General features: G+C 69.2%; 54 protein-coding genes (1 of these 54 only partly in view). 17 read left to right on the top strand and 37 right to left on the bottom strand.

The genetic code is table 11. The features are described from left to right. On the top strand, positions 1-1,247 hold the 3' portion of the coding sequence (locus tag ACODRX_RS15285; protein WP_488872377.1) for an NADP-dependent malic enzyme. Its footprint begins 1,066 nt before the window's first position; only the last 1,247 of its 2,313 coding nucleotides appear in the window; its start codon lies off the left edge, out of view; the stop codon is at positions 1,245-1,247. Positions 1,248-1,345: 98 nt separating this feature from the next. Here ACODRX_RS15285 and ACODRX_RS15280 read toward each other — a convergent pair whose 3' ends face one another. Genes ACODRX_RS15280 through ACODRX_RS15270 form a run of 3 tightly spaced genes read right to left on the bottom strand, consistent with a single transcriptional unit; the run spans position 1,346 to position 4,427 of the window. Beyond that, the gene (locus ACODRX_RS15280) at positions 1,346-2,626 is read right to left on the bottom strand and encodes an NAD(P)/FAD-dependent oxidoreductase (protein ID WP_488872376.1); all 1,281 of its coding nucleotides are present in this window, start codon (positions 2,624-2,626) and stop codon (positions 1,346-1,348) included. Next, complete coding sequence (locus tag ACODRX_RS15275; protein WP_488872375.1) at positions 2,602-3,438, bottom strand: NUDIX hydrolase; 837 nt, start codon at positions 3,436-3,438, stop codon at positions 2,602-2,604. Before ACODRX_RS15275 ends, ACODRX_RS15280 begins: the two co-directional genes overlap by 25 nt. Positions 3,439-3,446: 8 nt before the next feature. Further along, positions 3,447-4,427, bottom strand: a complete 981-nt coding sequence (locus ACODRX_RS15270; protein WP_488872374.1) for a quinone oxidoreductase family protein — start codon at positions 4,425-4,427, stop codon at positions 3,447-3,449. Between the two features lie 104 nt (positions 4,428-4,531). Between ACODRX_RS15270 and ACODRX_RS15265 the strand changes: the two genes are divergently transcribed. Beyond that, complete coding sequence (locus tag ACODRX_RS15265; RefSeq protein WP_488872373.1) at positions 4,532-5,425, top strand: DMT family transporter; 894 nt, start codon at positions 4,532-4,534, stop codon at positions 5,423-5,425. Positions 5,426-5,447: 22 nt separating this feature from the next. Then, entirely contained in the window at positions 5,448-6,260 is an 813-nt protein-coding gene (locus ACODRX_RS15260; RefSeq protein WP_488872372.1) for a GntR family transcriptional regulator, read from the top strand. Positions 6,261-6,287: 27 nt separating this feature from the next. On the opposite strand, the gene ACODRX_RS15255 is transcribed toward ACODRX_RS15260, so the two are convergent. Both ACODRX_RS15255 and ACODRX_RS15250 read right to left on the bottom strand, forming a co-directional pair. Next, positions 6,288-7,292, bottom strand: a complete 1,005-nt coding sequence (locus ACODRX_RS15255; RefSeq protein ID WP_488872371.1) for a PfkB family carbohydrate kinase — start codon at positions 7,290-7,292, stop codon at positions 6,288-6,290. 52 nt (positions 7,293-7,344) lie between these two features. After that, the gene (locus tag ACODRX_RS15250; RefSeq protein WP_488872370.1) at positions 7,345-8,331 is read right to left on the bottom strand and encodes a helix-turn-helix transcriptional regulator; all 987 of its coding nucleotides are present in this window, start codon (positions 8,329-8,331) and stop codon (positions 7,345-7,347) included. A 393-nt stretch (positions 8,332-8,724) separates the two neighbouring features. On the opposite strand from ACODRX_RS15250, the gene ACODRX_RS15245 reads away from it, so the two are divergent. Further along, the gene (locus ACODRX_RS15245) at positions 8,725-10,176 is read left to right on the top strand and encodes an IPTL-CTERM sorting domain-containing protein (protein WP_488872369.1); all 1,452 of its coding nucleotides are present in this window, start codon (positions 8,725-8,727) and stop codon (positions 10,174-10,176) included. Between the two features lie 24 nt (positions 10,177-10,200). After that, positions 10,201-10,554: a hypothetical protein gene (locus ACODRX_RS15240; RefSeq protein ID WP_488872368.1), complete on the top strand. Its 354-nt coding sequence runs from the start codon at positions 10,201-10,203 to the stop codon at positions 10,552-10,554. 7 nt (positions 10,555-10,561) lie between these two features. Here ACODRX_RS15240 and ACODRX_RS15235 read toward each other — a convergent pair whose 3' ends face one another. From ACODRX_RS15235 to ACODRX_RS15205, 7 genes are all read right to left on the bottom strand, one after another. Next, complete coding sequence (locus ACODRX_RS15235) at positions 10,562-11,389, bottom strand: SDR family oxidoreductase (protein WP_488872367.1); 828 nt, start codon at positions 11,387-11,389, stop codon at positions 10,562-10,564. Between the two features lie 48 nt (positions 11,390-11,437). Further along, positions 11,438-12,349 (bottom strand): DMT family transporter, encoded by a 912-nt coding sequence (locus ACODRX_RS15230; protein ID WP_488872366.1) that lies wholly within the window; start codon positions 12,347-12,349, stop codon positions 11,438-11,440. A gap of 70 nt (positions 12,350-12,419) precedes the next feature. Further along, positions 12,420-13,715, bottom strand: coding sequence for a DUF3422 family protein (locus ACODRX_RS15225; protein ID WP_488872365.1), 1,296 nt, complete (start codon positions 13,713-13,715; stop codon positions 12,420-12,422). A gap of 205 nt (positions 13,716-13,920) precedes the next feature. After that, positions 13,921-15,432: a tripartite tricarboxylate transporter permease gene (locus tag ACODRX_RS15220; protein WP_488872364.1), complete on the bottom strand. Its 1,512-nt coding sequence runs from the start codon at positions 15,430-15,432 to the stop codon at positions 13,921-13,923. Between the two features lie 16 nt (positions 15,433-15,448). Next, positions 15,449-15,937, bottom strand: a complete 489-nt coding sequence (locus tag ACODRX_RS15215) for a tripartite tricarboxylate transporter TctB family protein (RefSeq protein WP_488872363.1) — start codon at positions 15,935-15,937, stop codon at positions 15,449-15,451. A gap of 149 nt (positions 15,938-16,086) precedes the next feature. After that, on the bottom strand, positions 16,087-16,860 hold the full coding sequence (locus tag ACODRX_RS15210; RefSeq protein ID WP_488872362.1) for a class I SAM-dependent methyltransferase: 774 nt from the start codon (positions 16,858-16,860) through the stop codon (positions 16,087-16,089). A 9-nt stretch (positions 16,861-16,869) separates the two neighbouring features. Continuing rightward, entirely contained in the window at positions 16,870-17,772 is a 903-nt protein-coding gene (locus ACODRX_RS15205; protein ID WP_488872361.1) for a LysR family transcriptional regulator, read from the bottom strand. A gap of 99 nt (positions 17,773-17,871) precedes the next feature. On the opposite strand from ACODRX_RS15205, the gene ACODRX_RS15200 reads away from it, so the two are divergent. Further along, the gene (locus ACODRX_RS15200) at positions 17,872-18,129 is read left to right on the top strand and encodes a DUF2798 domain-containing protein (RefSeq protein ID WP_488872360.1); all 258 of its coding nucleotides are present in this window, start codon (positions 17,872-17,874) and stop codon (positions 18,127-18,129) included. Positions 18,130-18,146: 17 nt separating this feature from the next. On the opposite strand, the gene ACODRX_RS15195 is transcribed toward ACODRX_RS15200, so the two are convergent. The 4 genes from ACODRX_RS15195 to ACODRX_RS15180 all read right to left on the bottom strand — a co-directional run bounded on the left by ACODRX_RS15195 (position 18,147) and on the right by ACODRX_RS15180 (position 21,502). After that, positions 18,147-18,650 (bottom strand): DNA-deoxyinosine glycosylase, encoded by a 504-nt coding sequence (locus tag ACODRX_RS15195; RefSeq protein WP_488872359.1) that lies wholly within the window; start codon positions 18,648-18,650, stop codon positions 18,147-18,149. Beyond that, entirely contained in the window at positions 18,640-19,470 is an 831-nt protein-coding gene (locus ACODRX_RS15190) for a TatD family hydrolase (RefSeq protein WP_488872358.1), read from the bottom strand. The genes ACODRX_RS15195 and ACODRX_RS15190 overlap by 11 nt, the downstream gene beginning before the upstream one ends. Positions 19,471-19,569: 99 nt before the next feature. Beyond that, positions 19,570-20,253 carry a lipoprotein-releasing ABC transporter ATP-binding protein LolD gene (lolD, locus tag ACODRX_RS15185; RefSeq protein WP_488872357.1) on the bottom strand — a complete coding sequence of 228 codons (684 nt, stop codon included), beginning with the start codon at positions 20,251-20,253 and terminating at the stop codon, positions 19,570-19,572. Next, on the bottom strand, positions 20,246-21,502 hold the full coding sequence (locus ACODRX_RS15180; protein ID WP_488872356.1) for a lipoprotein-releasing ABC transporter permease subunit: 1,257 nt from the start codon (positions 21,500-21,502) through the stop codon (positions 20,246-20,248). Before ACODRX_RS15180 ends, lolD begins: the two co-directional genes overlap by 8 nt. A 34-nt stretch (positions 21,503-21,536) precedes the next feature. On the opposite strand from ACODRX_RS15180, the gene ACODRX_RS15175 reads away from it, so the two are divergent. Both ACODRX_RS15175 and recJ read left to right on the top strand, forming a co-directional pair. Continuing rightward, positions 21,537-22,463 carry a phosphoglycerate mutase gene (locus tag ACODRX_RS15175; RefSeq protein ID WP_488872355.1) on the top strand — a complete coding sequence of 309 codons (927 nt, stop codon included), beginning with the start codon at positions 21,537-21,539 and terminating at the stop codon, positions 22,461-22,463. Next, on the top strand, positions 22,460-24,172 hold the full coding sequence (gene recJ / locus ACODRX_RS15170) for a single-stranded-DNA-specific exonuclease RecJ (RefSeq protein WP_488872354.1): 1,713 nt from the start codon (positions 22,460-22,462) through the stop codon (positions 24,170-24,172). Before ACODRX_RS15175 ends, recJ begins: the two co-directional genes overlap by 4 nt. Before the next feature lie 154 nt (positions 24,173-24,326). On the opposite strand, the gene ACODRX_RS15165 is transcribed toward recJ, so the two are convergent. From ACODRX_RS15165 to hda, 7 genes are all read right to left on the bottom strand, one after another. Then, positions 24,327-24,767, bottom strand: a complete 441-nt coding sequence (locus ACODRX_RS15165; protein ID WP_488872353.1) for a PH domain-containing protein — start codon at positions 24,765-24,767, stop codon at positions 24,327-24,329. A gap of 75 nt (positions 24,768-24,842) precedes the next feature. Beyond that, positions 24,843-25,238 (bottom strand): hypothetical protein, encoded by a 396-nt coding sequence (locus tag ACODRX_RS15160; RefSeq protein ID WP_488872352.1) that lies wholly within the window; start codon positions 25,236-25,238, stop codon positions 24,843-24,845. Positions 25,239-25,242: 4 nt separating this feature from the next. Continuing rightward, positions 25,243-25,866 carry a LysE family translocator gene (locus ACODRX_RS15155; protein ID WP_488872351.1) on the bottom strand — a complete coding sequence of 208 codons (624 nt, stop codon included), beginning with the start codon at positions 25,864-25,866 and terminating at the stop codon, positions 25,243-25,245. Between the two features lie 54 nt (positions 25,867-25,920). Beyond that, positions 25,921-26,463 (bottom strand): 2-amino-4-hydroxy-6-hydroxymethyldihydropteridine diphosphokinase, encoded by a 543-nt coding sequence (folK, locus tag ACODRX_RS15150; protein ID WP_488872350.1) that lies wholly within the window; start codon positions 26,461-26,463, stop codon positions 25,921-25,923. Beyond that, a complete protein-coding gene (gene pcnB, locus ACODRX_RS15145) occupies positions 26,460-28,100 on the bottom strand; it encodes a polynucleotide adenylyltransferase PcnB (RefSeq protein WP_488872349.1) in 1,641 nt (546 codons plus the stop codon). Before pcnB ends, folK begins: the two co-directional genes overlap by 4 nt. Continuing rightward, entirely contained in the window at positions 28,097-28,798 is a 702-nt protein-coding gene (locus tag ACODRX_RS15140; RefSeq protein ID WP_488872348.1) for a histidinol-phosphatase, read from the bottom strand. Before ACODRX_RS15140 ends, pcnB begins: the two co-directional genes overlap by 4 nt. A gap of 16 nt (positions 28,799-28,814) precedes the next feature. Beyond that, positions 28,815-29,510, bottom strand: coding sequence for a DnaA regulatory inactivator Hda (gene hda / locus ACODRX_RS15135; protein WP_488872414.1), 696 nt, complete (start codon positions 29,508-29,510; stop codon positions 28,815-28,817). 344 nt (positions 29,511-29,854) lie between these two features. Here hda and ACODRX_RS15130 point away from each other — a divergent pair, with 344 nt between their 5' ends. The 3 genes from ACODRX_RS15130 to ACODRX_RS15120 all read left to right on the top strand — a co-directional run bounded on the left by ACODRX_RS15130 (position 29,855) and on the right by ACODRX_RS15120 (position 34,216). Continuing rightward, positions 29,855-31,807: a gamma-glutamyltransferase family protein gene (locus ACODRX_RS15130; RefSeq protein ID WP_488872347.1), complete on the top strand. Its 1,953-nt coding sequence runs from the start codon at positions 29,855-29,857 to the stop codon at positions 31,805-31,807. A gap of 171 nt (positions 31,808-31,978) precedes the next feature. Further along, a complete protein-coding gene (gene purM, locus ACODRX_RS15125) occupies positions 31,979-33,040 on the top strand; it encodes a phosphoribosylformylglycinamidine cyclo-ligase (RefSeq protein ID WP_488872346.1) in 1,062 nt (353 codons plus the stop codon). Between the two features lie 60 nt (positions 33,041-33,100). Then, a complete protein-coding gene (locus tag ACODRX_RS15120) occupies positions 33,101-34,216 on the top strand; it encodes an AI-2E family transporter (protein WP_488872345.1) in 1,116 nt (371 codons plus the stop codon). 10 nt (positions 34,217-34,226) lie between these two features. On the opposite strand, the gene ACODRX_RS15115 is transcribed toward ACODRX_RS15120, so the two are convergent. After that, a complete protein-coding gene (locus ACODRX_RS15115) occupies positions 34,227-35,186 on the bottom strand; it encodes a DMT family transporter (RefSeq protein ID WP_488872344.1) in 960 nt (319 codons plus the stop codon). Positions 35,187-35,304: 118 nt separating this feature from the next. Between ACODRX_RS15115 and ACODRX_RS15110 the strand changes: the two genes are divergently transcribed. Both ACODRX_RS15110 and cls read left to right on the top strand, forming a co-directional pair. Beyond that, positions 35,305-36,249: a LysR family transcriptional regulator gene (locus tag ACODRX_RS15110; RefSeq protein WP_488872343.1), complete on the top strand. Its 945-nt coding sequence runs from the start codon at positions 35,305-35,307 to the stop codon at positions 36,247-36,249. Next, the gene (gene cls / locus ACODRX_RS15105; protein WP_488872342.1) at positions 36,246-37,736 is read left to right on the top strand and encodes a cardiolipin synthase; all 1,491 of its coding nucleotides are present in this window, start codon (positions 36,246-36,248) and stop codon (positions 37,734-37,736) included. Before ACODRX_RS15110 ends, cls begins: the two co-directional genes overlap by 4 nt. A 285-nt stretch (positions 37,737-38,021) precedes the next feature. Here cls and xerD read toward each other — a convergent pair whose 3' ends face one another. The 10 genes from xerD to xseB all read right to left on the bottom strand — a co-directional run bounded on the left by xerD (position 38,022) and on the right by xseB (position 46,335). Then, a complete protein-coding gene (xerD, locus tag ACODRX_RS15100) occupies positions 38,022-38,912 on the bottom strand; it encodes a site-specific tyrosine recombinase XerD (RefSeq protein WP_488872341.1) in 891 nt (296 codons plus the stop codon). Between the two features lie 37 nt (positions 38,913-38,949). Further along, on the bottom strand, positions 38,950-39,225 hold the full coding sequence (locus ACODRX_RS15095) for an Ada metal-binding domain-containing protein (protein ID WP_488872340.1): 276 nt from the start codon (positions 39,223-39,225) through the stop codon (positions 38,950-38,952). After that, on the bottom strand, positions 39,201-39,827 hold the full coding sequence (locus tag ACODRX_RS15090) for a 2OG-Fe(II) oxygenase (protein WP_488872339.1): 627 nt from the start codon (positions 39,825-39,827) through the stop codon (positions 39,201-39,203). The genes ACODRX_RS15095 and ACODRX_RS15090 overlap by 25 nt, the downstream gene beginning before the upstream one ends. Before the next feature lie 2 nt (positions 39,828-39,829). Beyond that, complete coding sequence (locus ACODRX_RS15085; RefSeq protein WP_488872338.1) at positions 39,830-40,390, bottom strand: methylated-DNA--[protein]-cysteine S-methyltransferase; 561 nt, start codon at positions 40,388-40,390, stop codon at positions 39,830-39,832. A gap of 21 nt (positions 40,391-40,411) precedes the next feature. Next, positions 40,412-41,056, bottom strand: a complete 645-nt coding sequence (gene alkB, locus ACODRX_RS15080) for a DNA oxidative demethylase AlkB (RefSeq protein ID WP_488872337.1) — start codon at positions 41,054-41,056, stop codon at positions 40,412-40,414. 6 nt (positions 41,057-41,062) lie between these two features. Continuing rightward, positions 41,063-41,785, bottom strand: coding sequence for a 2OG-Fe(II) oxygenase (locus ACODRX_RS15075; protein ID WP_488872336.1), 723 nt, complete (start codon positions 41,783-41,785; stop codon positions 41,063-41,065). Positions 41,786-41,985: 200 nt separating this feature from the next. Further along, positions 41,986-43,068 carry a TRAP transporter substrate-binding protein gene (locus tag ACODRX_RS15070; protein ID WP_488872335.1) on the bottom strand — a complete coding sequence of 361 codons (1,083 nt, stop codon included), beginning with the start codon at positions 43,066-43,068 and terminating at the stop codon, positions 41,986-41,988. 141 nt (positions 43,069-43,209) lie between these two features. Beyond that, positions 43,210-45,114: a 1-deoxy-D-xylulose-5-phosphate synthase gene (gene dxs / locus ACODRX_RS15065; RefSeq protein ID WP_488872334.1), complete on the bottom strand. Its 1,905-nt coding sequence runs from the start codon at positions 45,112-45,114 to the stop codon at positions 43,210-43,212. Positions 45,115-45,172: 58 nt separating this feature from the next. Beyond that, the gene (locus ACODRX_RS15060) at positions 45,173-46,096 is read right to left on the bottom strand and encodes a polyprenyl synthetase family protein (RefSeq protein ID WP_488872333.1); all 924 of its coding nucleotides are present in this window, start codon (positions 46,094-46,096) and stop codon (positions 45,173-45,175) included. Then, the gene (gene xseB / locus ACODRX_RS15055; protein ID WP_488872332.1) at positions 46,093-46,335 is read right to left on the bottom strand and encodes an exodeoxyribonuclease VII small subunit; all 243 of its coding nucleotides are present in this window, start codon (positions 46,333-46,335) and stop codon (positions 46,093-46,095) included. Before xseB ends, ACODRX_RS15060 begins: the two co-directional genes overlap by 4 nt. A gap of 228 nt (positions 46,336-46,563) precedes the next feature. Here xseB and ACODRX_RS15050 point away from each other — a divergent pair, with 228 nt between their 5' ends. The 3 genes from ACODRX_RS15050 (at position 46,564) to ACODRX_RS15040 (ending at position 49,588) form a co-directional block, all read left to right on the top strand. Next, complete coding sequence (locus ACODRX_RS15050; protein WP_488872331.1) at positions 46,564-47,703, top strand: aromatic ring-hydroxylating oxygenase subunit alpha; 1,140 nt, start codon at positions 46,564-46,566, stop codon at positions 47,701-47,703. 80 nt (positions 47,704-47,783) lie between these two features. Beyond that, positions 47,784-48,662: a DMT family transporter gene (locus tag ACODRX_RS15045; RefSeq protein ID WP_488872330.1), complete on the top strand. Its 879-nt coding sequence runs from the start codon at positions 47,784-47,786 to the stop codon at positions 48,660-48,662. A gap of 50 nt (positions 48,663-48,712) precedes the next feature. After that, the gene (locus tag ACODRX_RS15040; RefSeq protein WP_488872329.1) at positions 48,713-49,588 is read left to right on the top strand and encodes a sulfurtransferase; all 876 of its coding nucleotides are present in this window, start codon (positions 48,713-48,715) and stop codon (positions 49,586-49,588) included. 15 nt (positions 49,589-49,603) lie between these two features. Here the strand turns inward: ACODRX_RS15040 and ACODRX_RS15035 are convergent, their stop codons facing one another. The 3 genes from ACODRX_RS15035 to sauS form a co-directional block, all read right to left on the bottom strand. Continuing rightward, complete coding sequence (locus ACODRX_RS15035; RefSeq protein WP_488872328.1) at positions 49,604-50,908, bottom strand: MFS transporter; 1,305 nt, start codon at positions 50,906-50,908, stop codon at positions 49,604-49,606. A gap of 173 nt (positions 50,909-51,081) precedes the next feature. Beyond that, entirely contained in the window at positions 51,082-52,626 is a 1,545-nt protein-coding gene (locus ACODRX_RS15030; RefSeq protein WP_488872327.1) for an AMP-binding protein, read from the bottom strand. Beyond that, on the bottom strand, positions 52,623-54,062 hold the full coding sequence (gene sauS, locus ACODRX_RS15025) for an acylating sulfoacetaldehyde dehydrogenase (RefSeq protein ID WP_488872326.1): 1,440 nt from the start codon (positions 54,060-54,062) through the stop codon (positions 52,623-52,625). The genes ACODRX_RS15030 and sauS overlap by 4 nt, the downstream gene beginning before the upstream one ends. A gap of 227 nt (positions 54,063-54,289) precedes the next feature. On the opposite strand from sauS, the gene ACODRX_RS15020 reads away from it, so the two are divergent. Continuing rightward, positions 54,290-55,096, top strand: coding sequence for an IclR family transcriptional regulator (locus ACODRX_RS15020; RefSeq protein ID WP_488872325.1), 807 nt, complete (start codon positions 54,290-54,292; stop codon positions 55,094-55,096). The last annotated feature ends 89 nt before the right edge of the window (positions 55,097-55,185 follow it).

Here is a 55,185-nt window from a genome sequence, read left to right as displayed (position 1 = left end):
AGATCGCCGCGCTGGCCAAGGAGAACATCAGCGAGGAAGTAGCCAACGCCTATGCCGGCAAGGAGCTGGTCTTCGGCCCCGACTACCTGATCCCCACGCCGTTCGACTCGCGCCTGATCCTGAAGATCGCGCCCGCGGTGGCCAAGGCTGCCGAGGAGTCGGGCGTGGCCACGCGCCCGATCGCCGACATGGAAGCCTACAAGGAGCAGTTGTCGCGCTTCGTGTTCCAGACCGGCATCCTGATGCGCCCGGTGATCAGCGCCGCCAAGGCGGTGGCCGATGCGCAAAAGCGCGTCGCCTACGCCGATGGCGAGGACGAGCGCGCGCTGCGCGCGGCCCAGTTCGCCATCGACGACCGCATCGCCCGCCCCATCCTGATCGGCCGCCCCGCGGTGATCCAGGCCCGCATCGAGAAGGCCGGCCTGCGCATGCAGCCGGGCAAGGACTTCGAGGTGGTAGACCCGTCGGACGACCCGCGCTTTCGCCAGTACTGGGAGCACTACCACCAGCTGATGAAGCGCGACGGCGCCACCGCCGAGGTGGCCAAGGCGGCGGTGCGCCGCTCCAACACCATCATCGCCTCGCTGATGGTCAAGCTCGGCGATGCCGACGCCATGATCTGCGGCCTGGTCGGCACCTACGAGACGCACCTGGAGCGCATCCACAACATCCTGGGCCATGCGCCCGACGCCTCGCACTACGCGGCGCTGAACGCGCTGATGACCAACAACGGCACGCTGTTCATCACCGACACCTACGTCAACGAAGACCCCACGGCCGAGCAGCTCGCCGACATCGCCTGGATGTCGGTGCAAGAGGTGCAGCGCTTCGGCCTGCCGGCCAAGGTGGCCTTCCTGTCGCATTCGAGCTACGGCTCGTCCAAGCGCGCCTCGGCCAGGAAGATGCGCGCCGCGCGCGACATCTTCGTGGCCCGCCATCCCGAGATCGAATGCGACGGCGAGCTGCACGGCGATGCCGCGCTCGAGCCCAAGATCCGCGCCACCTACCTGGGCGAAGCCGACACCTCGCTCAAGGGCGCGGCCAACCTGCTGGTGTGCCCGAACCTCGATGCGGCCAACATCCTGTACAACGTGCTCAAGACCACGACCAGCGGCGGCGTGACCGTGGGCCCGATCCTGATGGGCGTCTCGGCGCCGGCCTACATCCTGACGCCGGCATCCACCGTGCGCCGCGTGCTGAACATGACCGCCCTGGCCGTGGCCAGTGCCGCCGCACGCCGCGCCTGAGCGGGCCTTGCGCCCATGAAAACGGGGCCTTCGGGCCCCATTTTTTGTTTTTGGCGTATTTGTTTGTATGTAGAAGCCGCGTCTCTGCTCTCCAAAAATCAGCCCTGCGGCAGCTCCCAGAACGCCTTTCCATCCCCGCCGCACATGGCCTCGGCAATCCGCTGCGCGGTCGGCAGCGATCCGGTCAGCCCCAGATGCCCATGCCCCACCGCCAGCCACAGCCCCGGCAGCGCATCGACATGCCCCACCACCGGCACCGAATTGGGCAGGCAGGGCCGGTGGCCCATCCAGCTCTCGGCCGGCCGCTCGCCCAGCGCCGGGAAAGCCTCGCGCGCGATGCGCTGCAGCATCGCTGCGCGGCGCGGGTTCGGCGGGGCCTTCAGCCCGGCGATCTCCACCGTGCCGCCCACGCGCAGGCCGCCCTCCATCGGCGCGACAAACACCTTCTTGTCCGCCAGCACCACGGTGCGCTGCACCAGGGCCTGGGCGCCGGCGAACTGCACGTGGTAGCCGCGCTGCGACTCGATGGGCAGCCACATGCCCAGCGGCTTGAGCAGCTGCGGCGCCCAGGCGCCGGCCGCCACCACCACCTGGGAGCAGGACTGTGCCGGCGCGCCGTCCATCTCGATGCGCCAGCCCTCCTCCAGCGGCCGCAGCCGCCGCACATCGGCCCGCAGCAGCTGCCCGCCGCGGCGCAAGAAGGCCTGCAGCAGGGCCTGCACATAGCGGTAGGGGTTGAGGACCGTGCCATGGTCCGCCAGTAAGCGGCCGTGCGCATAGCCATGGGGCGCCTGCGGCTCCAGCGCCTCGATGCCGGCGCGGTCCAGACGCTGCACCGCATAGCCGTACTGCTCGCGCAGCTGCCAGCCCAGCGCATCCTTGTCGGCCGCCGCCGCATCCGGGTACAGGTGCAGGTGGCCGTGGCGGATGAACAACTCGGGCACGCCCAGCGCGCGGGCCATGCGCTCGTGCGCATCGACCGCGCCACGGTACAGCTCGTTCAGCACCGCGGCGGCGGCCCGCACCTTCGACGGCTCGGCGGACTGGGCGAACGCCACCAGCCAGGAGGCCGCCCGCGGCAGGTAGCGCAGCGGCAGCGACAGCGGCCCGTCGGCATCCAGCAGCATGCCGGGCACGCTCCTGAGCACGCCGGGCAGCGCCAGCGGCGCCACCGAGCCCGGGCTGATCGCGCCCGAATTGCCATAGCTGCAAGCCATGCCCGGCTCGCCGCGCTCCAGCAGCGTGACCTCGGCGCCCCGGCTGCGCAATGCCAGCGCGGTACTCACGCCCACCACGCCGGCGCCGATCACCGCGACGCGCGGCGGCTTTTCATTTGCCGTATCTGCGGCCATATTCACCATCCAAAATGCCCGGCCCACACCAGCGCGGCCTCGGGCGTGAAGGCATCCGCCGCGAGCTCCTGCTGCAGCCGCTCGCGCGGCCAGCAGGCGAACTGCTGCACCTCGCCGTCCTGGTTGCTCGGCACCAGGCCCTGCGGCAGGGTGCAGCGCCACCAGTGGATGTCTTCGTGCATATAGCTCAGCCCCCGGCCGTCGCTGTCGCCATCGCTGGCCGGCTGGCGAAAGCGCAGCACGCCGCCCCGGTGCAGCGCCTGCAGCTCGGCCATGCGCAGGCCGGCCTCTTCCCAGGTTTCGCGCGCCAGCGCCTGCTCCAGCGTGTCGCCCGACGACACCATGCCGCCCATCAGCGTGTCCCAGCGGCCGGGGTAGCTGTCCTTGTGGGCCGAGCGCTGCTGCACCCAGCAGCCGCCATCGGGCGCCAGCCCTACCAGGTGCACCGCCTGCGTGGCAATGCCCAGCGGCCGCACCGCGCCACGCTCGACCGTGCCCACCGCATGGCCGCCTGCCGCGCGCACCAGCAGCTGTTCGTTGCGCCAGGCGCCGCTGCGGCCCGCGGCGCGCAGCGCCTGGGCCAGGCGGTTCAGCGCGGCGGTAGCGTCGCCGCGCTCGAACTCCAGCACCCAGGCCGCCGCGCCCGCATGCTCGCGCTTGATCAGCAGCACGCCATCGGCCAGGCGGCCGGGCAGCCCGGTCTCGATCAGGAAATGCTCCAGCAGCGAGCCCACCACATGGCCGCCCACCACGAAGGGAATACGCGGCTGCAGCGGCGGGCGCTGCAGCGACTGCCGGGCCTGCAGCGCCCAGGCCGGCCCATCCGATCCATTGCCCATCGATGCCCTCACGGCAGCAAGATGGTGCTGCCCGTGGTCTGCCGCGCCTCGAGCGCACGGTGCGCCGCCTGTACATCGGCCAGCGCAAAGCGCTGCTCGATGTGGATCTTGACCTGGCCCGACTCGACCACCGCGAACAGGTCGTCGGCCATGGCCTGGCAGGCCTCGCGCGAGGACAGGTGCGCGAACAGCGTCTGGCGCGTGACGTACAGGCTCTTGGGCGCGAGCGACGCGGGCGCGAACGGCGGCACCGGCCCCGAGGCATTGCCGAACGAGACCATCAGCCCGAAGCGCCTGAGGCACTGCAGCGAGCCCTCCCAGGTGTCCTTGCCAACCGAGTCGTACACCACTTTCACGCCCCGCCCGCCGGTGATCTGCTGCACCCGCTCGGCAAAGTTCTCGCTGCGGTAGTTGATGGCATGGGCCGCGCCGTTGGCCAGCGCCAGCTGGCATTTCTCGTCGGAGCCGGCGGTGGCGATCACCTGCAGGCCCAGCGCCTTGCCCCACTGGCAGGCGATCAGCCCCACGCCGCCGGCAGCGGCATGGAACAGCACATGGTCGCCGGCCTCCAGCCCCTCGGCAGGCCGGCAGCGCTTGAGCAGGTACTGCGCCGTCATGCCCTTGAGCATCATCGCGGCGCCGGTCTCGAAGCCGATGCCATCCGGCAGGCGGCAGACGAACTGCGCGGGCATGGTGCGCAGCTCGCTGTAGCTGCCGGGCGGGTTGGTGGCGTAGGCCACGCGGTCGCCCACGCTCAGGTGCGAAACGCCCGGGCCCACCGCCTCGACCACGCCGGCCGCCTCCATGCCCAGCTGCAGCGGCAGCGGCAGCTGGTACAGGCCGGTGCGCTGGTAGACGTCGATGAAGTTCAGCCCGATGGCGTGGTGGCGGATGCGCACCTCGCCCTGCTGCGGCTCGGCCACCGGCACCTGCACCAGCTGCATGGCCTCGGGGCCTCCGGTCTGTTGAATCTGTACGGCTAAAGGCATGGGCTTGCTCCTTCGGGGGGAAAATGACTGCGCCAGGTCGCGCGCGTGTCGAATCCTGCCACGATTTGCCTGCGCCTGCAGGGCACACGGTTTACAGTGCCGCCATGCGACTGACTCCATCCACCGTCCTGCTGTTGATATTTGCGCCGCTGATGTGGGCGGGCAACGCGGTGGCCGGCCGGCTGGTGCACGACCTGGCCTCGCCGATGCTGCTCAACTTCGTGCGCTGGACGCTGGCGCTGGCCCTGCTGCTGCCGCTGAGCTGGCAGGTGCTGCGCCGCGGCAGCCCGCTGTGGCCGCACTGGCGCCGCTATGCGCTGATCGGCCTGCTGGGCGTAGGCTGCTACAACGCGCTGCAGTATCTGGCACTGCAGACCTCGGGGCCGATCAACGTCACGCTGGTGGCCGCCAGCATGCCGCTGTGGATGATGGGCTTCGGCACGCTGCTGTTCGGCGTGCGCATCACCGGCGCGCAGATGCTGGGCGCGCTGCTGTCGATTGCCGGCGTGCTGGCGGTGCTCAGCCATGGCGACTGGCAGCAGCTACTGGCGCTGCGGCTGGTGCCGGGCGATCTGTACATGCTGCTGGCCACCGCCTGCTGGTCGCTCTACAGCTGGCTGCTGACGCGCACCAGCGAGCCCGCGTCCATACGCGGCGACTGGGCCGCCTTTCTGATGGCGCAACTGGCTTTCGGCTGGCTCTGGTCGGGCGCCTTCACGGCCGGCGAGTGGGCCGTGGGCAAGCTGCACGCCGAGTGGACGCCCACGCTGCTGGCCGCGGTGGCCTATATCACCATCGGCCCGGCAGTGCTGGCCTACCGCGCCTGGGGCGCCGGCGTGCAGCGCGTGGGGCCGACGGTGGCGGGCTTTTTCGCCAACCTCACCCCGCTGTTCGCGGCGGTGCTGTCGGCCGCCTTCCTGGGCGAGCCGCCGCGGCTGTACCACGGCATCGCGTTCGCGCTGATCGTCGGCGGCATCGTGGTGTCGTCGCGGCGCTAGGCCATGCGATAGTACGGGGGTCATGAGACCGCTTCCCGATCCTGCTCCCCCCTCCGGCGCCCGTGGGCTGCCGGCGCCGTTTTCCGCCCTGGCGCTCGACAGCGCGCACCATGAGCCGCTGTGGCGCCAGCTGTTCCAGCAGATGTGCCAGCTGCTGGGCAACGGCAGCCTGGCCACGGGCATGGGCCTGCCCACCGAGCGCGAGCTGGCGCTGGCGCTGGGTGTGAGCCGCGTCACCGTCAAGCGCTGCTACGACGAGCTGCGCCGCATGGGCGTGCTGGCCGGTCGCGGACGGGCGGGCACCGCGGTGCAGGCGGTCGCGCTGCCGCAGCCGGCGCGCGTGCAGCCCATGCTGGGGCGGCTGCAGGGCTTCACCGAAGAGATGCGTGAGCTCGGCATGGCGGCATCGACCCAGCTGCTGCAGCTGGCGCAGACCCAGGACCGGCGCATCGCCTCGATCTTCGGGCGCCCGTCGGGCTCGCGCTTTCTGCATGTGGCGCGCATCCGCCTGGGCGATGGCATACCGATGACGCGGGAGCTGGCCTGGTACGACCTGTCGGTCGCACCACAGCTGGCGCAGTGGAACGGCGAGGGCTCCGCCTACGCCTGGCTGCGCGAGCGCTGCGGCCTGCGCCTGGCCCATGCCGACCAGACGGTGGAAGCCGTGCTCAGCGCCGCCGAGGAGAACGAGGCCTTCGGCTATGCCAGCCCCCAGCCCTGCCTGCTGCTCAAGCGCCGCACCTATGCCAACGCGCCGGTGATCGCGCTGGTCGAATATGTGGAGGGCACCTTCCGCGGCGATGCCTATGTGTACCGCACGCGCCTGACGGTTTAGCCCGGCAAGGCGCTACCACCGGCATGGCTATCGCCGGCCCGGCCTGAGCGGCCGCGCGGCGGGCAGCGAGCCGTCTTCCAGCCAGGGCCGCAGTTGCTCGCGCCGCGGCAGCCGCGCCAGCACGCCCGCGCCGGCCACCACATGGGCCGCGCAGCGCTGCGCGCGCTGCATGGACTGCGCCATGCCGCAGCCCGACAGCTGCGCGCTCATGTAGGCGGCGGCAAAGGCATCGCCCGCCCCCACCGCATCGACCGCATCCACCGCGCATGCATCGACCTGCCAGCCTTGCCAATGCCCGGTGGCCGCCAAGCGCTCAAACCCCAGGCTGCCCCGCGGCCCCTGGGTGAGCAGCAGCTGCGTCAGGCGCGGCCATTGCCGGGCCAGCCGCTGCAGCAGCTGCCCGGGCAGGCCCGCGCCTGTGCCCGGCTCCATACCCAGCAAGGCGGTGGCCTCGGCCTGGTTGACGATCAGCACCTGCGTGGCCTCGCGCAGCGCTGGCGAAGGCTCGCACCAGGGCGAGGGATTGAGCACCGTCACCGCCCCGGCCGCTGCCGCCATGGCCAGCGCGCGCTCCACCGCCGGCAGCGCGGCCTCCAGCTGCGCATACACCATCGCGGCCGACGCCAGCTGCGCCGCCGCGGCATCGGCATGCCCGGCGCCCAGCAAGGCGTTGGCGCCGGGGTAGACCACGATCTGGTTCTCGCCGCCCGGGCCGACCAGGCCGCAGCCCATGCCGGAGTGGCCGGGCAGCCGGGCCAGATGGCGGCCATCGATGCCTTCGGCCGCCAGCAGCGCCTGCAGGCAGTCCCCCGCGCTGTCGCTGCCGCAGGCCATCAGCACCGACACGCGCGCGCCCGGCTCCGCCAGGCGCGCCAAGCCCACCGCCACGTTCAGCCCCTTGCCGCCGGGCTCCACCCACAGCTGGGCGGCGGCCAGGGTTTCACCGGCGCGCGGCAGCCGCTCCACCTGCCAGCAGCAGGCCTGGACATAGCTGCCCACCACGAGGATCTGCGGATGGGAATGCGGCGACATGGCCGCCAGCTTATGCCCGACAGAGGCCGGCTGTCCAGCCTGCTCCATGCGGCTAGCGCGCCGCGGCAGCCAGTGCGCGCGCCTGCGAGGGCGTCATGCCATAGCGCCTGCGGAAACTGCGGTTGAAATAGGACAGATCGCCAAAGCCCACATCCAGCGCCAGCGCGGCTATCGCCCGCCGCTCCAGGCGCGGATCGGCCAGCATGCGCCGCGCCAGCGCCAGGCGCCGCTCCAGCACCAGGGCGCTGAAGCTCAGGCCCTCGTCCTCCAGCAGCATGTGCAGGTAACGCGGCGTGATGCCCTGGCGCAGCGCCACCGCATGCACCGAGAGCGCGGCATCGGTGAAATGGGCCTCCACATCCTGCTTGACCGCCAGCAGCCGTGCCGCACGCACGCCCCGGCCCCGGGCCAGGTGCGCCGCATCGCCCACTGCGCCTGCAGCCAGCGCGGCCAGATCGTGCAGGTGCAGCGCTGCCGCGCGGCGCAATGCGGGCGTAGCCAGCGCGCCGTGCCCACGCAGCAGCTGCGCATATGCCATCAGCATGGCCACCGCCGGATCGCCGCGCAGCGGCCGTAGCAAGGCCGCATCCACATCGACATGCATGGATGCCAGCAACGGGCGGCTCAACGCCACCGCGCACAACTGCGCCGGAGTATGGGCAACGACCGATTCGAGCTGGCCGGGCCTGGTGAAAACCGCCTCGCCGCCCGCCAGCCCCCACTCACTGCCGCCGCCGCGCGCCTGCAGCATGCCCTGCCCCCGGGTCCAGCCCGACAGCACCACCGCTTCATCCGGACCTCCGGCCTGGTGGATGCAGCGCGAGGGCGTGGTCTCGCCGATGCAGACCGCCAGGCCGTCGAAGGCGGTCACGCTGCCGCTCACTGCCAGCGCGTGGCCGTCCAGCGGCTCCACCTGGATGCCGCCAAGGAAACTGGTGAATTCCTCCTGGAATGCCCGCAAGCGCTGCCGCTCCCATATCGGCGCGGTGTGCAGCCATTGGGTCAATGGCCTCCCTGGGTCTGCAGTGTCGTTGCTCATGGATACCTCTTCGCCACGCCCATAGGGCTTGCCGGCAGCGGCCTGTATCGAAGAAGTATGTCTGATAGGTGGCTTACTTTGGTACTGTGTTTCAATTCCAAACAAAATGTTTTACCAAGTCTTCCTCCATAAGAAAAGCAAAAAGCATAGCAATTGATGTTTGATGCCCAAGGGCTGGCATTCATCCTTTCCACAACGGCGGCGAGCGCCGCACACCGCCGGCAGCGGCTGCATGGGCGGACTTCCCTGCAGTCCCAGCCCAGTTCGCCTTGCACCAAGACAACGGTGGCTCCCAGCCCTAATGTCTGCGCATGCCTCGGCTCTGGCATCGCAGTTGCGCCAGTGGCACGGCTGACCACGTTTCACCCATTCCAAGACAGGAGTCTGCTTCCCATGGCGTCCCATTCCATCACTCGACCTTGGTCCGCGCTGGCGCAGCGCAAAACCCTGCCCGGCGGCGCGCAAGTGCTGGCCCTGGCTGGCCTGCTGGCGGCATCTGCCAGCTGGGCGCAGACCACCTACGAAGCCACCGGCGGCTACGAGTACACCGTGCCGGCCGGAGCCATTGCCATCGAGGTGCTGGTCACCGGCGGCGAAGGAGGAAGCGGAGGCACCGACCGGAACCAGGCCTTGGTGGGCGGCCAGGGTGCGGCCGGCGCCAGCGTGAGCGCCCGCATCGGCGTAGCGGCCGGCGATACCGTATTCGTGCGCATCGGCAGCGGCGGCGGCTCAGGCGGCACCCCCAGCATGCCAGGCGCCGCCCGGGGCGGCGATGGCGGCGAGGGGGCATTCGGCACAGCGAACGAGAACTCGCGCTCCGGCGGTGCCGGCGGCAGCTATGCCAGCAACGAATTCTGGTGGGGCGGCAAGGGCGGCGTGGGCAGCGGCGGCGACGGCGCTCACGGCGCCCACCAGACGGTCGATGGCCATATCGACGGGCCTGGCGGAGGTGGCGGCGGCGGCCGGGGCGGCGGTGGGGGCGGGGGCGGCACCGGCGGCGATGCGGCGGCCGGCCATAGCGCCTCGGGCGGCGGCGGTGGCGGCGGATCGTCGCAGCTCAGCGTGGGCAATGCAGTGGTGCGGGCCGGCGGCGGGGGTGGCGGCGCAGGCGCCTATACCTCGACCACTGCCGGCAGCAGCGTCACCATCCGCGGCGGCAGCGGCAACACTTCGTCCGCGCTGAGTGCATCGGAGCCCGCATGCGCCGAACCCAGCAGCGGACTGCCGGGCCCCGGCGGCGGGGGCGGCCAATTGAGCGGAGGCGGCGGCGGAGGCGGCGGCGGTGGCTATATTGCGGGTGCCGGCGGCGACAGCGGCAAGGGCAGCGCCGACGCCGCCCTGGGCGGCGCGGGCGGCAGCTCATGTACCGCCACCGAGCCTGCCCACCCGGTGACGAGCAGTGCGGTGGCGGGCACAGGCCAGCAAGGTAGTTTGCCCGCCGAAGCGCCTGCCGGCACCGGCAGGCCCGGCCGGGCCGTCATCACACCGGTGTTTGCCCCAGCCCGGCACCCCATCACCGAAGTCGCCGTGCCGCCAGAGGGCGGCGGCGTGAGCTGCACACCCAATCCCGTGCCCGATGGCGAGACATCCGCCTGCATCGCCACGCCCGCCGATGGCTGGCAACTGACCACCATCGACGGCTGCGGCGGCACAGCCTCCGGCACCAGCCCCTACGGCACCGGCGCCGTCGTGGCGGCCTGCACGGTAACCGCCCACTTCGAGCGCCACACGGGCAGCTCGGCGCCTGCGGCCAGCGTACCCACCCTGGGCGCATACAACCTGGCGCTGCTGGGCCTGCTGGCGGCCGGACTGGGCGCTCTGCGGCTGCGGCGGCGCAATGGCTGACGGCGATCCGAACGCGGCTGCGCCATGAACACCACCACATCCACAGCCGCACCGCCACGGGCCCAAGCGCAGCGCCACAGGCCATTGCATACGGGCTGGCGCGCATGGTATCTGCGCGGGCTGACCTGGGCCTTCATGCTGCTGACCGCCGCGCGGCTGGTGGCCTACATGCCCACGGTGTGGGCCATCCTGCAGACCCGCGACTCCCGCCAGCACTCGCTGTGGACCTGGCTGATCTGGGTGGGCGCCAACCTGAGCATGGCCGCCTGGCTGTATGAGAGCAACGGCCACCGGATGGACAAGGCCATAGGCGTGAGCCTGGCCAATGCCGCAGCCTGCGGCCTGACCACGGGCGTCATCCTGTGGTTCCGGATTTGAACTCGCTTCAGAACGTGCCCGGATAGAAGCCGCCATCGGGCAGGATGTTCTGCCCTGTCAGGTAGGCCGCCTGCCGGCTGCACAGGAAGGCGCAGATCGCGCCGAACTCCTCGGGCGTGCCGAAGCGGCCGGCGGGGATCTGCTTTTGCTGGCTGGCGCGGATCTCGGCCTCGGGCTTGCCGGTTTTCTGCGCCGCCGCGGCGATGGTGCCGGCGATGCGGTCGGTGTCGAACTTGCCGGGCAGCAGGTTGTTGATGGTCACGCCGCGCGCCGCCAGCGGGCTGCGCGCCACGCCGGCCACGAAGCCGGTGAGGCCGCTGCGCGCGCCGTTGGACAGACCCAGGATGTCGATGGGCGCCTTGACCGAGCTGGAGGTGATGTTGACGATGCGGCCGAAGCCGCGCGCGGCCATGCCGTCCACCAGCGCCTGGATCAGCGCGATCGGGGTCAGCATGTTGGCATCCAGCGCCTGGACCCAGGTGTCGCGATTCCAGTCGCGGAAGTCGCCGGGCGGCGGCCCGCCGGCATTGTTGACCAGGATGTCGAAGTCACGCCCCGGGCCGCCCGGCGCGGCCAGCACCGCCGCGCGCCCGGCTTCGGTGGTGATGTCGGCGGCCACCGCGATCACCTTGGGCTCGGCCCGCTCGCCGCCCTTCGCGGCCCAGGCGGCGGCCAGCGTGCGCAGCTGCGCGGCCGTGGCCTGCAGCGCCTCGGCGCCGCGCGCATTGATCACCAGGTTCACGCCCTCTTGCACCAGCGCCTGGGCGCAGCCCCGGCCCAGCCCCTTGCTTGCCGCGCACACCAGCGCCCACTTGCCCGCAATGCCCAAATCCATGTTCGACTCCTTGTGTCTGCAAAGCCCTTGTTTGTAGCGCAAACCGGCTCAACGCGCCGGTCTGCGGGAAAAGACATAAATCCCCGCCAGCACCAGCAAGGTGCCGGCCGCGATCGCCGGCGTGAAGGGCTCGCCCAGCAGCCATACGCCCATCAGGATGGTGGACAGCGGCCCCACCATGCCGGTCTGGGCCACCGTGGCCGGACCCAGGCGCTCGACTGCCATCATCACCATCAGCACCGGCACCGCGGTGCACAGCACCGCATTGAGCACCGACAGCCAGACCACCGGCGCCGGCACCAGCGCCGCTGCCAGCGGCCGTAGCAGCGCGAACTGCGCGATGCACAGCACACAGGCGACCGAGGTGGCCAGCCCCACCAGCCGCAGCGCGCCGATCCGCTGCACGAACTGCCCGCTGTAGACCAGGTAGATGGAGTAGCTGACGGTGCTCAGGAACACCAGCAGCGAGCCCCACAGCACCCGCGTGCCCTCGGCCCGCAGCTCCAGGCCGAACACCAGCAGCATGCCGGCGTAGCTCAGCGCCAGGCCGGCGAGCTGCCGCCCGCTGGCGCGGCGGCGGTACAGCAGCCAGCCCAGCAGCAGCACCAGCGTGGGGTTGAGGTACAGGATCAGCCGCTCCAGGCTCGCGCTGACATAGGCCAGCCCGGCGAAATCAAGGTAGCTCGACAGGTAGTAGCCGCTGAAGCCCAGGCCCAGCACGCCCAGCCAATCGCGGCCGGTGAGCGCCGCCTTGCCGCGCCCGGCCCACCAGGCCATGGCCACGAACAGCGGCAGCGCGAACAGCATGCGGTACATGATGAGCGTGGTGGCGTCCACGCCATGGCGGTAGGCCAGCTTGACGATGATGGCCTTGCCGCTGAAGGCGATGGCGCCGAAGAAGGCCAGCAAAAAGCCGGTGCGCTGCGCGGATGGCGCGGCGGCGGTGAGGGATGCAGTCACGGGAAAGCCAGCAATGAGCCAGGCGCCGGCCGCTGCCGTCGCCTGTGGCGCCGGGCCGCGCCAAGCGGCCTCAGTGCGATCCGCCCAGCAGCTTCTGGTGCGTCTTGCGGATCGACCACCACACCCCGAAGGCTACCAGCGGAATGGCCAGCGCCGCCGTCGTTTCTGGCGACAGCGGCCATCCCCATTTCTGCGCCGCCTTGGCCAGGTAGCTGACCAGGCCGACGATGTAGTAGGTGATCGCTGCCACCGACAGCCCCTCCACCGTGGACTGCAGCTTCAGCTGCAGCCCCTGGCGCTCGTTCATCGCGGCCAGCAGCGCCTGGCGGCCCTGCTGCTGGTTGATGTCCACCCGGGTCTGCAGCAGGTTGCTCATGCGCGATACGCGCTGCGACAGCGCCTCCAGCCGCAGCAGCGCCGAGGCGCAGGTGTTGCGCGCAGGGCTCAGGCGCCGCTCCATGAAGTCGCCGATGGTCTGGTTGCCCTCCAGCCGCTGCTCGTCCACATCGGCCACGCGCTGCTCCACCAACGCAAAGTAGGCGGCGCTGGCCGACAGGCGCGAGTGGCAGGCGGCGTACTGGCTCTCGACCTGGCCGGCCAGGCGGGTGAGCCGGTCGAGCAGCTGCGGCTCGCTCTCGGGCTCGGCGCTGCGGATGGCGCCGGCCAGCTGCGCCAGCTCGCCCTCCAGGCCGGCCAGCGCGTGCATGCTGTCGCGCGCCGCCGGCAGGCCCAGCAGCGCCGCCATGCGGTAGGTCTCGATCTCAAGCAGGCGCTGCACCAGCCGCCCCATGCGCCGCGGCGGCAGGCCCTTGTTGCAAACGAAGATGCGCGAAGCGCCATCGGGGTAGACGGTAAAGTCGGTGTAGACATTGGCCAGCAGCCCGGCCGCGCGCGAGGCGACGAGCTTGTCCTCTTGCAGCCAGGGCGGCACGCCGCGCTCGGGCTGCGAGGCGCCGCCGAGCACCCACAGGTGCTGCGCCAGGATGCACTGCCCCGGCAGCGCCGCCAGCCACTGCAGCGGCGCGGCATCGCTGGCCGGCGGCAGCGCGGTGACGTCGGACAGCGGTGTGGGCAGCGGGCGGATCCAGGTCCACGAGACGAACTCGGTGTGCAGCTCCCAGCGCAGCCGGCAGTTGCCCAGGTCGATGCGCAGGTGCGTGGCATCGGCCGCGGGCACCGGCAGCCGCAGCTCGTCGAGCAACCGGTGCAGCCAGGCCCGGCTGGCCTCGCGCTCGCGGGCATCGGCCCACATCACGATGCAGGAGACTGCCGTGTGCTGCTCCACCGGCTCGGGCGGGCGGGCATGTACCTCGTTGTGCAGCGGCAGGCGCAGGGAATGCTGGGTCAGCTTGGCCAGGGTGTTCATGATGCATCCGGAAGAAGCTCGCATGGTATCGCCACCAGCGCCGCGCCCCCGCGGAGAACTGTTATTCCAGCGGAAAAATAGCTTCCACGCCCCCGCTGCGCGAGCTCCGCCGCCCCACGGTGGGGCGTTTTTTCCATGGAGCGGCCCGGCGCCAGAAAGAAAAAACGGCACCTTGCGGTGCCGTTCTCGGTGCTCGAGGCGGGAATCAATCCTCGACGAATGCTTCCTCGCGGCGCTTGCTCACCGCCGGCAGGCAGACGATGACGAGCAGGATCAGCGCGGCGACCAGCAGGCCGGCGGAGATCGGGCGCGTCACGAACACGCTCCAGTCGCCGCGCGACAGCAGCAGCGCGCGGCGCAGGTTCTCTTCCATCATCGGCCCCAGGATGAAGCCCAGCAGCAGCGGCGCGGGCTCGCAGCCGACCTTGTGGAACACATAGCCCACGAAGCCGAAGATGCCCACCATCCACACGTCCCACGAGTTGTTGTTGGTGCCGTACACACCGACCGCGCAGAACAGCACGATGGACGGGAACAGCCAGCGGTAGGGCACGGTCAGCAGCTTGATCCACACGCCGATCAGCGGCAGGTTCAGGATCACCAGCATCAGGTTGCCGATCCACATCGAGGCGATCAGGCCCCAGAACAGCTCGGGGTTGCTGGTCATCACCTGCGGGCCGGGCTGGATGTTGTGGATGGTCATCGCACCCACCATCAGCGCCATCACGGCATTGGGCGGAATGCCCAGCGTCAGCAGCGGAATGAACGAGGTCTGCGAACCGGCGTTGTTGGCCGACTCGGGAGCGCACACGCCGCGGATGTTGCCCTGGCCGAAGGGCACTTCGCCCGGCTTGAGCTTGGTCTTCTTCTCGATGGTGTAGGCAGCGAAGGCCGACAGCATGGCGCCGCCGCCGGGCAGGATGCCCAGGGCCGAGCCCAGCGCGGTGCCGCGGATCATCGCGGGGAACATGCGCTTGAAGTCTTCGCCCGTGGGGAACAGGCCGGTCACCTTGGCGGCGAACACTTCGCGCTCTTCGTCGGACTTGGACAGGTTGGCGATGATTTCGCCGTAGCCGAACACGCCCATGGCCACCACCACGAAGTCGATGCCGTCGGTCAGCTCGGGAATGTCGAAGCTGTAGCGCGCCACGCCGGAGTTCACGTCGGTGCCCACCAGGCCCAGCAGCAGGCCCAGCACGATCATGCCCACGGCCTTGAGCAGCGAGCCCGAGGCCAGCACCACCGCGCCGATCAGGCCCAGGGTCATCAGCGAGAAGTATTCGGCCGGACCGAACATGAAGGCCACTTCGGTCAGCGGCGGCGCGAACGCGGCCAGGATCAGCGTGCCCACGCAGCCGGCGAAGAACGAGCCTATGCCCGCCGCCGCCAGCGCCGGTCCCGCCCGGCCTTTTCGGGCCATCTGGTAGCCGTCGATCACGGTCACCACCGAGGAGGACTCACCCGGCAGGTTCACCAGGATGGCGGTGGTCGAGCCGCCGTACTGTGCGCCGTAGTAGATGCCGGCCAGCATGATCAGCGCGGCCACCGGGGGCAGCGCATAGGTGGCGGGCAGCAGCATGGCGATCGTCGCCACCGGGCCGATGCCGGGCAGCACGCCGATCAGCGTGCCCAGCAGGCAGCCGACGAAGCAGTAGATCAGGTTCTGGAAAGTGAAGGCGACGCCGAAGCCCGTCGACAGATTGTTGATGAGATCCATGGACAAATGCTCCTGCTTAGCCCGTGATGAAGCTGGGCCAGACCGGGAACTGCAGGTTCAGCGCCCAGACGAAAGCCACATAGCTGCCGATCGCGAGAACGGTGGCCAGAACGAAAACCGACTTGGCATGGAATTCATGCCCGGCGAGGCTGGCGATGAACACCAGCGCGTAGATGGCGATGATCAGCCCCATGGCCGGAATGCCCCAGCTGGGCACGCCCACCAGCAGGATGCCGAAGGCGAAGTTGGCGGCCAGGATGAAGAACACCTGCTTCCAGGCCCACCGGCCCACCGGATCGCCGTCCGGCGGCCCCGAGGTCAGGCCCTTGAAGGCCACGCTCGCACCGATCAGCGTCAGCAGGATACCGAGAATCATGGGGAAATAGCCAGGCCCCATGCGGGCGCCCGAGCCAATGGTGTAGTTCTGGGCGCCAACGGCGAACCCAATACCTACGGCCATGTACATCAGGCCTGCCCAAAAGTCTTTTTGGCTCTTGAGTTTCACAAACACGTCTCCATTCGGATACAACGACACGGCATTGTCCCTGCCATGGGGGTGCTGCCGAATGTGGATACCACCTACATTTCGACACAGGAAAACCCTAGATAGACATGCTTGTTGAGGCTGCTTTGCACAGCCGGGCCGGACTGGGCTCAGGCCGGCGCCAGCGGCTTGAACACGCGCAGCCATTTGTGCGCCGGCAGCCCGGTGGCCGCATGGACCTGCTGCGCGCGCAGCTCCAGCAGCTCCCGCCCGGGCCGCAGCGGCTGGCGCCCGGCCAGCACCACGGTGTTACCCTCCTTCGTGGGCCTGAAGGCCCAGACCGCATCGCGGCCGAAGGCCTGCGCGATCTGCTCCAGGCTGCGCTCGTAGCTGCTGGTGCGGCCGAACAGGTTCACCGTCATGCAGCCATCATCGGTGAGCAGGCTGCGGCAGTGGGCATAGAAATCGGCATCGTCGAGCACCGGCGCGGCGGCCTCGTGGTCGTACAGGTCGACCTGCAGCGCATCCACGCTCGCCAGCCGCTCGGCGCGCTGCACCTCCAGCGCCGCATCGCCCTGCACCACCTGCAGCAGGCCGCCGTCGGGCGGCAGCTTGAACCACTGGCGGCACACCGCGATCACCTGCGGGTTCAGCTCGATGGCGGTGGTGCGCATGTGCAGCTGCCGGCAGCAGAACTTGGTGATGGCCGCGGCCCCCAGGCCCAGCTGCAGCGCATGGCGCCGCGGCACCGAATCCCATTCGACGAACAGCAGCCACGCCATCATGCGCTGCACGTATTCGAGGTCGATGTCGAAGGGCTTCTTGATGCGCATCGAGCCCTGGACCCAGGGCGTGCCCAGGTGCAGGTAGCGGGTGCCGTCGTAGTCCGAGATCGTGACTTCGGGCAGCTGGTCTGCCGCCGCAGCGGTTTTTCTTTTGGCCATGGGCGGCGATTATCGTTGCTGCAGCAAAGGCTCGGCCCGTATGCATTGCTCCAGCATGTCCACCAGCGCCCGCACCCGCGCCGGCAGCTGCCGCTGCTGCGGCCACACCGCGTAGATGGGGTTGGGCTCGGCCTGCCATTGCCGCAGCACCCGCACCAGCGTGCCCGCGCGCAGCTGCGCGTCGCACACCCACAGCGGGCACCACAGCAGCCCCTGGCCGGCCTGCGCCAGCTCGACCGCCAGCGCCACATCGTTGACCACGCAGTGCCGCGCCGGCGGCAGCGTGAACTCGCGGCTCTCGCCGCTGGCCTTGTGACGGATGCGCACCGACAGCAGGGGATCGGCCACCACCCAGGCGTGCGGCTCCAGCTCGTCCGGATGCGCCGGCTCGCCCATGCGCGCCAGGTAGCCGGGCGAGCCGACCAGGCCGATCGCGGTCACCCCCAGGCGCCGCAGCGCCAGGCTTGAATCGGGCTGCTCGCCCACGCGGATCGCCAGGTCGGCGCCCTGCTCGAACATGTCCTCGCGCACGTTGGACAGGCGCAGGTCCAGCCGCGCGCGTGGATAGCGGCTCAGAAAGTCGGCCCACACCGGCTTGAGCAGGCCCTTGGCCAGGTTCATCGGCGCCAGCACCCGCACCAGGCCCTGCACTTCGGTCAGCGTCGCCTCCAGGCTCTGCGTGGCCTGCTGCAGCGACTGCAGCAGCGGGCTGCAGCGCTCGTAGTAGGCCAACCCCTCGGGCGTGGGCTGCATGCGGCGGGCGCTGCGGTGCAGCAGCTGGCAGTTGAGCTGGCGCTCCAGCTGCTGCAACCGGCGCGTCACCGTGGCCGGCGGCAGCTGCATGCGCCGTGCCGCGGCGCTCAGGCTGCCGCTCTCCACAATCACCGCAAACAGCGCCAGATCATCGAGCATGATTTCAAATTTGGAATTTAAGAATCATAGTTATCGTATTTTCTCATTTTTAATCAGTGTATACACTATGGTATCTACCAGCTACTCTTGGAATCCACCATGTCCCCCGCCCTGCAACAACGGTTGCTCGTCTCCGTCATCATGTCCGTCACGCTCTCGACGCTGATGACCGCTTGGGTGATCTGGCTGAACATGGGCTTTGCCGAGGACTTCCTCGCGCGCTGGCAGCACGCCTTCCTGCTGTCGTGGCCCGCGGCCTTCACCATCGTGATGCTGATCGGCCCATCGGTGCAGCGGCTGGCGCACTGGCTGCTGACGCGCCGCGGCCTGCAGGCCGGCGGCCGGCCCGCGGCCTAGCGGCCTAGCGGCCGTTTTCAGAGCAACCGCAGCTCGGCCAGCACCTCGCGCCAGCCCGCGAGCTTGCGCTCGAAACTCCACGAGGCATTGGCCGGGCTGGTGGACGGCAGGCGCCAGGCCGGCAGGCCCAGCACTGCGCGCACTGCCTTCGCATGGCGAAAGCTCTCGCCGCCGTTGTGCAGCGCGCCCCGCAGCTGCGGGCTGTGCGCCCTGAGCGCCGCGAAATCGTTGAGCTGCGCATGGCGGATATTGCTGTCCAGGCTGCCCTCGCGCTCGCAGCTGGCATACACATCCCACAGGCCCAGGCCGCGCTCCAGCAGCCAGGCGCAGCGGCCGGCATAGTCGGCCGGCTGCGGGTACTGCGGCCACAGCGCCGCCAGCAGCGGCCAGAAGTGATTGCGCGGATAGGCGTAGTACTGGCGCTGCGCCAGCGACATGCCGCCTGGGAAGCTGCCCAGGATCAAGGCACGCGTGCCCGCGCTCACCACCGGCGGCAGGCCCTGCAGGCGCTCAGCAGCCATGGATCAGGGCCCCTAGCCTGGGCAGCACGCGGCAGGCATTGGCCGTGGTCTGGCGCCGCCAGTCTTGCAGCTCGGCCTGGCGCAGCTGGGCCAGTTCAGCCGCAATGCGCGGCAGCTCGGCCGGCGTGTTGCGCCCCTGGGCCACCCCTTGGGCACGCTGCCCGGCGGGGGTGTAGAGCCAGTGCGGCGGAATGTCGGGCGCATCGGTTTCCATCACGATGCAGTGCGGCGGCAGCTCCCGCGCCAGGCTGCGCAGATGCAGCGCGCGCTCGTAGGTAAGCGCGCCGCCGAAACCCAGCGCAAAGCCCTGGCCGGCGAAGTGCGCGGCCTGCTGCGCGCTGCCGTTGAAGGCATGGGCGATCCCGCCGATGGGTGGGCGCGCGCGCAGCGCCTTGAGCAGCTGGTCGCTGGACTTGCGCACATGCAGCAGCACCGGCAGGCCATGGCGCCGGGCCACCTCCAGCTGCTGCTGGTAGAACCAGGTCTGCCGTTCGGCGTCCAGCCCAGCGACAAAAAAGTCCAGCCCGATCTCGCCCACCGCTACCAGGCGCGGGTCGTCGCGGCACTCGTGCAGCAGCGCATCGAGCGCGACAATGTCGTCCTGGTGCGCGCGGCCGGTGTACAGCGGGTGAATGCCCAGCGCATAGCTGTCGCCAAAGCGGTGCGCCAGCTCGCGCACCCGCAGCCAGTTGCCGCGCTCCACCGCCGGTATCACGCAATGCCCCACGCCCGCGGCCCGCGCCTGCTCGCGCAGCGCATCGCGGTCGGCATCGAACTCGGCGGCGTCCCAATGGCAGTGGGTATCGATCCAGGTTGGCATTTCAAAAATAGGAGCTACTTGCGCTTGCCATATCTAATTTTCAATATGATTTCATATTGAAACATAAGATGGGAAAGCGCTAACAGCTATCAAATCTACTTACTCCAGCAAATGCCCCTGGTCCATGCGCAGCACGCGGTTGCAGCGCTGGGCCAGGCCTTCGTCGTGGGTGACCACGACAAAGGCCGTGCCCTGCTCGCGGGCCAGGCGCATCATCAGCGCGAACACGCCATCGGCGGTGGCGCGGTCGAGGTTGCCGGTGGGCTCGTCGGCCAGCACGCAGGCCGGCTGCGTGACCAGCGCGCGCGCGATCGCCACGCGCTGGCGCTCGCCGCCCGAGAGTTCGGCCGGCCGGTGCTGCACGCGCTTGTCCAGCCCCACCGCCGCCAGCATGGCGCGCGCCTGCTCCTGGCATTGCGCGTAGGGCATGCGGCGGATGCGCAGCGGCATGGCCACGTTGTCGAGCGCGCTGAACTCGGGCAGCAGGTGGTGGAACTGGTAGATGAAGCCCAGGTAGCGGTTGCGCAACTCGCCCTGGCGCGCCGGGCCCAGCCGGTTCAGCTCCTGGCCCTGCAGCCACACGCTGCCGGCGCTGGGCGCATCCAGCCCGCCCAGCAGGTGCAGCAGCGTGCTCTTGCCCGAGCCCGAGGCGCCGACGACGGCCAGCGTCTCGCCCGCCCGCACCTGCATCGAGATGCCCTTGAGCACCTCCACGTCGAGCCGGCCCTCGGTGAAGCGCTTGGTCAGGCCCTGGGCCCGCAGAACAATGGTCGAATCACTCATAGCGCAGGGCTTCCGCAGGGTTCACACGGCTGGCGCGCCAGCTCGGATACAGCGTGGCCACGAAGGACAGGATCAGCGATATGACGATGACCGGCGCGATGTCGCTGCTCTGCGGATCGCTGGGCATCTTGCTGATGAGGTAGATGTCCTTGGGCAGGAAGGTGGTGTGCAAGAGCCGCTCGATGGCGGGCACGATCACGTCGATATTGCAGGCGATGAGCAGCCCCAGCAGCAGCCCGCCGAAGGTGCCGATCACCCCCACCATCGCGCCCTGCACCATGAACACGCCCATGATGCTCCTGGGGCTGGCGCCCAGCGTGCGCAGGATGGCGATGTCGGCGCGCTTGTCGGTCACCGTCATCACCAGCGTCGACACCAGGTTGAACGCCGCCACCGCCACGATCAGCGTGAGGATGATGAACATCATGCGCTTTTCCACCTGCACTGCGGCATACCAGGTCTTGTTCTGCTGCGTCCAGTCGCGGATCAGCAGATCGCCGCTCAAGCTGCGCGCCAGCTGCTGCGCCACCTCGGGCGCATCGTGCAGGTTCTTGAGCTTGAGGCGCACGCCGGTCGGCCCGCCCAGGTGAAACAGGCGCGCCGCATCCTCGTGGTGCATCAGCACCAGCGTGGAATCGTATTCGTAGTGGCCGGAGTTGAAGGTGCCCACCACCTTCATCTGCTTGAGCCGCGGCACGATGCCCGCGGGCGTGACCTGGCCGCTGGGCGCGATCAGCGTCACCTGGTCGCCATTTTGCACGCCCAAAAGCCGCGCCAGCTCGCTGCCCAGCACCACGTTGAAGCTGCCCGGCACGAGCGCCTGCAGCGCCTGCGCCTGGATGCCCGAGGTCATGTCGGTCACCTCGGGCTCCAGCGCCGGATCGATGCCGCGCAGCAGGGCGCCGCGCATGTCTTCGCCGCGCGCCACCAGCGCCTGCGCCGCCACGAAGGGCGCGGCGCCCACCACGTTGGGGTTGGCGCGGGCCTCGCGCATGGTGCGCGCCGGATCGGGCAGCGCATCGCCGGTGGGCGTGAAGATCTCGATGTGCGACACCACGCTGAGCATGCGGTCGCGCACCTCTTTCTGGAAGCCGTTCATCACCGACAGCACCACGATCAGCGCCGCCACCCCAAGCGCGATGCCCAGCATGGACACGCCCGAGATGAAGGAGATGAAACCGTTGCGCCGCGTGGCCCGCCCCGCCCGGGTGTAGCGCCAGCCCAGCGCCAGTTCGTAGGGAATCTGCATAGCCCAGCATTGTGGCATCCCCGACAATAGCCGCATGCCGGAATTCGCCCATTTCATCGTTCCCTATGCCTTTGCCCCCGACGCGGACCTGGCCACCCTCACCCTGCCCCGGCTCGGCCAGGCGCTGAAGTCGCTGTCCATTGCCAGCACCGACCACGGCGACGAACAGCAATTCGCCCCGCCGCACGAACGCGCCCTGGCCCGCGCGCTGGGGCTGCCCGCCAGCGCCACGCCCTGGGCCGCCCTGGGCCAGCCGCCCGATGGCCATGCCTGGGCCTTCATCACCCCCTGCCACTGGCGCATAGGCGCCGACCAGGTGCGCATGGACGACCCGGCCGAGCTGCAGCTCTCGGCCGCCGAATCCGCCGAGCTGCTGGCGCTGCTCGCACCCTGGTTCGCCGAGGACGGCATGCAGCTGCAAGCCGGCGGCGCGGGCCGCTGGCTGGCGCGCGGCGAAGCCTTCCGCGCCCTGGAATGCGCGTCGCTTGACCGCGCCATCGGCCGCGATGTGCGCCCCTGGCTGCCCAAGACCGAGCAGGCGCCCCAGGCCCGGCTGCTGCTGCGCCTGCAAAGCGAGATGCAGATGCTGCTCTACACCCACCCGTTCACCGAACGCCGCGCCGAGCGCGGCCTGCCGCCGGTCAACGCCTTCTGGGTGCATGGCGCCGGCGCGCTGCCCCCGGGCTACCAGCCGCCCGGGCCGCGGCCACAGGTGCTGGATGCGCTGCGCGCCAGCGCGCTGGCCGGCGACTGGCGGGCCTGGCGCAGCGCCTGGCAGCAGCTCGACGCCACGGGCCTGGCGCCGCTATGGGAGGCGCTGGCCGCCGGCCGCCCGGCGCAGCTGACCCTGTGCGGCGAATGCCATGCGCTCACGCTCCACAATAGCCCCCAGCCGCTGTGGCGCCGCATCAAGAACCAATTCAAGCCGCAGCGCGCCACCGATCTGCTGCAGACCCTATGAAGATCATTGCAAGAAACATCCCTCCGCGCACCGCCTGGGCGCTGGAGCAGGCCGGCATCCACCCGCTGCTGGCACGCCTGTTCGCCGCCCGCGGCGTGCAGGCCAAGGAAGAGCTGGACGACGCGCTCGCCCAGCTGCTGCCGCCCACCGGCCTGGCCGGCGTGCAAGCGGCCGCCCGGCTGCTGGCCGATGCCATCGCCGCCCAGCGCAGGCTGTGCGTGGTGGCCGACTACGACTGCGACGGCGCCACCGCCTGCGCGGTGGCCCTGCGCGGCCTGCGCATGCTGGGCGCCACCCAGGTCAGCTACCTGGTGCCCGACCGCGTGGTCGATGGCTACGGCCTCACCCCCACCATCGCCGAGCGCGTGCATGCCCAGGGAGCCGAGGTGCTGATCACCGTGGACAACGGCATCGCCAGCGTGGCCGGCGTTGCGCGGGCGCGCGAGCTGGACCTTGCCGTCGTCATCACCGACCACCACCTGCCCGGCCCCGAGCTGCCGGCCGCGCACGCCATCGTCAACCCCAACCAGCCCGGCTGCGGCTTCGAGAGCAAATCGATGGCCGGCGTGGGCGTGATGTTCTACCTGCTGCTGGCGCTGCGCGGCGAGCTGCGCCAGCGCGGCGCCTACGCCCAGCTGCCGCAGCCGCGCCTGGACACCTTGCTGCCGCTGGTGGCGCTGGGCACCGTGGCCGACGTGGTACGGCTCGACGCCAACAACCGCCGCCTGGTGGCCCAGGGCCTGCGCCGCATCCGCGCCGGCCACATGCCGCCGGGCCTGGGCGCGCTGTTTGCCGCCGCCGGCCGGCGCGCGGCCAGCGCCACCACCTTCGACATGGGCTTTGCGCTGGGCCCGCGCATCAACGCCGCCGGGCGCCTGGCCGACATGACCATCGGCATCGAATGCCTGCTGACCGACGACGCGCTGCGCGCCGACGAGCTGGCGCGCCAGCTTGACGCCATCAACCGCGAGCGGCGCGACATCGAAAGCGGCATGCGCGAGCACGCCATGCTGCTGGCCGAAGACCTGTTCGAGGCCGGCAGCGAGCCGCCGCCCGCCGTCAGCGTGTTCGATGCCGACTTCCACGAAGGCGTGGTCGGCATCGTCGCCTCGCGCATCAAGGACAAGCTGCACCGACCCTGCTTCGTCTTCGCCGCCAGCGGCGCGCCCGGCCACGAGCACGAACTCAAGGGCTCGGGCCGCTCGATCGCCGGCTTTCACCTGCGCGATGCGCTCGACCTGGTGGCCAAGCGCCACCCCGGCGTGCTGATCAAGTTCGGCGGCCACGCGATGGCGGCCGGCTGCACCATCGCCGAGGCGCATTTCGAGGTCTTCGAGCAGGCGCTGGCCCAGGTGGCGCAGGAGTGGCTGGACGAACGCACCCTCACCCGCCAGCTAGAAACCGATGGCCCGCTGCCCGCCCAGTACCGCCGCACCGATACGGTGGAGGCGCTGAACCAGCAGGTCTGGGGCCAGGGCTTCGCGCCCCCCACCTTCAGCGAAGAGGTCGAAGTCGTCTCGCAGCGCCTGGTCGGCGAAAAACACCTGTCGCTCAAGCTGCGCCACCAGGGCGAGCTGGTGGACGGCATCTGGTTCGGCCACACCGAGCCGCTGCCGGGCCGCGTGCTGCTGGCCTACCGCCTCGACATCAACGAATGGCAGGGCCAGCGCAAGGTGCAGTTCCTGGTGGAAGGGGCGCAGGGGTTGTAAAAGCCATCCCTTTCAAGGTCTTGAACGTGGAGTAACCGCCGTGTGCGCGGCCAAGAGGTTGTGCGTTTTGCGTTTTGCGTTTTGCGTTTTGCGTTTTGCGGCCTTCACGCTCAACGCAAAACCCTCAACGCTCAACTTTCAGTGGCCCGGCCCGTCAAAGCCCCCGCACCTCGATGCCTGGATTGAGGCGCCGCAGCGCCTGCACAAAGCCCAGGCGGTCGCGGGGCGAAACCAGCACCTGGGCGGCGCGGCCATGGCGGATGCGCAGCCGCTCGAGCGACAGCGCCGGCGACGACAGCCAGCTGCGCGAGGCCTCGACCACGCGGATGTCCCGCACGGGCACGCGCCAGCGCAAGGGCCCGCTGCGAATCAGCAGCTCGCCGCCCTCGATGCGGTAGCCGGTGTCCGCCATGATCCACAGCGGCAGCCCGGCCCCGAGCGCCAGCAGCGCCAACAGCAGCACGCGCAGCGCCGGCGTGCCCGCCTGGGCCCAGCTGGCGACTACCGCCGCCAGCACCAGCAGCGCACTGCCCAGCAGCGTCGCCGCCAGCCAGGCGTCGATACGGGAAGTGAAATGGGTTTTCTGGTCAGCCATGGCCTCTCTCCAAACGATTTGCCCCATCCATGCACATGGCTCGCGCCAACTTCAATACGAGCGCAGCACAATACCCTATGTGCCCGCACGCCTGACAACAATCCACAGGTTCCTGTGGCGGCTCAGTTCCTCGCCCTGCAGCGAACGCCTGGTGTAGGTCACCGCGAAGTGCACCTTGTCCGCGCCGGCCAGCACGGGCAGCCTGGACTCATGGCGGGTACAGGCCCAGCCGGTGCTGCGCAACTGCGCGAAGAAATCCGCAGGATGGCTTCCCGGCTGCGGCCACACCAGCGATTCGGGCCCGGAGATCATGGTGTGCGGAAAATGCAGTTGCGCATCCATTCCGGACAGGTCCTGCGCATTGAAGGCATCGGTGAACCTGTCCAGGCATGCCGAGGCCTGCGCGACGACCTCGGGATCAATCGCATCGCAGCTGCCGCCGCCGCTGACGAAGGATAGGAAGCGGTCCACCGCTTCAGCGGCCCGCCGCCATGCGCACGCCCAAACCCAGCAGCGCCGCGCCCATCAAGGCATCGATGGGCCGACGGATGCGGGCATACGCACGCCGCACGGCTCCCACCGAGAAGCATGAGGCCAACAGGCACATCCAGGCGGCCGTGACACATACCACTACCGCCACCACCGCCGCATACACCCACAGCGGCGCTCCCACCGGAAGCAGAGTGACGAACAGGGTGGCGAAGAAGGTGGCGGTCTTGGGGTTGGTGATGCCCACCAGGAAGCCCTTGCGCCAGGCCTGGCCGATGCCGATGCGCGCCGCCCGCCCGATCTGCTGCGCTCCCGCAGGGCGGCGCAAGGCCCCCATCAGCATGCGCAGGCCCAGGTAGGTGAGGTAGGCGGCGCCGGCCAGGCGGATGCCGTCATACAGCCAGAGGAACTGCTGCACCAGCAGCCCGAAGCCAAACACCGCCAAAATGGCCCAGATGGCCACGGCACAGGTCACACCCAAGCCCATGAACACGCCGGCGCGGCGATCACCCAGCGACTGCGAGGTGATCGCCACGAAGTCCGGCCCGGGGCTGGCGCAGGCCAGCAGCACGATGCCGGAAAGAGTCAGGAGCTGGGGCAGGTAGTCCATGCGGTTTCCAATCGGAGCAATGGCCGCAGTATGCCGCAAGCGCCGAACGAGGGCTCAGGCCGGCAGCCGCGCCCGCGCGCCATCCCACAGCGGGTCGCTCACCCGCTGCACGCCCTGCCCCGCCACGGCAGCCAGCCGCCCGGCCGGCACCAGCTCGGGGCGCAGCTCGGCCAGCGGGGCCAGCACGAAGGCGCGCTCCCACATGCGCGGGTGCGGCACCTGCAGCTCGGGCATGGCGATGCGCGCATCGCCGTACAGCAGCAGGTCGAGATCGAGGGTGCGCGGCGCATTGCGGTAGGGCCGCTCGCGGCCGGCCAGCAGCTCCAGCCGCTGCAACTGCAGCAGCAGCGCATGGGCCGACAGGCTGGTGGCCAGCTCGGCCACCGCATTGCGGTAGTCCGGCCCGCTGGAGTCCACCGGCGCGGTGAGGTACAGCGGCGAGACGGCCCGCAGCCGCACGCCCGCCAGCGCCTGCATGGCTTCCAACGCGCCGAGCATGGCGGGCACTGGCTCGCCCAGGTTGGCGCCCAGGCCGACATAGGCGCGGACGCTGCCGCCGGGCAGCGGCGCGGCGTCGCCGCCGGCGCTGCTGATCATGCCTCGCCGGCTGGCGCCTCGCCACCGGCTGCGCCACCACCAGTGGGCTTGCGGCGGCGGCGGCGGCGCTTCTTGGCCGGCGCGGTCATGATCTCGTCGATGCTGGATTCGTCGCCAGGCTCGTCCTGCTCCAGTGCCGGCGGGGCCGCGGGCTTGGCGCTCGACTTGCGCTTGGCGGCGGGCTTGTCCGCGCCTTTGTCCTGGGCTTTGTCCAAGGTGTTACCCGAGGTTTTTTCCGAGGTTTTTTCCGCCCGCTGGCGGCTGCGCTGCTCGTCGCGCGCCTGGGCGATCAGGTCTTCGCGGCGCAGCTCGTCGGCCTGCTGGAACTCCTGCCACCAGTTGGCCAGCGCCTCGTGCACTTCGCCAATGTCGGCGCGCAGGCGCAGGAAGTCGAAGCCGGCGCGAAAGCGCACCTGCGCCACCATGCCGAAGGGCGTGCTGCCGGTGCGCTTTTCAAAGCGCGGCTGCATCACCCAGATTTCGCGCATGTCGGCAGCCAGCTTGCCGCGGCCCGATACGTCGCCGATGCGCTCGTTGAAGACTTCGTCGATCGCGTCCTGCAGCGCCGGAAACGGATGCTCGCCGCGCGCCAGGTGCGCATCCCAGCCCTGCTTCACGTCCTGCCACAGCACGCAGGCCAGCAGGAAGCTGGGGGCCACGCTCTTGCCCTCGCCCACGCGGCGGTCGGTGTCCATCAGCGCGGCCTGCACGAAGGGGCTGTCGGCGCGCTCGACCACCACGTCCAGCAGCGGGTAGATGCCCTTGGCCAGGCCCAGCTTGCGCAGCTGCTCGACCGAGGCCAGCGCATGGCCGGTCTGCAGCAGCTTGAGCATTTCGTCGAACATGCGGCTTTGCGGCACTTCGTGCAGCAGCGCGGCGGACTCGAGCAGCGGCTTGGCGGTCTTGGCGTCGAGCGCAAAGCCCTTCCTGCTGAGCTTGGCCGCGAAGCGCACCGCGCGGATGATGCGCACCGGGTCTTCGCGGTAGCGCGTGGCCGGGTCGCCGATCATGCGCAGCGTGTGCTTTTGCGCGTCGCGTATGCCCTTGTGGTAGTCCACGACGATCTGGGTCTCGGGGTCGTAGTACATGGCGTTGACGGTGAAGTCGCGCCGCGCCGCATCCTCGTTCTGCGGGCCCCAGACGTTGTCGCGCAACACGCGGCCGTTCTCGTCGACCGCATGCTTCATGCCGGCCAGCGCCGCCTTGCTGGTCTTCTCGTTGCCCTGCACCTGCTCGGCCACGGCGCTGTCGAGGTGGGCGCGGAAGGTGGAGACCTCGATCACCTCGTGCTCGCGCCCGCGGCCGTAGACCACGTGCACGATGCGAAAGCGCCGCCCGATGATGAAGGCGCGGCGAAACAGCCCCTTGACCTGCTCGGGCGTGGCATTGGTTGCCACGTCGAAATCCTTGGGGCGCAGGCCCAGCAGCAGGTCGCGCACCGCGCCGCCGACGATGTAGGCCTCGAAGCCGGCCTGCTTGAGCGTGCCGACCACGTCGATGGCGCGGCGGTCCACGAGTTGCGGGTCGATGCCGTGCACGGAGACGGGCACCTCCTCGCGCTTGCCGAAGCGGCTGGCGCGCCCACGCGCGCCGCCCGTGGCCTTGCCGATCAGCTTGTCGATGATGTTCTTGATCATGGTTGCGGGTTGAAGAGGTCCAGAATGCGCCAGCCGCGCTCGGCGGCCAGCAGGCGCAGGCGGCCGTCCGGGTTGGTGACGACCGGGTGGTTCACTTTTTCGAGCAGCGGCAGGTCGTTCATCGAGTCGCTATAGAAGGTGGATTCCACGCTGTCCCAATCCCAGCCGCGCGCGGCCAGCCAGGCCTGCATGCGGGCGACCTTGCCGGCACGCATGGTGGGCGTGCCGTCGATCTCGCCGGTGATCCAGCCCGAGGCGTCGCGCTGCAGGTTGACGGCCAGCAGCTCGCCCACGCCCAGCGCCCGGGCGATCGGGCGGGTGATGAATTCGTTGGTGGCGGTGATGATGACGATCTCGTCGCCGGCATCGCGGTGGCGCTGCAGCAGCGCCCGCGCCTGCGGGCGGATGGCGGGCTCGATCACCTCGCGCATGAACTCGGCATGCGCGGCCTCGGCGGCGGCCTGCCCGCGCTCGCGCGCGGCCTGCGTGGCGAAGCGCACGTATTCGTGGATGTCGAGCGTGCCGCTTTGGTAGTCGGCGAAGAACTCGTCATTGCGGCGGCCGAACTCGGCGCTGTCGCACCAGCCCTTGCGGATGGTGAATTCGCCCCATTCGTAGTCCGAGTCCAGCGGCAGCAGCGTGTGGTCCAGGTCGAACAGCGCCAGGCGCGCACGGGTGGATGAAGAAGTGTCAGTCATGGATATCGTAGCTGGGCTACTCTGTTTCCAGCATGTTCTTGAGCAGCGGGATGGTAATCGCCCGCTTGTTGCGCAGCGCGAAGTTGTCGAGGTGGTCCAGCAGCTGCACCAGGCTGCCCAGGTCGCGCGAGAAGCGCCGCAGCATGAAGTCCATCACGTCGTCGGGCAGCGCCAGGCCCCGCGTCTGGGCTTCGCGCTTGAGCACGGCGCGGCGCTGGGCCTCGTCCAGCATGTGCAGCTGGTAGACCTCGCCCCAGCCCACGCGGCTGCGCAAGTCCTCGCGCAGCTTCATGTCGTAGGGCGGCACGGTGCCGGCGGCCAGCACCCAGCGCTGCGCGCCGGTGGCCGGGCTGGTGGCGTTGACGAACCAGTTGAAGGCCGCCGCCTGCTGGGCCGGGTTGTACAGATCGACCTCGTCCAGGATCACCGCCGCCCAGCGCTCATCGAAGGCCACCGGAAAACGCGTGGACGCATCCATCCAGCCGACGACGCCGCCGTGCTCGCGCAGCGCCTCGCGCACCGCGCGCAGCAGATAGGTCTTGCCGCTGCCGGTCTCGCCCCACAGGTAGGTGGGCACGGGCGAGCGCAGCAGGCCCGCATCGCCTTCCACTTGCAGGCGCAGGTGCTGCAGGGCCGCCTCGTTGGGCCCGGCAAAGAACCGGTGCAGGCTGGGTCCCGGGGCCAGGCCCAGGTCGAGCGCCATCTGCTTCATCGCCCGGCGGCCCTCCAGCGCATGGCCGCCGGCGCGCAGCCGCAGCCGGATGGCGGCATCAGGCAGCCGTCCATCGCAGGCAGGCAAAAAAGCTGCAAAGGCATCGGAAGGAACACAACAGGATCGCGCAACAGGCCAGGGCCAGGCAAGACAAGCAAAGACCGGGATTTTAGACCGAGCCGCGCCGCCCCCGGCGGTATCCGGCGCAATCGTGCTGCAGGCAACGGTTCGGGTATCCACCAACCACTGTCAAGCCCACCCATGGTTAACCTTTGCAAAGTCATGTAGGGTTGCGCGAAGCGCGGCTTCGCATGGACTCACGATAACCGACTCAAGGATGGAATATGCGCACAAGAATACTGGGCACCATGTTGCCGCTGGCGGCAGCGGCCTTGCTCGCGAGCTGCGGCGGCAGCGGCGGCGATGGCCTGATCGTCGATAACGATCCCAACAGCTGCACGGTCAGGAGCAGCAGTGGCGGCTCGGTGGTGGTTGGCTCCGGCGTGAGCGGCGACCCGGCCGCGCCCGAGGCGGCTTCGGGCTATCGCCTGGGCCTGACCGCCAAGTATTCGAACAAGTACATGGCCATCGCCAACACCCCTCTGGCCACCAAGGCCGGCTGCGACGTGCTCAAGGCCGGCGGCTCGGCGGTGGATGCCGCCATCGCCATGCAGGCGGTGCTGGGCCTGGTGGAGCCGCAGTCGAGCACGGTCGCGGGCAGCGCCTTCATGGTCTACTACGACGCCAAGACCAAGAAGGTCGTGGCCTATGACGGCCGCGAGGCCGCTCCGGCCGCCGCCACCGGCTACTACCTGTCGCGCCAGAACCAGGATGACGCGAGTTCGCCCGCCCCGGTGCCGTCGGCGCGGCGCAGCGGCCGCTCCATTGGCGTGCCGGGCGTGATGCGCATGCTCGACATGGCGCACAAGGAGCATGGCAAGCTGCCCTGGAGCGGACTGTTCGACTACGGCATCAAGCTGTCGAGCGACGGCTTCCTGATCCCCGGCCGCCTGGGCGATGCGATTGCCGGCAATGCCAGCAACCTGGCCCTGGATGCCAATGCCATGGCAACCTATTTCCATGCCGACGGCACGCCGCGCAAGACCGGCGAGACCATGACCAACCTGCCCTACGCCAAGACGCTGAAGGCGCTGGCCACGCAGGGCGCGGACGCACTGTATACCGGCGACATCGCCAAGGCCATCGTGGCCAAGGCCGCGCAGAGCGTGGGCGACGATGCCGCCAAGACACCGATCACCCCCAGCCTGCTCACCGTGGAAGACCTGGCCAAGTACCAGGCCAAGAAGCGCGAGGCGGTCTGCACCAACTACCGCAGCACCTACCATGTGTGCACCATGTCACCGCCTTCGTCCGGCGGCATCGCGATCGCCCAGGCACTGGGCATCCTGGGCCAGTTCAACCTGGCGCAATATGCCCCCACCAACCCCGCCAACGAAGGCGGCGTGCCCAGCGTGATGGGCGTGCACCTGGTGTCCGAGGCCGAGCGCCTGGCCTATGCCGACCGCGACAAGTACGTGGCCGACACCGATTTCGTGCCGCTGCCGGCCCAGGGCCTGGCCTCGCTGCTCAGCCCCACTTACCTGGCGCAGCGCGCCAGCCTGATCAATCCCGACAAGAGCATGGGCACCGCCGCGGCCGGCGATTTCGGCCCGGTGCCGCAAGGCGTGGACAAGACGGTGGAGCACGGCACCACCCACCTGTCGGTGGTGGATGCCTACGGCAACGTGGTCTCGATGACCACGACGGTGGAGTCGAGCATGGGCTCGTTCCACATGGTCGACGGCTTCCTGCTGACCAACCAGCTGACCGACTTCTCCGCCTCGCCGGTGGACGCCAGCGGCCAGCCGATCGCCAACCGCGTGGCCCCGGGCAAGCGCCCGCGCAGCACCATGGCGCCCACGCTGGTGTTCCGCGGCAGCGCGCCGGGCGACTTCGTCATGGCCACCGGCTCGCCGGGCGGCGGCGCCATCATCCAGTACGTGATGAAGACCGTGGTCGGCGCGCTGGACTGGGGCCTGGACGCCCAGCAGGCAACCTCGCTGGTGAACTTCGGCGCCTCCAACAGCCCGACCACCGGTGTGGACGGCTCCAACACCACGCTCGACCTGTCGGGCCTGGTCGCCGGCCTCAAGGCCAAGGGCCACACGGTCTCCACCTCGGCCCAGTCGAGTGGCGTGGCCACCATCATCCGCGTCACCAAGGATGGCAAGTCCCAGCTGCAAGGCGGCGCCGACCCGCGCCGCGAAGGCATCGTGCTGGGCGACGGCGCTCTCTGAGCACGCCAAGTCCATCCCGCCCAGCCAGCAGCCCTGCCCCCGCGGCAGGGCTTTTTGCATCCGGCGCCGGTATCAGTGCGCCGCCAACGGTCATTCTCGGCCTGCGGCAGGCCTGCGGCCCTTAAAATTGCCTGCTTGTGCCGACCTGCCGATCTGGCTTTGCAAAACCCCATGAGCTCCTCTTCCTCCTCCTCTACCCCCATTTCCTACAAAGACGCCGGCGTGGACATCGACGCGGGCGATGCGCTGGTCGAACGGATCAAGCCGCTGGCCAAGAAGACGCTGCGCGAGGGCGTGATGGCGGGTATCGGCGGCTTCGGCGCGCTGTTCGAGGTGCCCAAGCGCTACCGGGAGCCGGTGCTGGTCTCGGGCACCGACGGCGTGGGCACCAAGCTCAAGCTGGCCTTTGAATGGAACATGCACGACACCGTGGGCATCGACCTGGTGGCGATGAGCGTGAACGACGTGCTGGTGCAGGGCGCCGAGCCGCTGTTCTTCCTGGATTATTTCGCCTGCGGCAAGCTGCATGTCGACACCGCCGCCGCGGTGGTGGGCGGCATCGCCAGGGGCTGCGAGCTGTCGGGCTGCGCGCTGATCGGCGGCGAGACCGCCGAGATGCCCGGCATGTACCCCGACGGCGAATACGACCTGGCCGGCTTCGCGGTGGGCGCGGTCGAGAAATCCAAGATCCTGGCCGGCCAGAACGTGCAGGCGGGCGACGTGGTGCTGGGCCTGGCTTCGAGCGGCGTGCACTCCAACGGCTTCTCGCTGGTGCGCAAGTGCATCGAGCGCGCGCAACAAGATGGGGGAGGCCTGCCCGCCACGCTGGACGGCAAGCCCTTCAAGAACGCGGTCATGGAGCCCACGCGCCTGTACGTGAAGAACGTGCTCGCCGCGCTGGCCGCGCACCCCGAGCAGATCAAGGCGCTGGCCCACATCACCGGCGGCGGCCTGCTGGAGAACATTCCCCGCGTGCTGCCCGAAGGCCTGGCCGCGCAGCTGGCCAAGGGCAGCTGGCCCCAGACCGAACTGTTCGCCTGGCTGCAGAAGACCGCGGGCATCGACGATATCGAAATGAACCGCACCTTCAACAACGGCATCGGCATGGTGGTGGTGGTCTCGCCCGAGGCCGCCGCGGCGGTGCAGGCCACGCTGGCCCAGGCCGGCGAGCAGGTGTACGCCATCGGCACCATCGCCCCGCGCGGCGACGGCGCGGCCGTGGTGGTGCGCTAAGCTGCGGGCATCGGCCATTCACCTGCCGCCTGGCTCCCTTTCCTGACTGGCCGTTTTTTGATGCAACCGGATCTCCCTTCCACCCCGCCCCGCAGCCCGGCCAACGAGGGCGAGCATGCCGCTCGCCCCTGGCGGCCGCCGTCTTCGCACTGGGGTGTGCGGCTGGCGTCGTACCTGCTGATGGCAGGGGGCCTGTTCATCATCATGCACTACGGCCTGCTGGTGGGGCTGCTGAGCGCCTGCGTGGGCTATGCGCTGACCCAATTCCTGGCGCGCAAGCTCGCGCGCGCGCCCAGCCCCCAGGGGCCTATCCATGGCCGCGCGCATGGTGCCATACCCCGCTGGGCCGAATACCTGGCGGTCACCATCGTGCTGCTGGCGCCGGTGCTGCTGCTCACCGTGGGCCTGATGCATTCGCAGGGCTATCTGCTCAACGCGCCCGCGCAGTACCGCGAGATGCTGGACTCCATGGCCAAGACCCTACTCGACCTGCGCTCCAAGCTGCCGCCCGAGATGGCCAGCATGCTGCCCGACGGCGCGCAGGAGCTGCAGCAGCGCGCCGCCGAATACCTGCGCACCAAGTCGGGCGCGCTGGCCAATGCCGGCCGCGCCTGGCTCGGTGGCCTGCTGTATGCCTTTGTCGGGCTGCTGATCGGCGCGCTGGCCTCGGTCCACCATGGCCGCCTGTCGCATGCGCCGCTGGCGATGCAGCTAACGCTGCGCGTGCAGCGCTTCGGCGATGCGTTCCGCCAGATCGTGGCGGCGCAGTTCTGGATCGCGCTGTTCAACACCTGCCTGACCGCGCTGTTCCTGCTGGTGGTGCTGCCGCTGCTGGGCATGCGGCTGCCCTACAGCGGCGCGCTGATCATGCTCACCTTCTTCGGCGGGCTGATCCCCATCGTCGGCAACCTGATCTGCAACGCGGTCATCACCACCGTGGGGCTGTCGGTGTCGCCGCTGACCGCGGTGGCCTGCCTGGCCTTCCTGATCCTGATCCACAAGGCAGAGTATGTGATCAACGCCAAGGTGGTCGGCGCGCGCACCCACATGGGCGTGTGGGAGCTGCTGGCGGTGATGTTCGTGGCCGAGGCCATCTTCGGGCCGGCCGGGCTGGTGGCGGCGCCGCTGTTCTACGCCTACCTGAAGAAAGAGCTGTACGCGGCGCGGATGATCTGAGCGCCCGCAGTTAGCGCCCCAGCCGGTGCGCCAGCCGGTGCGCCAGCACCGCCACCACGATGCAGCCCATGCCCAGCCACTGCGCCGGCGCGGGCACCTGGCCGAACCACAGCAAATCCACCGCCAGCGCCACCGCCGGGTAGACGAAGGACAGCGCGGCGATCGCCGCTGCCGCCAGCCGCTGGTAGGCCGCATACATCAGCGTGTACATGAAGGCGGTGTGCACCAGGCCCAGCACCAGCATCAGCCCCACGGCGCGGGCCGGCAGCGCCAGCGGCTGCGGGCCCGGCGCGGCCAGCAGCAGCCCTGCGCCCCCCAGTGCCACACCCAGCACCGCGCCGCCCAGGGCCATCTGCAGCATCGCCACCTGGGCCGGCGGAATCTGCGCCACGCGCCGCGTGGCCACCGTGGTCACGGTGTAGAGCGCGGCCGCCAGCAGGGCCAGCAAGGCGCCCGGCCAGGAGGCTGAAGCCAAGCCACCCAGGCCCCCCAGGCCATCCAGCCCGCCAAAGCCGATCACGCCGCTGGCCAACGCCACGCCCAGCAGCGCCAGCAAAAGCCATGGCAGCTTGCGCGCCTGCACCGGCTCGCCCTGCCAGGCGGCCACCGCCAGCAGCATCAACGGCTGCACATGGTAGACCACAGTGGCGACCGCGATGCTGGTGTAGCGATAGGCACTGAACAAGGCCACCCAGTTGAACACCAGCGCCAGGCCGCCCACGGCAATCCACAGCGCATCGCCGCGGCCCAGCGCCACCCACTGCCGGCGCCACCATACCCAGACGCCCAGGCCGGCGGCGCCCAGCACGCAGCGCGCCAGCACCACCAGCGGCGGCGGCAGGCCGCTTTCCACCACCACCAGGCCGATGCTGCCCGACAGCACCATGGCCGCCAGCATGCGCCAGGCGCCGCCGGACAAGGCCGCGGGCTGGGCCGGGGCCGCGCCGCCGCACGATGAGATGACTGACATGGCTGTACCTCCTGAGAACCGTTTCAAATCGATGGCTCGATCATTCGGCAACACAGCAGAGACAACAATACCGTTACCATTCAATTGAATATTGCCTACGGAACAACAATTGCGCGCCATGCCCCCAGACCATCCGCCCCTGACCGAAATGCTGGTCTTCGCCCGCGTGGTGGAGCAGCAAAGCTTTGCCGGCGCCGCGCGCGAGCTGCGGCTCACCACCTCGGCGGTGAGCCGCAGCGTGGCGCGGCTGGAGGCACACCTGGCGCTCAAGCTGCTGCATCGCACCACGCGCTCGCTGTCGCTGACCGAGGCCGGCGCCGAGATCTACCAGGGCTGCGCCCAGCTGCTGGCCAGCGCCGAGCAGGTGCAGTCGCTGGCCAGCCAGCACCGCCAGCAGCCGCGCGGGCTGCTCAAGATCAGCGCGCCGTCGATCTGGGGCGACCTGTGGCTGGCGCCCCGCCTGCCCGCCTTCTGCCAGCGCTGGCCCGAGCTGCGCGTGCAGGTGGAGCTGAGCGACCGCATCGTCGACCTCGTGGCCGAGGGCGTGGACCTGGGCCTGCGCATCAGCGCCGCCGGCCAGCTGGCGCCGGGGCTGGTGGCCCGGCCGCTGCACACCATCCGCTACATCCTGGCGGCGGCGCCCGGCTACCTGGCGCAACATGCGCCGATCGCCGAGCCTGCCCAGCTGCTGGAGCACCGCTTCTACAGCCTGGGCTACGGCCAGTTCCAGAACGAGCTGGAGCTGCAGCCCGCGCCGCAGCCGCCGGGCGCGCGCCAGCGCTCCACCCGGCTGCTGGTGCAGACGCCGCTCACCATCTCCAGCAGCCTGGGCCTGGTGCAGGCGCTGCTGGGCGGCGCCGGCATCGGGCTGGTGGCGGATTTCGCGGCGCAGCAGGCGCTGCAGGCCGGCACGCTCGCGCCGGTGCTGCCCGACTGGGCCCTGTGCGGCAAGTACGCGCCGCGCGTGGTGCATGCGGTGTACGCGCCCACGCGCCATGTGCCGCTCAAGGTGCGTGCGCTGATCGACCATCTGGCCATGGCCGGCGAGCCGCAGCCGCTATGATGCCGGAGCTTCCCTACACGCCCCATCCCATGCTGCTGCTCCTGCTGCATACCCTGATCGTCCTAGGCTTCGGCGCGCGCGTGCTGTTGCGCAACAACCTCTCGCCCGACGTGCGCATGGGCTGGCTGATGGTGATCGTGGTGCTGCCCTACCTGGGCGCGGTGCTGTACTGGCTGCTGGGCGAGGTGGACATCGGCCACCGCGTGCTGGGGCGGCGCAAGCGCTTCGAGGACTTCATCACCAGCCGCCTGCCGGGCGACGCCGCCGCCACACGGCTGCTGGGCAGCCCCGCCGACGTGGCCGCGCAGATCGCGCCCGCATGGCGGCCGGCGTTTCGCTACGCCACCTCGGTCAACGGCTTCCTGCCGGTGGCTGGCAACCAGGCCGAGCTGATGGACAACGGCGCCACGGCCCGCGCGCGCATGCTGGCCGACATGGATGCGGCCAGCCGCGAGATCAATGTGCTGTACTACATCTGGCTCGACGACGATACCGGCCAGGGGATCGCCCAGGCGCTGATCCGCGCGGCGCGCCGCGGCGTCACCTGCCGCGCGATGGTCGACGGCCTGGGCTCGCGCGCCTTCCTGCGCTCGGCGCACTGGCGCGCCATGCGCGAGGCCGGCGTGCGCCTGGCGGTAGCCCTGCCGATAGACCACCTGGTCAAGGTGCTGCTCACCAGCCGGCTCGATCTGCGCAACCACCGCAAGATCACGCTGATCGACGGCACCATCACCTACTGCGGCAGCCAGAACTGCGCCGACGAGGCCTTCCGCGTGAAGGCCAGGTACGCGCCGTGGGTGGACATCATGCTGCGGCTGCAGGGCCCGGTGGTCACGCAGATGCAGCTGCTGTTCGCCAGCGACTGGATGCAGTCCACCGGCGAGGAGTACGACCCGTTCCGGCCCGCGCCGGCCGCGCCGCCAGATGGCGGCAGCGGCGGCTTTCCCGCGCTGGTGGTGGGCGACGGCCCCACCGAGCGCCCACGCGCCACGCCGCACCTGGTGTCCACGCTGATCGCTGGCGCGCAGCATGAGCTGCTGATCTCCACGCCCTATTTCGTGCCCGACGCCACCGTGCTCGAAGCCCTGTGCGCCGCCGCCTGGCGCGGCGTGCGCGTGACGCTGATCGTGCCGCAGCGCAACGATTCGTGGATCGTCGGCGCGGCCAGCCGCAGCACCTACTACCAGCTGCTGCGCGCGGGCGTGGCCATCCAGGAATACCGCGGCGGCCTGCTGCATGCCAAGACCCTGTGCGTGGACGGCGAGGTGGCCATGATCGGCTCGACCAACCTCGACCTGCGCAGTTTCGACCTGAATTTCGAGAACAACGTGCTGCTGCAGGATCGCGCCACCACCGGCGCCATCCGCGCGCGGCAGCTCGCCTATGCCGCGCAATCCGCGCCGGTGACCCTGGCCGAGGTGCGCCAGTGGCCCTGGCCGCGCCGCATGTGGAACAACCTGATGGCCACGCTGGGGCCGGTGCTGTGAGCCGTGGCGCGCTTTTCCCCACAGCCCGGGCAAAAGCCTGTGGACATCCTGCTGCCGCACTGTCGATAACCAGGCCAAGTGCTTGATCTGCAAGGCATTGCCAAACCCTGCTCAAAAAACAGGCAGCCCCTTGCCCGCGCCACGGCTGGCCGCGCGGGCCCCGCCGCCTTGCCGGCGCATGCAAGGCTGCAGAAAAGCATAGCTGCCAGCGCCTGGAGGTACTTGATTTCAAATATATTTGTATCTGAAATCATTGCATAGCAAGCGCTAAATGCTACAAAAAAACTAGCCGCGCGGATGGTGCTGCGCATGCAGCACCTTGAGCCGCTCGCGCGCCACATGGGTGTAGATGGTGGTGGTCGAGATATCGGCGTGGCCGAGCAGCAGCTGCACCACGCGCAGGTCGGCGCCATGGTTGAGCAAATGCGTGGCAAAGGCATGGCGCAGCGTGTGCGGCGACAGCGGCGCGGTGATGCCCGCCAGCTGCGCGTACTTCTTCACGATCATCCAGAAGGCCACGCGCGTCATGCCGCTGCCGCGCTGGGTGACGAAGCAATCACCCGACACCCGCCCCGCCAGGATGGCCGGCCGCGCCTCGGCGAGATAGCGCTCCAGCCACTGCTGCGCCTCCTGGCCAAAGGGCACCAGCCGCTCCTTGCCGCCCTTGCCCAGCACGCGCAGCACCCCCTCGGCCAGGCTGATCTGCACGCTTTGCAGCTCCACCAGCTCGGACACGCGCAGGCCGCTGGCATACATCAGCTCCAGCATCGCGCGGTCGCGCAGGCCCAGCGGCTGCCCGGTGTCGGGCGCGTCGAGCAAGGCATCGACCATCGCATGCGTCATGGTCTTGGGCACGCGCATGGGTTGCCTGGCAGCCAGCAGGCGCAGGCTGGGATCGGCCTGCGTCCGGCCCTCGCGCAGCGCCCAGTGGAAGAAGCGGCGCAGCACCGTCAGCCGCCGGTTGGCCGTGGTGGCCTTGTGCTGCAACTGGCTGGCAAAGAAGGCCTGCAGGTGCTCCTCCGTGCTGCGCTCTACCGCCAAGCCAGGCGCATGGCCTGCCAGCCAGGTGGCATAGATGGCGAGATCGCGCCGGTAGGCGGCCAGGGTGTTGCGCGACAGGCCATCCTCCAGCCAGATCGCATCGATGAAGGCGTCAATCGTTGCTTGTACGGACATGCCGCGATCATGCCTCATATGGCTTCGCGTCGCGTTCTCACCTTGATTGCGAAGCCGTGCCTGACTTCCAGCGCGCATATTCATCCGGCATGCAGACCGCGCAGGGCCGGTAGCCAGCGGCAACGGCCGTGGCCTCGTCGGCAAAGAACACCCGCTGCTTCACATAGCCGCCGCGGGCCAGCGCTTGCAGCGCCGCGCGGCAATCGAGGCGGCCATACAGCTTGCCGCCACGATGGCCGCCGAGCGTGCCGGGCACCGGGCTGGCGCAGGGCTTGCCGTCGGGGCCGATCAGGGTGAAGCGCTTGCGCCGCATCGCCATGCCAGCGCAAAGCCCAGCTCCACGCCGATGCGCTCGCCGCTGTGCACGCGGCTGATGGCATGCCGCATCTGCACCCGGTAGCAGCCGTGGGCACCCCACACCGGCCGCGCGGCGGCGGCGATGACGGCCACGTCGCCCAGCGCCAGCGGCAGCACCAGCACGCGCGACTGCATGCGCGGGCGCTGCTCGGTCATCACGAATTCGCCGCCCGCGAAATCCACGCCCGGCTCGGACAGCAGCGCGACGACCTGCAGCGCCGCACCCTGGCGCAGCGCCAGACCGCTGCCGGCGTGCAGGCGGCTGGCATACGATGCCGGCGCGGGCGGATCGCTCCCGGCGCTGCCCAGGGCCTGGCTCCAGCGCCGGGCAATCGCCGCCAGGCGCGGCCGCCATGCGCTGCGCCAGGCCTGCAGCGGCTGCGGCAGGCAACTGCCCAAGGGCAATTGCCCAGGCTCCAGCCCGTCCACCGGTATGCGGCGGGCCAGCGCACGCGCCGCATCCGCGCCCAGCAGGCCGGGCAGCAGCGCATGGCCGTCGCTGTCGAGCTGTGCGGCAATGCGGTCCCAGTCGATGCGCTCCACGGCGGCGGCCACCATGTTCAGAACCCCGGCAGCGCAGCGGTCTGCGCCACGGCTGGCGCCGGCCTTGGGGGCGCGATGGCCCGCTCGTGCTCCAGCAGCCAGCGCTTGCGCTGCAGGCCCCAGGCATAGCCCTTGAGATCGCCGTTGCTGGCGATCACGCGGTGGCACGGCACGATGATGGCGATGGGATTGGCGCCGTTGGCCGCGCCGATATCGATGGCCGCGCGCGGATCATCGAAGCCCAGCGCCTTGGCGAGCTTGCCGTAGCTGGTGGTGGTGCCCGCGGGAATTGCGCGCAGCGCGGCCCAGACCTGGCGCTGCAGCGGCGATCCGGCCGTCTCGGTGCGCAACGCATCGATGGCATCCAGCGCGCCCGCGAAATAGCGGGCCAGCGCGCTGGCGATCTCCACGGGCGCGGGCATCTCGTCCAGTTCCACGCTGCCGTAGTGCGCGTGCAGGCCGCGCTGCAGGTGCGCGCGGTGGTCGGCGAAATCCAGCGCCCGCACCGCCTGCTGCGCATCGGTGACCAGCAGCATCCCTCCCAGGGGCGACTCCAGCGGGCTCAGAAACATGTGCATGATGAACTCCTTTGAACCGGCTCACCCCGCCTTGCGGAAAGTGAGATTGATGCGCTGGCTGCCCAGCAGCGGATGCGGCTCATCCTTGAGCGGCATCACACCGTGGTAGCGCAGGCGGTCGGGGCCGCCCCACACCACCACGTCGCCGTGCGACAGCGGCAGCTTCACCGCAGGGTCGGTGCGCGCATGGCCGCCGAACAGGAACCTGGCGCACATGCCCAGCGACACCGAGACGATGGGCGCGCCGTAGTCGCGCTCGTCCTTGTCCTGGTGCAGCGAGAGCCGCGCCCCGGGCTGGTAGCGGTTGACCAGGCAGGCATCGGGCGCGAAGCCCGCAAACCCGGCCGCCAGCGCCGCCTCTCGGGCCAACCGGGCAAAGGCCTCGGGCATGGCGGGCCAGGGCTGGCCGCTGCCGGGATCGGTGGCGCTGTAGCGGTAGCCGCGCCGGTCGCTGGTCCAGCCCAGCGCGCCGCAGTTCGTGAGCGCCACCGACATGCTGAAGCCGCCGGGCGTCACCATATGGCGCGGCGGCGCCGCCGCCACTATCCCGGCCAGCGCGGGCAACAGCGCATCCACCCAGGGCAAGGCAAAGCCGCGCAGCAGCATGGCGCCCGGCCCCAGGCGCTGGCTGGTGGCTTCGGTCTCGAACAAGGAGGGTGTTTGCATGCCGGCTCAGCCCGCGTCGTGGAAGATCAGGCCCACGGTGTGGCGCAGGCCGCTGCGCACCAGGCTCACGCCATGGCGCATGGCCGCCTTGCGCATGCCGCGCGCGCCCATGGCCGGCCGCTGGTGCACTGCGAACACCACCGCATCGCCCTGGCGCAGCGCCACCACATGGGCGTGCTGGCTCTTGCCCGCCAGCTCGGTCATCACGAACTCGCCGCCAGAAAAATCCCTGCCGGGCTCGGACAGCAGGATCGCCACCTGCAGCGGGAACACATGCTCGCCATACAGGTCCTGGTGCAGGCAGTTGTAGTCGCCCTCGCGGTACTGCAGCAGCAGCGGCGTTGGCCGAAGCTGGCCGGCCTCGTGGCATTGCGCGAGAAAGGCATCCAGCCCTTGCGGGTACCGCGCGGCCAGGCCCAGCTGCCGGCTCCAGCGGTTGGCGATCGGCACGAGGCGCGGATACAGCGCATGCCGCAGCCGCTCCAGCAGCGGCGGCAGCGGATAGGCGAAGTACTGGTACTCGCCGCGCCCGAAGCCATGGCGGGCCATCACCACGCGGGAGCGAAAGTGCTGCGGCTGCGCATAGAGCGCGGCGATCCCGGCGCACTGCGGCCCGGACAGCAGCCCTGGCAGCACCGCATGGCCACGGGCGTCGAGCGCGTGCTCGATACCCGCCCAGCCGGCCTGGGGCGCTGCGTTCTCGAATGCGGCAAGAGAGGGCTGGTGCATAGCGGTACAAGCCAGGACAAGTGCAATATTGCTGCCAGTGTAGAAAGCCACGGCCGGGTTGCCACCCTGATCCTTGCGCTTGAATCTTTCCCGCCGCGCCAAGAAAAGGCCGCGGCGGCTGCCGCGGAAAAAGAAAAGCCGCGGCAACCACCGCGGCTTCTCGCACCGGGAAGGCGCCGCGCGGCGCCTGTGCCTGCCGGTCAGATCTTGACCGAGTTCATGTACTGGTTGAACGGGAACTCGGAGAAGCGGTTCCAGAGGATCTGGTCGCGCTGGAAGGCGCGCATGTCCTGGTGGATCTTCTTGAACTCGGGCGACTTGGCCTCGTGCTCGGCGAACACCTCCATCGATGCCTTGAAGCCCGCGTCCATCACGGCCTTGGGGAACATCTTCAGCTGGGTCTTGTTCGCCACCAGGCGCTTGAGCGACTGCGGGTTGACGAACTGGTACTTGGAGGTCATGTCGGCCGCCGCCACGCGCGTGCCGGCGTCGAGGATGGCCTTGAACTCGGGCGACAGCGCGTTGTACTTCTTGACGTTGATGAAGAATTCCAGGTCGGCGCTGCCTTCCCACCAGCCGGGGTAGTAGTAGTACGGTGCGACCTTGTTGAAGCCGAGCTTTTCATCGTCGTACGGGCCGACGAATTCGGCAGCATCCAGCGTGCCCTTCTCCAGCGCCTGGTACACGTCGCCAGCAGGCATGTTCTGCGCCACCACGCCCAGCTTGGCCATGGCCTCGCCGAACACGCCGCCGCCCAGGCGCATCTTCAGGCCCTTCAGGTCGGCGACGGCCTTGATCTCCTTGCGGTACCAGCCGCCCATCTGGGTGGTGGTGTTGCCCGCGCTGGCCGTCTTGAAGTTGTACTTGGCGAAGAAGGCATCGAGCAGCTTGCGGCCGTTGCCATGGTCCTTCCAGGCGTTGATCTGCAGCGTGGTCAGGCCGAAGGGCACGGCACAGCTGAACGCGAAGATCGGGTCCTTGCCGGTGAAGTAGTAGGCGGCGGTCTCGGCGATGTCGATGGTGTCGTTCTGCAAGGCATCCACCACGCCGAAGGCGGGCATCAGCTCGCCGGCCGGGTGCACCGAGATTTCGAACTTGCCGCCGGACATCTCCTTCACCACCTGGGACAGTTTTTCGGCCGAGCCAAAGATCGTGTCCAGCGACTTCGGAAAGCTGGAAGCCAGGCGCCAGCGCACCGTGGCCTGGGCATGCACGGCAGGCGCGACGCCAGCGGCCAACACGCCAGCGATACCGGCATTTTTGATCAGGGAACGACGGTCCATGAATCCACACTCCTAAAAAATAAACACAGTTCGTTGTGACGCAAAACTTTACATCACAACGAAGCTGGGAAATTGTAGAAATGGTTGCGCAGATGACAGAAGGGGGTTAACCCTTTCGCAATCCTACGCAAGGCCAGCCCCTCAGGCGGCCGCCGACTGCCTGCCGGCCGCCTCGAAGCGCCGGCGGATGGCGGCCTCGATGCCCGCCGCATCCAGCCCCTGCAGCGCCAGCAGCTTGGCCGGGTCGCCATGCTCGATGAACACGTCGGCAAAGCCCAGCTGCAGCACCGGCAAGGCCAGGCCCATGGCCTGCAGCGCCTCCATCGCGGCGCTGCCCGCGCCGCCCATGATGGCGCCGTCCTCGACGGTGACCAGCGCATCGTGCGACTGCGCGATCTGCCGCAGCAGCTCGGTATCGAGCGGCTTGGCCCAGCGCATGTTGGCCACGCTGGCATCCAGCCGCTCGGCGGCCTGCAGCGCCGGGTACAGCAGGGTGCCGAAGGCCAGGATCGCGATGCGCGGCAGGCCGGCGCCTTGGCCCTTGGCCTGGCGGCGGATCTCGCCCTTGCCCAGCGGCAGGCCCGCCAGGCCGGCCTCGGGCGCGATGCCCACGCCCGCGCCGCGCGGGTAGCGCACGGTCACCGGGTGGTCCTGCTCGTAGGCGCTGCTCAGCAGCTGCCGGCATTCGCGCTCGTCGGCCGGGCAGGCCACGCTCATGTTGGGAATGCAGCGCACGAAGGGGATGTCGTAGTTGCCGGCATGCGTGGCGCCGTCGGCGCCCACCAGGCCCGCGCGGTCGAGCGCGAACACCACCGGCAGGTTCTGCAGCGCCACGTCGTGGATCAGCTGGTCGTAGGCGCGCTGCAGGAAGGTGGAGTAGATCGCGACGACCGGCTTGAGCCCCTCGCAGGCCAGGCCCGCGGCAAAGGTGACCGCATGCTGCTCGGCAATGCCGACGTCGAAATAGCGCGCGGGAAAGCGCTTCTCGAATTCCACCAGGCCCGAGCCCTCGCGCATCGCGGGCGTGATGCCGATCAGCCGCTCGTCCTTGGCCGCCATGTCGCACAGCCACTGGCCGAAGACCTGGGTGAAGGTCTGCTTCGGCGGCGTGGCGGGCTTGACCAGGCCGATGTGCGGATCGAACTTGCCTGGGCCGTGGTAGGCCACCGGATCGGCCTCGGCCAGCTTGTAGCCCTGCCCTTTCTTGGTGACCACATGCAGGAACTGCGGGCCCTTGAGCTGGCGGATGTTCTCCAGCGTAGGGATCAGCGAATCGAGATCGTGGCCATCGATGGGGCCGATGTAGTTGAAGCCGAAGTTCTCGAACAGCGTGGCCGGCACCACCATGCCCTTGGCCTGCTGCTCCAGGCGCTTGGCCAGCTCCAGCAGCGGCGGCACCTGGCGCAGCACGCTCTTGCCCACGTCGCGCGCCTTGGAGTAGAACTGCCCGCTCATCAGCTGCGCCAGGTAGCGGTTGAGCGCGCCCACCGGCGGGCTGATGCTCATGTCGTTGTCGTTCAAGATGACGAGCAGGTTCGCCTGGGAGACGCCGGCGTTGTTCAGCGCCTCGAAGGCCATGCCGGCCGTCATCGCGCCGTCGCCGATGATGGCCACCGCCTGCCGCTCCTCGCCCTTGAGCCGCGAGGCCTCGGCCATGCCCAGCGCTGCGGAGATGCTGGTGCTGGAGTGCGCGGTGCCGAAGGCGTCGTACTCGCTCTCGCTGCGCAGCGGAAAGCCGGAGATGCCGCCCAGCTGGCGCAGCCCCGGCATGCGGTCGCGCCGGCCGGTGAGGATCTTGTGCGGGTAGGTCTGGTGGCCCACGTCCCACACGAAGCGGTCGCGCGGCGTGTGGTAGACCGCGTGCAAGGCGATGGTCAGCTCCACCGTGCCGAGGTTGGAACTCAGGTGGCCGCCGGTCTTGGAGACGCTCTCCAGCACGAACTCCCGCAACTCCTTGGCCAGGCTCTTGAGCTCGGCACGCGAGAGTTTGCGCAGATCGGCCGGATCGTCGATCTGGCTGAGCAGGGGATAGTGGTTCGTGGGCATAGCGCTCTATTCTGAAATCAATCGGGTATCACGGGGTATTCAAGGTCTGCGCCCACGCTCAGTGGCTGCGCCGCACCACCATGTCCGCCAGCGCGGACAGGTGCTGCACCGATGGCAGGCCGCTTTCGGCCAGCGCCGCCTGCGCCTCGGCCAGCAGTTCGCCGGCGTAGGCGCGCGCGGCGTCCAGCCCCATCAGCGACACGTAGGTGGGCTTGTCGCTCGCCGCATCCTTGCCCGCGGTCTTGCCCAGCGTGGCGGAATCGGCCACCACGTCGAGCACGTCGTCGATCACCTGGAAGGCCAGCCCAAGGCTGGCGCCATAGCGGCGCAGCGCCTCGAAGGCCGCGCCCTGGATGCCGGCGCAGGCCGCGCCCATCTCGACGCTGGCCTGCAGCAGCGCGCCCGTCTTGAGCCGGTGCATCTGCTGCAGCTGCGTCCGGCTCAGCTGCTTGCCGACGCTGGCCAGGTCGATCGCCTGGCCGCCCGCCATGCCGTTGTAGCCCGCGGCCAGCGCCAGCTGGCGGCACAGCCGGGCCTGCAGCGCGGCCGGGATCTGCAGGTGCTCGGGCGTGAGCAGCTCGAACGCCAGCGCCTGCAGCGCATCGCCCGCCAGCAGCGCCCGCGCCTCGCCGAACTGCACATGCACCGTCGGCTTGCCGCGGCGCAGCACATCGTTGTCCATGCAGGGCATGTCGTCGTGCACCAGCGAGTAGGCATGGATCAGCTCCACCGCGCAGGCCGCGCGCAGGCTGGCCTCGCTGCCGGGCGCATCCGGCCCGCCGCCCGACTGCGCCGCAGCCAGCACCAGCAGCGGCCGCAGGCGCTTGCCGCCGTCGAGCACCGCGTAGCGCATCGGGTCGCCCAGCCCGGCGGGCGCATCCGCGGCAATCCATTCGGCGAGCGCGCGCTCCACGCGCGCGAGTTCCTCGCGGCACCAGGTATCGAAGCCGGCTTGCGCGGCGATAGCATCCATCACGGTCATTCTTCAGTGGTCCAGGCCTTGAGCTGGCCATCTTCCAGCAGCTTGATCTGGTCTTGCACGGCCTCCAGCTTGCCACGGCAATAGGCCAGCAGGGCCGCGCCGCGCTGGTAGCTGCTCAGCATCTGCTCCAGCGGCAGCTGGCCGGACTCGATCTGCGCGACCAGGCCCTCCAGCTCCTGCAGGGCTGCTTCGTAGCTGCCGGGTTCGTCGGGGGTTTGCTTGCTCGCGGCCTTGGGCATGGGCTGTGTTCTGTCGCCAGGGTAAAAAGGGGGATTTTAGGCCGTGTGCCACAGATGCCGGCGCTGGCTTGCCTCCATGGCTGCAATTCACGCAAAATTCGCATGGGAATAACCCCACTGCCTATAATCCCATTCCTCGCTGAACCGGCCGCATGTCGCCGGTTTCATTTTTTCTATTCCGTGCGCACGCGCACCCTCCCTGTGGGGAGTCTTTAGGTCAGGTCACCCATGTCTGATTTAAGTCTTCAACTGCAGCAGGCCGCAAGCCAACTTCCAGTTTCAAGCTACTTCGATCCGCAGCTCTTCGAGCGCGAGATGGAAACCATCTTCAAGGCCGGCCCCCGCTACGTGGGGCACCAGCTTGCGATTCCCGAGCCGGGCGAGTATTTCGCGCTGCCGCAGGAGCGCGAAGGCCGTGCCCTGGTGCGCAACGCCCAGGGCCAGGCAGAGCTGGTCTCCAACGTGTGCCGCCACCGCCAGGCGGTGATGCTCAAGGGCCGCGGCTCGCTGAACCACCAGCAAAAGGGCAGCGCCGGCGGCAATATCGTCTGCCCGCTGCACCGCTGGACCTACAGCCCCAGCGGCGAGCTGCTGGGCGCGCCGCACTTCGCCCACGACCCCTGCCTGAACCTGAACAACTACCCGCTGCGCGAGTGGAACGGCCTGCTGTTCGAGGACAACGGCCGCGACATCGCCGCCGACCTCGCCGGCATGGGCCCGCGCGCGGCGCTGAGCTTTGACGGCTTCGTGCTCAACCATGTCGAGCTGCACGAGTGCAACTACAACTGGAAGACCTTCATCGAGGTCTATCTGGAGGACTACCACGTCGGCCCCTTCCACCCCGGCCTGGGCAACTTCGTCACCTGCGACGATCTGACCTGGGAGTTCGGCAAGGAATACTCGGTGCAGACCGTGGGCGTGGCCCCGACCTTCGGCCGCCCCGGCTCCGATATCTACAGGAAGTGGCACGAGGTGCTGCTGAACTACCGCGGCGGCGCCATGCCCGAGCGCGGTGCGATCTGGCTCACCTACTACCCGCACATCATGGTCGAGTGGTACCCGCATGTGCTCACCGTCTCCACGCTGCACCCGATCAGCCCCGAAAAGACGCTGAACATGGTGGAGTTCTACTACCCCGAGGAAATCAGCGCCTTCGAGCCCGAGTTCGTCGAGGCCCAGCGCGCCGCCTACATGGAGACCTGCATCGAGGACGACGAGATCGCCGAGCGCATGGACGCCGGCCGGCGCGCGCTGTACGAGCGCGGCGACAACGAGGTCGGCCCCTACCAGAGCCCCATGGAAGACGGCATGCAGCATTTCCACGAGTGGTACCGCAGTAACATGGGCGACGCAGTTGCGCTGCGCTGACATCCGAAAACTATAAAATCAATAGCTGCTAGCGCTTCATTCATCAGCGCTAGCAGCTTTTTCATTCCAAAGTCAGATCCATGCAAGCCCTCTGGATGGTCGTTGCCGCCTTCATGTTCGCCACCATGGGGGTCTGCATCAAGTATGCATCCGCCTACTTCCATACCGGCGAAGTGATCTTCTACCGCGGGCTGGTCAGCATGGTGCTGCTGTGGCTGCTGGCGCGCAAGCAACAGATACGGCTGCGCACCCGCTACCCGATGATGCATGTCTGGCGCAGCTTTGTCGGCACCTGCTCCATGGGCATGTGGTTCTACACCGTGAGCAAGCTGCCCCTGGCCACCGGCATGACGCTGAACTACATGAGCAGCCTGTGGGTGGGCCTGTTCGTGGTGGGCAGCGTGCTGCTGCAATGGCGCCCGCGCCCCGAGCAGCCGCTGCCCGACCTGCAGATCCCGATGGTGCTGACCCTGCTGGCCGGCTTCGCCGGCGTGGTGCTGCTGCTGCGCCCCAGCCTCGACCACGAGCAAATGTTCGCCGGCCTGCTCGGGCTGCTCTCGGGCATGCTGTCCGCACTGGCCTACATGCAGGTGGTGGCGCTCTCGCGCCTGGGCGAGCCCGAGGAGCGGGTGGTGTTCTACTTCTCGGTGGGCTCGGTGATCGCCGGGGCCATCCTCATGGGCTTCCTCGGCGCTTCGCCCTTTCCCGGCTGGCCGACGCTGTGGCTCATTCCCGTGGGCCTCTTTGCCACCGGCGGCCAGCTGTGCATGACCAAGGCCTACGCCAGCGCCACCACCCGCCGCGCAACGCTCACCGTCGCCACGCTGCAGTACTCGGGCATCGTCTTTGCCAGCATCTACAGCATCGCGATCTTCGGCGACCAGATCCCGCTCATCGGCTGGCTGGGCATGGCCTTGATCGTGGGCAGCGGCATCGTGGCCACCACCTTGCGCAGATAGGGCTTCGCCGGCGTGCAAAATAAGGTGGCCAGGACAGGAGATCAGCCAACATGCCTTACACCCACCTCGTTTCCGTTGCCCAGCTGCAGCAGCTGCAGGCAAGCGCCCCCCAGTCGCTGATGGTTTTCGACTGCAGCTTCGACCTCGCCCATCCGGCCGCCGGCCGCGAGCAGTACCTTGAGGCCCATATCCCCGGCGCGATCCATGCCGACCTCGACAAGGACCTGAGCGTCCACGCCATTGGCACCGAGGCGCCGCCCACCGCCTCGGGCGGCCGCCACCCGCTGCCCAGCCGCGAGCGCTTTGCGATCTGGCTGTCGCAAACCGGCTTGCGCAACGACATGCAAGCCGTCGTCTACGACCGCAACGGCGTCAACTACGCCGGTCGCCTGTGGTGGATGCTCAAATGGCTGGGCCACGATGCGGTTGCGGTGCTCGACGGCGGCTGGCAGGCCTGGCAGGCCGCGGGCGGCCCGGCAGAGGCCGGCGCGCCCGCCGCCCATTTCCAGTCGAACTTCGAACTCGGGCCGCCGCTGCGCGAGCTGCGCAGCGCCGCCCAGGTGCAGGCGGCGCTGGGCCAGCCCGGCCAGACGGTGGTCGACGCCCGCGCGCCGGCGCGCTATCGCGGCGAGGTGGAGCCGCTGGACCCGGTCGCCGGCCACATTCCCGGCGCCTTGAATCGCCCGTTCACCGCCAACATCGCGGCCAGCGGCCGCTTCAAGCCGGCAGCCGAGCTGCGCGCCGAATTCGAGCAGCTGCTGGCGGGGCATGACACCTCCGGCGTGGTCCACCAGTGCGGCAGCGGCGTCAGTGCGCTGCCCAACCTCATCGCCATGGAAATCGCCGGCTATGCACCCAGTGCGCTGTTTGCCGGCAGCTGGAGCGAATGGTGCAGCGACCCCGGCCGGCCGGTGGAGAAGGGCTGAGCGGCCCCGGCCGGGCTAGCTGGAGCCGGCACCCGACCAGTGCATGCCCACGGTCGGATTCGGCGGCAGCCGCCTGACCGTGCGCAACGGATTGATGAACAGCGCCATTACCGCGCCAAACCCCAGCAGGCCGGCAGATATCATGAAGGGCAGCGAATAGCTGCCGGTGGTCTGGATCAGGTAGCCGAAGACCACCGGAGAGACCATGCCGGCAACGCCAAAGCCGGTGTTCATCATGCCCGATGCGGTGCCGGCATAGTCGCCGGCGATGTCGATCGGCAAGCTCCACAGCACCGCATTGGTCAGCTCCAGGCAGAAGAACGAGGCCGACAGCAGCAGCACGGCCGCCATGGCGCTGTCCACCGAGATCATCGGCACCATGAACACCAGCGCCCCCACCAGGCCGAACACCAGTACCGAGATGCGTGCCAGGCGCAGGTTGCCGGTGCGGGTGAACAGCCGGTCGGAGACGATGCCGCCCAGCGTATCACCGACCACGCCGGCGAGCAGCGGCAGCGCGGTGTACAGCGCCATCTCCTTGAGGTTGAAGCCGCGAGCATCCTTCAGGTACGAAGGCAGCCAGGTGAGGAACACCCACAGCGTCCAGCCATAGCAGAAATCCACCAGGGTGACCTTCCACATGCCGCCGATCAGGCGCCGCCATGGCGTCGGACCCTTGTCGGCCTTGGGCTTGTCGCTGCGGCCCACGTTGATCTCGGCCAGTTCCTCGGCTGTGATGCGCGGGTGCTGCTGCGGCGTATCGCGGAAGCTGAACCAGTACAGCACGGTCCAGCCCAGGCTCACCACGCCCAGCACCACAAAGGATTCGCGCCAGCCCGCAATCGCGATGATGGCTACAACCAGCGGCGGCGTGACCGCGCCGCCCAGGCGCGAGAACGAGTGCGTGATGCCCTGCGCAAAACCGCGCTGCGCCACTGGAATCCAGTAGGTGAACGCCCGCGTGGCGGTGGGAAACGCGCCGCCCTCGCCCAGGCCAAGCGCCAGACGCAGCACCAGCAGGGCCGCCAGCGAACCGACAAAGCCGGTCAGCAAGGTGGCCGCGCCCCAGATCAGCGACAGCACCGCCAGCACCTTGTGCGGCCCGAAACGGTCGGCCAGCCAGCCGCCCATGATCTGCATCGCCGCATACGGATAGGCGAAGGCCGAGAACACCAGGCCCAGCTGCAGATTGCTCAGGCCCATTTCCTCCTTGATCATCGGGGCGGCAACCGACATGTTCACCCGATCGATATAGGCGATGAAGTACATCAGGCACATCACGCCCAGAATCATGTGATGGGTCTTGACCCTGCGTTGCATCTTTGTCTCCTTGGACCCGTGCCTCGGCGCATGCGCCGGGGGGTCTTGTTTCATTGCATGGGCGGCAGCGCCTTGGAATGCGCGCCGCGCGCGGACGAAAGCAGCAGCTCCTCCTTTCTGCAGATGGCCGGGGGCACGGCGCAGCGCCGGCCCGCGCCTGCGGCGCGGCCCTTTCAGACAGCCTGCTGCAGCAGCTTCAGGCGCTGCAGCTTGCCGGACGGCCCGCGCGGCAGCTCGGCCATCGGCACGAAGCGGCTCGGGCACTTGTAGCTGCCCAGCTCGGCAAGGCAGTGGCGGCGCAACTCGGCCGCATCGAATGCCACGCCTTGCCGCATCACCAGGTAGACGGCGATGTCCTGGCCGTACTCGGCATGGGGCACCCCCACCGCCGCGGCCTCCAGCACGCCCGGGTGCCGCAGCACGGCCTCGTCGATCTCACGCGGCGCGATGTTCTCGCCGCCCTTGATGATCAGCTCCTTCGAGCGCCCGGTAACGTAGAAGAAGCCGTCCGCATCCTGGTAGCCGATGTCTCCGGTGCGCAGCCAGCCGTCCGGAGTGAAGGCCTCGCGCGTGCGCTCCGGGTCCTTGTAGTAGCCTTGCATCACGTTCGGCCCCTGCAGCACGATCTCGCCGCGCTCGCCGGTGGGAGCGGGACGGCCGTCCGGGCCGATCACCGCCGCCCGGGTTCCGGCGGGCCGCCCCACGCTGCCGACGCGGCGCTGCTTCGCATCCAGCGGATTGCTGAACGCGGGTGCCGCGGTCTCGGTCAGCCCCATGGTCTCGATGATGCCCAGGCCGAAACGCGCCTCGAAGGCGCGATGGTGCTCGGGCGCCAGCGCGGCCGAGGCGGAGCGGCAAAACCGTATGCCTTGCAGGCCAAGGCCAGCGGCGCCCGCCGCGTCGTTGAGCAGGTAGGCGATGATGGTGGGCACCACATTGATCCAGGTGCAGCCAAACCTGCACACGTCCGCCCAGAAGGTGCTGGCCGAGAACCTGGGCACCATCACCAGCGAGCCGCCATGGAACAGCGGCGTCACCAGCGCCACCACCAGCGCATTGATGTGGTAGAGCGGCAGCGACACCATCACCCGGTCGCGCTCGGCCAGCTGGTGCACATCGCTGGTGCTGCCCGCGTTCGCGATCAGGTTCGCATGGCTGAGCAACACGCCCTTCGGGACCCCGGTGGTGCCCGAGGTGTACATGATCAGCGCCGGCTCGCCGGGCTGGATGCGATGGGCGAGCAGCTGCCCCGGGCTGGCACCGCCGGCCAGCACGGGAACCGGTGGCACCCGCATGGACTCCGGATCGCACAGCGCCACGCCCACCTCGCGCTCCACCTGCGCCAACGCCTGCTGCAGGGCCGGCAAATGCTCCTGGCAGGTGAAAACCAGCCGCGTATCCGAATGGCCCAGCACATAGGCCAGCTGCGACGGCTGGCTGAGCAGGTTGATCGGGTTGACGACCAGCCCGCCGGCCATGATGCCGAGCAGCAGCAGTGCGGGCAGCGGCCCATTGGGCATGTAGACCGAAACCTTGTCGCCCGGCTGCAGCCCGGCGGCATCCAGGCGATTGCGCAGGTGAGCCACCTGCTCGCGCAGGCGTGCGAACGACAGCTCCTGGCCGCTCTGCGCATTGATCATGAAGGGCGCCGCGCCACGCTCCCTGGCTCGGCAGTCGATCAGCTCGGCCATGCTGCGGATGTCCCGGTCCGCGCTCATGCTCCCCACCTTTGGAAGTAGTCGCCCAGGACGTCTTCGACAGCGGGCCGGCGCTCGGCGATCGTGCGCGCGATGCGCGTCACGTTCATGTAGAAACGGTAGTTCAGGTTGTCCGAGAAATTGTTGCCGCCCCAGGTGCCGCAGCCCATGGAAAGCGAAAACGGCAGGCCGTTGTCGAAGTTGCCCCCCGTGGCAAAGCAATGCGCCTGGTTGACGATGACCCGCGCCACCGGCAGGTGCTGCGCCAGGTGGAGCGCCTGCTCCTCATGCGCCGAATGCAGGCTCACCGAATGCCCCGCGCCCATGTAGCCATAGATGCTGCGCACCGTGGCGCAGGCCTGGCCGAAGTCCGCGGCGCGGTAGATGGCCAGCACCGGCGACAGCTTCTCGCCGGAGAATGGATGCGCCTCGCCGATGCCGCCCTCCTCCACCATCAGCACGGCAGGCGCCTCCTGCGCAATGCGGCCGCGCCAGTCCACGCCCGCCAGCTCGGCAATATGCCGCGCAGACTTGCCGGTGACCGCATCGCTCAGCTTGCCATGGCGCCACATGATGGCCTGCAGGCGCGCCTTCTCCGCGCTGTCCAGCAGCAGCGCGCCCTGCTCGCGCAAGGCCTGCAGCATCGCCTCCCAAACATCGTCCAGCAGCACCAGGCTGTTCTCCGACGAGCAGCTTGTCGCGTGGTCGAAGGCCTTGGACGCCACGATCAGGCTGGCGGCCTGCCTCACATCGGCCGAGCCATCCACGATGGATGCCACATTCCCCGCGCCCACACCAAACGCCGGGGTACCGCAGGTATAGGCCATGCGCACATTCGCCTGCGAGCCGGTGGCGATCACCAAGTCCGCCTGCTGCATGAGCTCGGCGCTCAATGCCTTGCTGATCGGCCCGGGCAGCACCTGCACCAGGTCCGCGGGCAAGCCGCATTTGCGCAGCTGTGCATGGATGAAGTCCAGCAGCATCCGGCTCACCGCCAGGCCCTTGGGCGAAGGGGCGACGATCACCGCATTGCCGCACTTGAGCGCATTGATGATGTTGTTCGCCGGCGTCGCGCCCGGATTGGTCGACGGAGTGACCGCCGCGACCACCCCCACGGGACGGGCAAACTCGGTGATGCCCGTGGACTTGCTGTCGGCGATCATGCCGTGCGTGCGCACGCCCTTGAGGTCGCGCAGCAGGCCCAGGGTCTTGCGGTGGTTCTTGGTGATCTTGTCGCCCACATTGCCCAGCCCCGTCTGCGCCACGGCCAGCTCCGCCAGGCGCCGGTTGCGGCCCGGCTCCATGATGGCCCAGCCCACCGCCGCGACCGCATCGTCCATGCCCTGCTGCCCAAGGCCGGCAAGGCTTGCCTGCGCCGTGCGCGCCCGCCGCACGAGGGCGGCAACCACCTGCTGCGCGCTGGGTGGCTGCGCTGTCGAAATCTCCCGGACTTCCATCGTTTGCTCCTTTGCTGAAATCAACCGAGCCAACAGACATGGCAGCCGCGAAGCTCTGGCCATCGCGTTGCCACCCTCGGGCTGGTCTGTTGCAAAGGCTAGGGGCTGGAGAAAAACAGGTGTCCCGTTTTTTGCGTTTTGCGCGATACCCCAGCGAACACCGATGCAAAAGTGCGGATTTCGGGACAAGATGGCCGCATGCCGCCATGCCAACCAGGTCAGCCCCCATGACATCCACCCAATCCAATGCCGCCGCCATTCGCGCATTTCGCATCATCGAACTGCTGGCACAGGCCCGCGAGCCGCTGGCGCTCAGCGACATCAGCACACGCATGGACCTGCCCAGGCAATCGGTGCACCGGCTGCTCAAGCAGCTGGAATCGGCGTGGCTGGTCAATCGCGACGGGCCCGGCCAGCACCGCTATGTCTGCTCCAGCCGGGTGCGGCAGATGGCCATCGACCTGCTGATGACCATAGGGCCGGCCGCCGAGCGGCGCGCCATCCTGCAGGAGCTGGCCGACAAGGTCCAGGCCAGTTGCAACCTGGCCATCTCCAGCGGCGATGCCGTGGTCTATCTGGACCGGGTGGAGGCCAACTGGAGCGCGAATACCAAGCTCACGCCTGGCACGCGCGTGCCCTTCCATTGCACCGCCAGCGGCAAGCTGCTCATGAGCCTGCTGCCCAAGCAACAGCGCGAAAGGCTTTTGCGCCGCCTGCCGCTGCGGCATTGGACCGAGCTCACCATCTCCGATGCCACGCAACTGCGCGCGGAGCTGGATGAGACACGCAGGAAGCGCCTGGGGGTGAATCGCGGCGAATACATCAGCGGCATCATCGCCATCGCGGTACCGGTCATGCTCACCCCGCACAAGGCCAGCGCTGCCGTCGCCATCCAGGCCAGCGCCCGGCAGGTCAGCATGGCCGAACTGCTGGCCTGGACGCCCCGGCTGCGGGATGTCGCCGGACGGCTTGCGCAGACCTTCGATGTTCCCGACGAGCGCATTCCGCGCCTTGATGCCTCGGCGGGCAAATGACTCCTGGCTCCAAAGACAAAACCCCCCGGCCGGAGAGGCGCGGGGGGTATTGCGGTTGTAGAAGCCTGACGATGACCTACTTTCACACG

Source organism: Comamonas sp. FG99, from assembly GCF_057808605.1.
This window is presented reverse-complemented; position numbering and strand designations above follow the sequence as displayed.

Bases quoted from the DNA above. Each gene is read 5' to 3' on its own strand.
- ACODRX_RS15275 (WP_488872375.1), bottom strand. From the start codon at position 3,438: ATGGGCAATGGATCGGATGGGCCGGCCTGGGCGCTGCAGGCCCGGCAG.
- ACODRX_RS15270 (WP_488872374.1), bottom strand. From the start codon at position 4,427: ATGCCTTTAGCCGTACAGATTCAACAGACCGGAGGCCCCGAGGCCATG.
- ACODRX_RS15265 (WP_488872373.1), top strand. From the start codon at position 4,532: ATGCGACTGACTCCATCCACCGTCCTGCTGTTGATATTTGCGCCGCTG.
- ACODRX_RS15260 (WP_488872372.1), top strand. From the start codon at position 5,448: ATGAGACCGCTTCCCGATCCTGCTCCCCCCTCCGGCGCCCGTGGGCTG.
- ACODRX_RS15255 (WP_488872371.1), bottom strand. From the start codon at position 7,292: ATGTCGCCGCATTCCCATCCGCAGATCCTCGTGGTGGGCAGCTATGTC.
- ACODRX_RS15250 (WP_488872370.1), bottom strand. From the start codon at position 8,331: ATGAGCAACGACACTGCAGACCCAGGGAGGCCATTGACCCAATGGCTG.
- ACODRX_RS15245 (WP_488872369.1), top strand. From the start codon at position 8,725: ATGGCGTCCCATTCCATCACTCGACCTTGGTCCGCGCTGGCGCAGCGC.
- ACODRX_RS15240 (WP_488872368.1), top strand. From the start codon at position 10,201: ATGAACACCACCACATCCACAGCCGCACCGCCACGGGCCCAAGCGCAG.
- ACODRX_RS15235 (WP_488872367.1), bottom strand. From the start codon at position 11,389: ATGGATTTGGGCATTGCGGGCAAGTGGGCGCTGGTGTGCGCGGCAAGC.
- ACODRX_RS15225 (WP_488872365.1), bottom strand. From the start codon at position 13,715: ATGAACACCCTGGCCAAGCTGACCCAGCATTCCCTGCGCCTGCCGCTG.
- ACODRX_RS15220 (WP_488872364.1), bottom strand. From the start codon at position 15,432: ATGGATCTCATCAACAATCTGTCGACGGGCTTCGGCGTCGCCTTCACT.
- ACODRX_RS15210 (WP_488872362.1), bottom strand. From the start codon at position 16,860: ATGGCCAAAAGAAAAACCGCTGCGGCGGCAGACCAGCTGCCCGAAGTC.
- ACODRX_RS15205 (WP_488872361.1), bottom strand. From the start codon at position 17,772: ATGCTCGATGATCTGGCGCTGTTTGCGGTGATTGTGGAGAGCGGCAGC.
- ACODRX_RS15200 (WP_488872360.1), top strand. From the start codon at position 17,872: ATGTCCCCCGCCCTGCAACAACGGTTGCTCGTCTCCGTCATCATGTCC.
- ACODRX_RS15195 (WP_488872359.1), bottom strand. From the start codon at position 18,650: ATGGCTGCTGAGCGCCTGCAGGGCCTGCCGCCGGTGGTGAGCGCGGGC.
- ACODRX_RS15190 (WP_488872358.1), bottom strand. From the start codon at position 19,470: ATGCCAACCTGGATCGATACCCACTGCCATTGGGACGCCGCCGAGTTC.
- lolD (WP_488872357.1), bottom strand. From the start codon at position 20,253: ATGAGTGATTCGACCATTGTTCTGCGGGCCCAGGGCCTGACCAAGCGC.
- ACODRX_RS15180 (WP_488872356.1), bottom strand. From the start codon at position 21,502: ATGCAGATTCCCTACGAACTGGCGCTGGGCTGGCGCTACACCCGGGCG.
- ACODRX_RS15175 (WP_488872355.1), top strand. From the start codon at position 21,537: ATGCCGGAATTCGCCCATTTCATCGTTCCCTATGCCTTTGCCCCCGAC.
- recJ (WP_488872354.1), top strand. From the start codon at position 22,460: ATGAAGATCATTGCAAGAAACATCCCTCCGCGCACCGCCTGGGCGCTG.
- ACODRX_RS15165 (WP_488872353.1), bottom strand. From the start codon at position 24,767: ATGGCTGACCAGAAAACCCATTTCACTTCCCGTATCGACGCCTGGCTG.
- ACODRX_RS15155 (WP_488872351.1), bottom strand. From the start codon at position 25,866: ATGGACTACCTGCCCCAGCTCCTGACTCTTTCCGGCATCGTGCTGCTG.
- folK (WP_488872350.1), bottom strand. From the start codon at position 26,463: ATGATCAGCAGCGCCGGCGGCGACGCCGCGCCGCTGCCCGGCGGCAGC.
- pcnB (WP_488872349.1), bottom strand. From the start codon at position 28,100: ATGATCAAGAACATCATCGACAAGCTGATCGGCAAGGCCACGGGCGGC.
- ACODRX_RS15140 (WP_488872348.1), bottom strand. From the start codon at position 28,798: ATGACTGACACTTCTTCATCCACCCGTGCGCGCCTGGCGCTGTTCGAC.
- hda (WP_488872414.1), bottom strand. From the start codon at position 29,510: ATGAAGCAGATGGCGCTCGACCTGGGCCTGGCCCCGGGACCCAGCCTG.
- ACODRX_RS15130 (WP_488872347.1), top strand. From the start codon at position 29,855: ATGCGCACAAGAATACTGGGCACCATGTTGCCGCTGGCGGCAGCGGCC.
- purM (WP_488872346.1), top strand. From the start codon at position 31,979: ATGAGCTCCTCTTCCTCCTCCTCTACCCCCATTTCCTACAAAGACGCC.
- ACODRX_RS15120 (WP_488872345.1), top strand. From the start codon at position 33,101: ATGCAACCGGATCTCCCTTCCACCCCGCCCCGCAGCCCGGCCAACGAG.
- ACODRX_RS15115 (WP_488872344.1), bottom strand. From the start codon at position 35,186: ATGTCAGTCATCTCATCGTGCGGCGGCGCGGCCCCGGCCCAGCCCGCG.
- ACODRX_RS15110 (WP_488872343.1), top strand. From the start codon at position 35,305: ATGCCCCCAGACCATCCGCCCCTGACCGAAATGCTGGTCTTCGCCCGC.
- cls (WP_488872342.1), top strand. From the start codon at position 36,246: ATGATGCCGGAGCTTCCCTACACGCCCCATCCCATGCTGCTGCTCCTG.
- xerD (WP_488872341.1), bottom strand. From the start codon at position 38,912: ATGTCCGTACAAGCAACGATTGACGCCTTCATCGATGCGATCTGGCTG.
- ACODRX_RS15095 (WP_488872340.1), bottom strand. From the start codon at position 39,225: ATGCGGCGCAAGCGCTTCACCCTGATCGGCCCCGACGGCAAGCCCTGC.
- ACODRX_RS15090 (WP_488872339.1), bottom strand. From the start codon at position 39,827: ATGGTGGCCGCCGCCGTGGAGCGCATCGACTGGGACCGCATTGCCGCA.
- ACODRX_RS15085 (WP_488872338.1), bottom strand. From the start codon at position 40,390: ATGCACATGTTTCTGAGCCCGCTGGAGTCGCCCCTGGGAGGGATGCTG.
- alkB (WP_488872337.1), bottom strand. From the start codon at position 41,056: ATGCAAACACCCTCCTTGTTCGAGACCGAAGCCACCAGCCAGCGCCTG.
- ACODRX_RS15075 (WP_488872336.1), bottom strand. From the start codon at position 41,785: ATGCACCAGCCCTCTCTTGCCGCATTCGAGAACGCAGCGCCCCAGGCC.
- ACODRX_RS15070 (WP_488872335.1), bottom strand. From the start codon at position 43,068: ATGGACCGTCGTTCCCTGATCAAAAATGCCGGTATCGCTGGCGTGTTG.
- dxs (WP_488872334.1), bottom strand. From the start codon at position 45,114: ATGCCCACGAACCACTATCCCCTGCTCAGCCAGATCGACGATCCGGCC.
- ACODRX_RS15060 (WP_488872333.1), bottom strand. From the start codon at position 46,096: ATGACCGTGATGGATGCTATCGCCGCGCAAGCCGGCTTCGATACCTGG.
- xseB (WP_488872332.1), bottom strand. From the start codon at position 46,335: ATGCCCAAGGCCGCGAGCAAGCAAACCCCCGACGAACCCGGCAGCTAC.
- ACODRX_RS15050 (WP_488872331.1), top strand. From the start codon at position 46,564: ATGTCTGATTTAAGTCTTCAACTGCAGCAGGCCGCAAGCCAACTTCCA.
- ACODRX_RS15045 (WP_488872330.1), top strand. From the start codon at position 47,784: ATGCAAGCCCTCTGGATGGTCGTTGCCGCCTTCATGTTCGCCACCATG.
- ACODRX_RS15040 (WP_488872329.1), top strand. From the start codon at position 48,713: ATGCCTTACACCCACCTCGTTTCCGTTGCCCAGCTGCAGCAGCTGCAG.
- ACODRX_RS15035 (WP_488872328.1), bottom strand. From the start codon at position 50,908: ATGCAACGCAGGGTCAAGACCCATCACATGATTCTGGGCGTGATGTGC.
- ACODRX_RS15030 (WP_488872327.1), bottom strand. From the start codon at position 52,626: ATGAGCGCGGACCGGGACATCCGCAGCATGGCCGAGCTGATCGACTGC.
- sauS (WP_488872326.1), bottom strand. From the start codon at position 54,062: ATGGAAGTCCGGGAGATTTCGACAGCGCAGCCACCCAGCGCGCAGCAG.
- ACODRX_RS15020 (WP_488872325.1), top strand. From the start codon at position 54,290: ATGACATCCACCCAATCCAATGCCGCCGCCATTCGCGCATTTCGCATC.